At 49.3% G+C, this 57124-nt stretch carries 62 protein-coding genes (1 of these 62 cut by a window edge); 24 read left to right on the forward strand and 38 right to left on the reverse strand.

What is annotated here, in order from left to right:
• Positions 1–938 precede the first annotated feature (938 nt).
• The 3 genes from C6Y40_RS06175 to C6Y40_RS06185 all read left to right on the forward strand — a co-directional run bounded on the left by C6Y40_RS06175 (position 939) and on the right by C6Y40_RS06185 (position 2908).
• Positions 939–1358: a hypothetical protein gene (locus C6Y40_RS06175; protein ID WP_020745498.1), complete on the forward strand. Its 420-nt coding sequence runs from the start codon at positions 939–941 to the stop codon at positions 1356–1358.
• A gap of 313 nt (positions 1359–1671) precedes the next feature.
• Entirely contained in the window at positions 1672–2253 is a 582-nt protein-coding gene (locus tag C6Y40_RS06180) for a HupE/UreJ family protein (protein WP_105933846.1), read from the forward strand.
• A gap of 256 nt (positions 2254–2509) precedes the next feature.
• A complete protein-coding gene (locus tag C6Y40_RS06185) occupies positions 2510–2908 on the forward strand; it encodes a hypothetical protein (protein ID WP_146129513.1) in 399 nt (132 codons plus the stop codon).
• A gap of 18 nt (positions 2909–2926) precedes the next feature.
• On the opposite strand, the gene hypE is transcribed toward C6Y40_RS06185, so the two are convergent.
• The 24 genes from hypE to C6Y40_RS06305 all read right to left on the reverse strand — a co-directional run bounded on the left by hypE (position 2927) and on the right by C6Y40_RS06305 (position 25377).
• On the reverse strand, positions 2927–3973 hold the full coding sequence (gene hypE / locus C6Y40_RS06190; protein ID WP_020745495.1) for a hydrogenase expression/formation protein HypE: 1047 nt from the start codon (positions 3971–3973) through the stop codon (positions 2927–2929).
• 17 nt (positions 3974–3990) lie between these two features.
• On the reverse strand, positions 3991–5118 hold the full coding sequence (gene hypD / locus C6Y40_RS06195; protein WP_020745494.1) for a hydrogenase formation protein HypD: 1128 nt from the start codon (positions 5116–5118) through the stop codon (positions 3991–3993).
• Positions 5118–5822 carry a D-sedoheptulose-7-phosphate isomerase gene (locus C6Y40_RS06200; RefSeq protein WP_020745493.1) on the reverse strand — a complete coding sequence of 235 codons (705 nt, stop codon included), beginning with the start codon at positions 5820–5822 and terminating at the stop codon, positions 5118–5120. Before C6Y40_RS06200 ends, hypD begins: the two co-directional genes overlap by 1 nt.
• A gap of 5 nt (positions 5823–5827) precedes the next feature.
• Positions 5828–6109 carry a HypC/HybG/HupF family hydrogenase formation chaperone gene (locus C6Y40_RS06205; RefSeq protein ID WP_020745492.1) on the reverse strand — a complete coding sequence of 94 codons (282 nt, stop codon included), beginning with the start codon at positions 6107–6109 and terminating at the stop codon, positions 5828–5830.
• A gap of 13 nt (positions 6110–6122) precedes the next feature.
• Positions 6123–7598 (reverse strand): sigma-54-dependent transcriptional regulator, encoded by a 1476-nt coding sequence (locus C6Y40_RS06210; RefSeq protein WP_105933847.1) that lies wholly within the window; start codon positions 7596–7598, stop codon positions 6123–6125.
• Positions 7598–8620: a hydrogenase nickel incorporation protein HypB gene (hypB, locus tag C6Y40_RS06215; RefSeq protein WP_071978383.1), complete on the reverse strand. Its 1023-nt coding sequence runs from the start codon at positions 8618–8620 to the stop codon at positions 7598–7600. Before hypB ends, C6Y40_RS06210 begins: the two co-directional genes overlap by 1 nt.
• Positions 8621–8622: 2 nt before the next feature.
• Positions 8623–8964: a hydrogenase maturation nickel metallochaperone HypA gene (gene hypA / locus C6Y40_RS06220; protein WP_020745489.1), complete on the reverse strand. Its 342-nt coding sequence runs from the start codon at positions 8962–8964 to the stop codon at positions 8623–8625.
• On the reverse strand, positions 8957–10105 hold the full coding sequence (locus C6Y40_RS06225) for a nickel-dependent hydrogenase large subunit (protein WP_105933848.1): 1149 nt from the start codon (positions 10103–10105) through the stop codon (positions 8957–8959). Before C6Y40_RS06225 ends, hypA begins: the two co-directional genes overlap by 8 nt.
• Positions 10102–10674: a [NiFe]-hydrogenase assembly chaperone HybE gene (gene hybE, locus C6Y40_RS06230; protein WP_071978381.1), complete on the reverse strand. Its 573-nt coding sequence runs from the start codon at positions 10672–10674 to the stop codon at positions 10102–10104. Before hybE ends, C6Y40_RS06225 begins: the two co-directional genes overlap by 4 nt.
• A 2-nt stretch (positions 10675–10676) precedes the next feature.
• Entirely contained in the window at positions 10677–10898 is a 222-nt protein-coding gene (locus C6Y40_RS06235) for a rubredoxin (RefSeq protein WP_071978380.1), read from the reverse strand.
• A 9-nt stretch (positions 10899–10907) separates the two neighbouring features.
• Positions 10908–11771, reverse strand: a complete 864-nt coding sequence (locus tag C6Y40_RS06240) for a hydrogenase expression/formation protein (RefSeq protein WP_105933849.1) — start codon at positions 11769–11771, stop codon at positions 10908–10910.
• Between the two features lie 9 nt (positions 11772–11780).
• Positions 11781–12212, reverse strand: coding sequence for a thioredoxin domain-containing protein (locus C6Y40_RS06245; protein WP_020745484.1), 432 nt, complete (start codon positions 12210–12212; stop codon positions 11781–11783).
• Between the two features lie 19 nt (positions 12213–12231).
• Positions 12232–12540, reverse strand: coding sequence for a HypC/HybG/HupF family hydrogenase formation chaperone (locus tag C6Y40_RS06250; protein WP_020745483.1), 309 nt, complete (start codon positions 12538–12540; stop codon positions 12232–12234).
• Complete coding sequence (locus C6Y40_RS06255) at positions 12540–13166, reverse strand: HyaD/HybD family hydrogenase maturation endopeptidase (protein ID WP_071981095.1); 627 nt, start codon at positions 13164–13166, stop codon at positions 12540–12542. Before C6Y40_RS06255 ends, C6Y40_RS06250 begins: the two co-directional genes overlap by 1 nt.
• A 198-nt stretch (positions 13167–13364) precedes the next feature.
• Positions 13365–13670 (reverse strand): HigA family addiction module antitoxin, encoded by a 306-nt coding sequence (locus C6Y40_RS06260; protein WP_020745481.1) that lies wholly within the window; start codon positions 13668–13670, stop codon positions 13365–13367.
• Between the two features lie 87 nt (positions 13671–13757).
• Positions 13758–14516, reverse strand: a complete 759-nt coding sequence (gene cybH / locus C6Y40_RS06265) for a Ni/Fe-hydrogenase, b-type cytochrome subunit (protein WP_071978378.1) — start codon at positions 14514–14516, stop codon at positions 13758–13760.
• Between the two features lie 35 nt (positions 14517–14551).
• Positions 14552–16360: a nickel-dependent hydrogenase large subunit gene (locus C6Y40_RS06270; protein ID WP_020745479.1), complete on the reverse strand. Its 1809-nt coding sequence runs from the start codon at positions 16358–16360 to the stop codon at positions 14552–14554.
• Positions 16360–17436 (reverse strand): hydrogenase small subunit, encoded by a 1077-nt coding sequence (locus C6Y40_RS06275; protein WP_020745478.1) that lies wholly within the window; start codon positions 17434–17436, stop codon positions 16360–16362. The genes C6Y40_RS06270 and C6Y40_RS06275 overlap by 1 nt, the downstream gene beginning before the upstream one ends.
• A gap of 343 nt (positions 17437–17779) precedes the next feature.
• On the reverse strand, positions 17780–20083 hold the full coding sequence (gene hypF, locus C6Y40_RS06280; protein ID WP_071978377.1) for a carbamoyltransferase HypF: 2304 nt from the start codon (positions 20081–20083) through the stop codon (positions 17780–17782).
• Positions 20083–21534, reverse strand: coding sequence for a nickel-dependent hydrogenase large subunit (locus C6Y40_RS06285; protein WP_020745474.1), 1452 nt, complete (start codon positions 21532–21534; stop codon positions 20083–20085). The genes hypF and C6Y40_RS06285 overlap by 1 nt, the downstream gene beginning before the upstream one ends.
• Positions 21535–21566: 32 nt before the next feature.
• Entirely contained in the window at positions 21567–22562 is a 996-nt protein-coding gene (locus C6Y40_RS06290; protein ID WP_071978376.1) for an NADH-quinone oxidoreductase subunit B family protein, read from the reverse strand.
• Positions 22555–23883, reverse strand: coding sequence for a PAS domain-containing sensor histidine kinase (locus tag C6Y40_RS06295; RefSeq protein ID WP_071978375.1), 1329 nt, complete (start codon positions 23881–23883; stop codon positions 22555–22557). Before C6Y40_RS06295 ends, C6Y40_RS06290 begins: the two co-directional genes overlap by 8 nt.
• Before the next feature lie 127 nt (positions 23884–24010).
• Positions 24011–24649, reverse strand: coding sequence for a GNAT family N-acetyltransferase (locus C6Y40_RS06300; protein WP_020745470.1), 639 nt, complete (start codon positions 24647–24649; stop codon positions 24011–24013).
• A 365-nt stretch (positions 24650–25014) separates the two neighbouring features.
• Positions 25015–25377 carry a DUF3192 domain-containing protein gene (locus tag C6Y40_RS06305; RefSeq protein WP_020745469.1) on the reverse strand — a complete coding sequence of 121 codons (363 nt, stop codon included), beginning with the start codon at positions 25375–25377 and terminating at the stop codon, positions 25015–25017.
• Positions 25378–25592: 215 nt separating this feature from the next.
• Between C6Y40_RS06305 and C6Y40_RS06310 the strand changes: the two genes are divergently transcribed.
• Positions 25593–25877 carry a hypothetical protein gene (locus C6Y40_RS06310; RefSeq protein ID WP_071978374.1) on the forward strand — a complete coding sequence of 95 codons (285 nt, stop codon included), beginning with the start codon at positions 25593–25595 and terminating at the stop codon, positions 25875–25877.
• Here C6Y40_RS06310 and syd read toward each other — a convergent pair.
• Complete coding sequence (syd, locus tag C6Y40_RS06315) at positions 25874–26422, reverse strand: SecY-interacting protein (RefSeq protein ID WP_071978373.1); 549 nt, start codon at positions 26420–26422, stop codon at positions 25874–25876. The genes C6Y40_RS06310 and syd overlap by 4 nt on opposite strands.
• A 122-nt stretch (positions 26423–26544) precedes the next feature.
• Between syd and queF the strand changes: the two genes are divergently transcribed.
• From queF to C6Y40_RS06355, 8 genes are all read left to right on the forward strand, one after another.
• Positions 26545–27387: an NADPH-dependent 7-cyano-7-deazaguanine reductase QueF gene (queF, locus tag C6Y40_RS06320; protein WP_071978372.1), complete on the forward strand. Its 843-nt coding sequence runs from the start codon at positions 26545–26547 to the stop codon at positions 27385–27387.
• A 44-nt stretch (positions 27388–27431) separates the two neighbouring features.
• Complete coding sequence (locus tag C6Y40_RS06325) at positions 27432–28934, forward strand: sensor domain-containing diguanylate cyclase (protein WP_105933850.1); 1503 nt, start codon at positions 27432–27434, stop codon at positions 28932–28934.
• Entirely contained in the window at positions 28931–30295 is a 1365-nt protein-coding gene (gene ppnN, locus C6Y40_RS06330) for a nucleotide 5'-monophosphate nucleosidase PpnN (RefSeq protein WP_105933851.1), read from the forward strand. Before C6Y40_RS06325 ends, ppnN begins: the two co-directional genes overlap by 4 nt.
• Before the next feature lie 105 nt (positions 30296–30400).
• Positions 30401–30775, forward strand: a complete 375-nt coding sequence (locus C6Y40_RS06335) for a DUF3192 domain-containing protein (RefSeq protein WP_105933852.1) — start codon at positions 30401–30403, stop codon at positions 30773–30775.
• Positions 30776–30780: 5 nt separating this feature from the next.
• Entirely contained in the window at positions 30781–32403 is a 1623-nt protein-coding gene (locus C6Y40_RS06340; RefSeq protein ID WP_105933853.1) for a hypothetical protein, read from the forward strand.
• A gap of 217 nt (positions 32404–32620) precedes the next feature.
• Entirely contained in the window at positions 32621–33628 is a 1008-nt protein-coding gene (locus tag C6Y40_RS06345; RefSeq protein WP_105933854.1) for an isocitrate dehydrogenase, read from the forward strand.
• A gap of 383 nt (positions 33629–34011) precedes the next feature.
• Positions 34012–34224: a hypothetical protein gene (locus C6Y40_RS06350; RefSeq protein WP_105933855.1), complete on the forward strand. Its 213-nt coding sequence runs from the start codon at positions 34012–34014 to the stop codon at positions 34222–34224.
• A 62-nt stretch (positions 34225–34286) separates the two neighbouring features.
• Positions 34287–34706 carry a Dabb family protein gene (locus C6Y40_RS06355; RefSeq protein ID WP_105933920.1) on the forward strand — a complete coding sequence of 140 codons (420 nt, stop codon included), beginning with the start codon at positions 34287–34289 and terminating at the stop codon, positions 34704–34706.
• Positions 34707–34778: 72 nt separating this feature from the next.
• Here C6Y40_RS06355 and C6Y40_RS06360 read toward each other — a convergent pair whose 3' ends face one another.
• From C6Y40_RS06360 to C6Y40_RS06375, 4 genes are read right to left on the reverse strand one after another with little or no spacing between them, the layout of a single operon-like run.
• Positions 34779–35150 (reverse strand): sensor histidine kinase, encoded by a 372-nt coding sequence (locus C6Y40_RS06360; protein WP_170308421.1) that lies wholly within the window; start codon positions 35148–35150, stop codon positions 34779–34781.
• 42 nt (positions 35151–35192) lie between these two features.
• Positions 35193–36095 (reverse strand): sensor histidine kinase, encoded by a 903-nt coding sequence (locus tag C6Y40_RS06365; RefSeq protein WP_105933857.1) that lies wholly within the window; start codon positions 36093–36095, stop codon positions 35193–35195.
• 12 nt (positions 36096–36107) lie between these two features.
• The gene (locus C6Y40_RS06370; protein ID WP_105933858.1) at positions 36108–37652 is read right to left on the reverse strand and encodes a DUF3369 domain-containing protein; all 1545 of its coding nucleotides are present in this window, start codon (positions 37650–37652) and stop codon (positions 36108–36110) included.
• A 10-nt stretch (positions 37653–37662) separates the two neighbouring features.
• Positions 37663–39276 carry a sensor histidine kinase gene (locus C6Y40_RS06375; RefSeq protein WP_146129514.1) on the reverse strand — a complete coding sequence of 538 codons (1614 nt, stop codon included), beginning with the start codon at positions 39274–39276 and terminating at the stop codon, positions 37663–37665.
• A 512-nt stretch (positions 39277–39788) separates the two neighbouring features.
• On the opposite strand from C6Y40_RS06375, the gene C6Y40_RS06380 reads away from it, so the two are divergent.
• Positions 39789–40103 (forward strand): ComEA family DNA-binding protein, encoded by a 315-nt coding sequence (locus C6Y40_RS06380; protein ID WP_105933860.1) that lies wholly within the window; start codon positions 39789–39791, stop codon positions 40101–40103.
• Between the two features lie 102 nt (positions 40104–40205).
• Here the strand turns inward: C6Y40_RS06380 and secF are convergent, their stop codons facing one another.
• From secF to C6Y40_RS06410, 6 genes are all read right to left on the reverse strand, one after another.
• Entirely contained in the window at positions 40206–41147 is a 942-nt protein-coding gene (gene secF, locus C6Y40_RS06385; RefSeq protein WP_105933861.1) for a protein translocase subunit SecF, read from the reverse strand.
• Positions 41148–41158: 11 nt separating this feature from the next.
• Positions 41159–43000 (reverse strand): protein translocase subunit SecD, encoded by a 1842-nt coding sequence (gene secD / locus C6Y40_RS06390; protein ID WP_105933862.1) that lies wholly within the window; start codon positions 42998–43000, stop codon positions 41159–41161.
• 54 nt (positions 43001–43054) lie between these two features.
• The gene (gene yajC, locus C6Y40_RS06395; RefSeq protein WP_105933863.1) at positions 43055–43393 is read right to left on the reverse strand and encodes a preprotein translocase subunit YajC; all 339 of its coding nucleotides are present in this window, start codon (positions 43391–43393) and stop codon (positions 43055–43057) included.
• 21 nt (positions 43394–43414) lie between these two features.
• Positions 43415–44527 carry a tRNA guanosine(34) transglycosylase Tgt gene (gene tgt / locus C6Y40_RS06400; protein WP_105933864.1) on the reverse strand — a complete coding sequence of 371 codons (1113 nt, stop codon included), beginning with the start codon at positions 44525–44527 and terminating at the stop codon, positions 43415–43417.
• A gap of 95 nt (positions 44528–44622) precedes the next feature.
• Positions 44623–45669 carry a tRNA preQ1(34) S-adenosylmethionine ribosyltransferase-isomerase QueA gene (gene queA, locus C6Y40_RS06405; RefSeq protein WP_105933865.1) on the reverse strand — a complete coding sequence of 349 codons (1047 nt, stop codon included), beginning with the start codon at positions 45667–45669 and terminating at the stop codon, positions 44623–44625.
• A gap of 483 nt (positions 45670–46152) precedes the next feature.
• A complete protein-coding gene (locus C6Y40_RS06410; RefSeq protein WP_240621865.1) occupies positions 46153–46389 on the reverse strand; it encodes a DUF6471 domain-containing protein in 237 nt (78 codons plus the stop codon).
• A 296-nt stretch (positions 46390–46685) separates the two neighbouring features.
• Here C6Y40_RS06410 and C6Y40_RS06415 point away from each other — a divergent pair, with 296 nt between their 5' ends.
• The 9 genes from C6Y40_RS06415 (at position 46686) to C6Y40_RS06455 (ending at position 53114) form a co-directional block, all read left to right on the forward strand.
• On the forward strand, positions 46686–47075 hold the full coding sequence (locus C6Y40_RS06415) for a DUF2170 family protein (protein WP_070177030.1): 390 nt from the start codon (positions 46686–46688) through the stop codon (positions 47073–47075).
• A 15-nt stretch (positions 47076–47090) separates the two neighbouring features.
• The gene (locus C6Y40_RS06420) at positions 47091–47771 is read left to right on the forward strand and encodes a PspA/IM30 family protein (RefSeq protein WP_105933867.1); all 681 of its coding nucleotides are present in this window, start codon (positions 47091–47093) and stop codon (positions 47769–47771) included.
• 115 nt (positions 47772–47886) lie between these two features.
• The gene (locus C6Y40_RS06425; protein WP_105933868.1) at positions 47887–48939 is read left to right on the forward strand and encodes a potassium channel family protein; all 1053 of its coding nucleotides are present in this window, start codon (positions 47887–47889) and stop codon (positions 48937–48939) included.
• 1 nt (position 48940) lies between these two features.
• Entirely contained in the window at positions 48941–49585 is a 645-nt protein-coding gene (locus C6Y40_RS06430) for a YjfK family protein (RefSeq protein WP_105933869.1), read from the forward strand.
• Positions 49586–49600: 15 nt separating this feature from the next.
• Positions 49601–50017, forward strand: a complete 417-nt coding sequence (locus C6Y40_RS06435; RefSeq protein ID WP_105933870.1) for a DUF350 domain-containing protein — start codon at positions 49601–49603, stop codon at positions 50015–50017.
• A 10-nt stretch (positions 50018–50027) separates the two neighbouring features.
• Positions 50028–50648: a DUF1190 domain-containing protein gene (locus C6Y40_RS06440; protein ID WP_105933871.1), complete on the forward strand. Its 621-nt coding sequence runs from the start codon at positions 50028–50030 to the stop codon at positions 50646–50648.
• A gap of 1 nt (position 50649) precedes the next feature.
• The gene (locus tag C6Y40_RS06445) at positions 50650–51816 is read left to right on the forward strand and encodes a glutathionylspermidine synthase family protein (RefSeq protein ID WP_105933872.1); all 1167 of its coding nucleotides are present in this window, start codon (positions 50650–50652) and stop codon (positions 51814–51816) included.
• Entirely contained in the window at positions 51813–52364 is a 552-nt protein-coding gene (locus tag C6Y40_RS06450) for a rhomboid family intramembrane serine protease (protein ID WP_105933873.1), read from the forward strand. Before C6Y40_RS06445 ends, C6Y40_RS06450 begins: the two co-directional genes overlap by 4 nt.
• Before the next feature lie 42 nt (positions 52365–52406).
• Positions 52407–53114: a VC0807 family protein gene (locus C6Y40_RS06455; RefSeq protein WP_105933874.1), complete on the forward strand. Its 708-nt coding sequence runs from the start codon at positions 52407–52409 to the stop codon at positions 53112–53114.
• 97 nt (positions 53115–53211) lie between these two features.
• Here the strand turns inward: C6Y40_RS06455 and C6Y40_RS06460 are convergent, their stop codons facing one another.
• Positions 53212–53868 carry a spondin domain-containing protein gene (locus C6Y40_RS06460; RefSeq protein WP_105933875.1) on the reverse strand — a complete coding sequence of 219 codons (657 nt, stop codon included), beginning with the start codon at positions 53866–53868 and terminating at the stop codon, positions 53212–53214.
• 336 nt (positions 53869–54204) lie between these two features.
• Here C6Y40_RS06460 and C6Y40_RS06465 point away from each other — a divergent pair, with 336 nt between their 5' ends.
• The gene (locus C6Y40_RS06465) at positions 54205–54744 is read left to right on the forward strand and encodes a helix-turn-helix transcriptional regulator (RefSeq protein ID WP_105933876.1); all 540 of its coding nucleotides are present in this window, start codon (positions 54205–54207) and stop codon (positions 54742–54744) included.
• A 58-nt stretch (positions 54745–54802) separates the two neighbouring features.
• Positions 54803–55252 carry a hypothetical protein gene (locus C6Y40_RS06470; protein ID WP_105933877.1) on the forward strand — a complete coding sequence of 150 codons (450 nt, stop codon included), beginning with the start codon at positions 54803–54805 and terminating at the stop codon, positions 55250–55252.
• A gap of 73 nt (positions 55253–55325) precedes the next feature.
• On the opposite strand, the gene C6Y40_RS06475 is transcribed toward C6Y40_RS06470, so the two are convergent.
• Entirely contained in the window at positions 55326–56744 is a 1419-nt protein-coding gene (locus C6Y40_RS06475) for an alkaline phosphatase (protein WP_420836929.1), read from the reverse strand.
• A gap of 156 nt (positions 56745–56900) precedes the next feature.
• Positions 56901–57124, reverse strand: partial view of a chemotaxis protein CheV gene (locus tag C6Y40_RS06480; RefSeq protein ID WP_170308422.1) — the final stretch only. It continues 724 nt past the right edge of the window; only the last 224 of its 948 coding nucleotides appear in the window; its start codon lies off the right edge, out of view — the gene reads right to left on this strand; its stop codon occupies positions 56901–56903.

Below are 57124 nucleotides of genomic sequence, written 5' to 3' on the forward strand. Positions count from 1 at the left end.
CCTAAACCGCTTCCTGTTCGTCAGGCCAGCATTTTGCCTTCGGCTTCCTTCAGATTTCACCTCACGATGAACACCCTTGCCGTTCGGCTAGCACTTCCCCTTGCCGGGTGTGCAGAGGACTTCCACCTCCAAGTCATCAACTCACCACCACAGTGAGTCGAACAGTGCTAAAGCACTACGCGCCATGCCCGGCGCACCACCATAAAAAAACGATGACCGAAGTCATCGTTTTCTCTGAATTTTGAGTTTCCTTCTCAGCGATCCCTTGCGACTAAAATCTTCCCGATTAAAATCCGTATACGCCCCTTTCCTTCTTTTCTCACATCATCCTGCGTGAGCTGTTCTTCCTGAACAGATCCCTTTCCATTATTCCTATATAAGCTGTACATCCTGCTACAGCATTCTCCATCCCGGAGTTGTCCTTTTAGGCCTTCCCGACCGGTCCTTTATCCTTAAACAGAGTTCCTTACCCTGTCTTACTCATCCTGAGCAATCCCAAGTTCGTCCGTGTGTCTTCCTGACTCGTCGTGTTTCCTTGTGACACGTTCATAGTACGCTTATAACTAAAGAACGCTAATCCACTGTCGGATATTTTTGCGTCAACTTTGCCGGCCAAAGCTGACAAAAATAAATTTAATTCATATTTTTCATTACGTTAAAAATGAAGCGACGTTTTTAGCACAGACAAGCATCCACCATATCTCACAGCTTTGTAAGATATTTCGTACAAGAAGAAAGGGAAATCGTCTTATCCTTTTGGCTAAGTTCCAAACATCGAAAATTTGCGTACTCAAAGAAACAGTCGGGGAGCTTTATAATCTGGGATTAAAAGATTGCATAGTCTGTCTGCAATTCGGTATAAGTATAGCTAAGTGTTGCAGTAGCGCCAGAGCAGGCCACTATTAACCCGCAGCCATGTATGAAAACGGACTTTATAAATGACCTCAGCCCATCCCCTCAATAAAGCAAAATTAGTGCATGGTATCCTGGCCGCTTTAAGTGTGGGCTTAATACTCTGGGTAGTGAGACAAGAAGTCAATCTGTTGCTGATGCTTGGTGTTTTTAACCTGGTTTGGATAGTGCAGTGGTACAAAACCATGCCCGACGCCACGGTAAAGGATCCGGTAAAGTATGTAACGTTTAACAACGGTCATATTCAGTTTGGCTCAACCTCAATTACGCTCCACAAAGTGACACGGGTGGCGTTAGAAACCACAAGGGAACATTGCTATTTTTCCCTCCCCTATAATCCAACAACACCGGGAAATCCGCCGGGCTTTGTTTTTCCCGCCAGCAAAGCAGTGGAGTTTAAACGCTATCTTCAGACAGAACTTGGTGATATTCATTTTATCCATTAGTGAGCTGCACCGTTAATAGATAAGTAATAACAGTCCTTTACGCTGCGCACAGGAAGTTGCCAATTGCCTGCTAACTGGCAAGCAAGTTACCAGTCACCCTGCTTTCGCTCGTTCGACACAAAAACAACAAAACAATTTAACTTCATAGACTTACGATAGTTTAATCGGTAAATTTTAGTTTGGCACCCGTTTTGCTAAATGTTGTTAATTAAAGAAATGCTAAAGCAGTAGCCATTACAATAAAGTTGTTGTTAAACATCTATACAGGCAACAACACATTAATAACTGTTCGATTTCGCAGTAAGGTAAAAACATGACACGTACACAAAAAATATCCAGCGGCCTTCTACTCACACTTGCTACCACCGCACCGGCCTTTGCGCATACCGGTCACGAGACGGTTCAGAATGCTTTTTTGGCTGGTTTGTCGCACCCCCTGATGGGTATTGATCACCTTATTGCCATGGTAGCAATGGGCTACTGGGCGTCAGGTTTTGCAGGTAAACAATGCAAGGCCATGCTTGCCGCATTTTTTGCATTATTGATTGGTGGTTTTTCATTAGGCTTAGCAGGTTTCAGCTTTTCGTTTATGGAAACGGGCATCGTCCTGACATCTGTAATCACCGGCTTACTTATTGCCACTCGTAAGAACGTAACTCAGGGCCTGGCGGTTAGCCTGGCTGCCTGTTTTGCAATGTTTCACGGTTTTGCCCATGGTCTCGAGACCGCCGGCTCCGTCCCTTATCTGTTTGCTTCAGGTTTCCTCGTTACCAGCGCCACACTGGTAGCGGCGGGCTTTGCTGTGTCGAAACTGGTCTCGCGTAGCATCCCTTCTGCAAACAGAGTTATTGGGCTGGTAATTGCAATGATGGGAGTATCGTTGTTTTCAATTTAGGTGACCCACACCAACTATTGAATGCCATGGGCGGGAGCCGATCTTAGGGTCGGCTCCTTTTTTGCGTTATTAACACCGATGGCTTCATATAATGTTGCGCTAACACATTATAAGCCAGCACAACCTTCACTAACTCAATTGCATATTACCGGAATGTTACCGTAAGCTATTAAGATTAAATAATATGTAAGGCATTCAGGGATGAGTGAGTCAGCTTTTTACTGTAAGCCCTTTCAAACCGTCTTGCGGTGCTGATATGAAAACAGAAAAAGAAATTCTCGCTGAATTTACAGCCCTTGTTTTTGAAAAGGGACAGCCATCAGCCATGGATATTTTTACCAAACAGAATCTGTTAAAAGGATCTTTAACTTCTGTAAGGCTGGCAGCTAACGACGCATTAGAACTGTCTGCTTTAATGCGCCAGGATGAACAGAACAAGTTGAATCTTAAAATGAAGGAGAGCGGTTTACCTTCTCTCACTACGATGCATAATAAGGCATTCAGAAACTTTCTTAAGATTGCCAATCGGGGCATCATCAAAAAAGAACAAGAGTACCAGCTGGTGCGCTCTGTATCAGAAACAACTATTTTAAGTTTGGAACAACAGTCCATTGCTTATAAATTGTTGGAGAGCTACGAACAAACGCACAGCTAACAAAAAATTATGTAAGCGCTAGCAGATCCGCGGCAGTTGCTCACCCACCAGCATATCCAGAATGCGCTCTCCGCCAAAGTGAGTTTTCACCAGCACGCGGTTATAGTTCGATTCAATGACTTCACCAATAATAGCTGAATCTTTACCGGCCGGGTGATTACGCATCGCCTCAAGCACCGCCTCAGCTTTATCGGCCGGGACTGCCGCAACGAGTTTACCTTCATTAGCAAAATACAGTGCATCGAGCCCCAGGATCTCGCAGACACCGCGCACGGTATCTCTTACCGGGATATGTTCTTCCTGCAAACGAATACTGACGGCGGATGACTCAGCGAATTCACATAAAACCGTAGCCACACCGCCCCGGGAGGCATCACGAATAGCGTGCACATCCGGACACGCTTTCAACATGGTTTGGACTAACTCATTTAACGCCTGGCAGTCGGTTTCCAGCGTCACATCGAGCGCCAGATCACCGCGGGCATTAAGTATTGCCGCGCCATGATCGCCTATCAGGCCATTAACAATAATTTTGTCGCCTACCCGGCAGTTAGACGCTGAAATATCAACGCCTTCAGGGATCACCCCTATGCCACTGGTATTGATAAAAATTTTATCGCCTTTGCCTTTCGGTACCACTTTGGTGTCGCCGGTGACGATGGTCACTCCGGCCTTATCAGCGGCGGCTTTCATTGACGCAACCACACGCCGCAGGAGCTCAACATCGAGCCCTTCTTCTAAAATCATACCGCAAGACAAATACTTTGGGATCGCGCCAGACACAGCAATATCATTTACCGTCCCGTTCACCGCCAGCGAGCCAATATCGCCGCCCGGAAATTCTACAGGGTCTACCACGTAAGAATCGGTGGTAAACGCCAATTGTGCGCCACTTTGCATTAGTTCAGCCAATTCAAACCGAGCCTGATCTTCCAGTTGCTCCAGGTCGGGATTAGCGAAGGTCCCCACAAATACATCTTCAATCAGATCGCGCATGGCCTTGCCGCCTGCGCCATGAGCCATGGTGATGGTTTTGGCCCGCAGGGTCCGTTTAGGTTTATTCATACTGCTTACTCGGTTAGTTAAACGGCTTGTTTTACGTCGATTTTGCCATAGCTGTAGTAGGCGGAACAGGCGCCCTCAGTCGATACCATCAACGCGCCAATAGGTGTTTCGGGGTTGCACTGCTCGCCAAACAATTTGCACTCCCAGGGCTTGAGAACCCCCTTGAGCACTTCGCCACACTGGCAGGCTTTAGGATCGGCCACGTGGGCAGGCTCTACGGCAAATAAGCGTTCAGCATCAAATCGGGCGTATTTTTCACGAATGCGCACCCCTGAATGGTCGATTGACCCCAGGCCCCGCCACTCAAAAAATTCGCGCAGCTCGAACACTTCACCAACGGCTTTCAGGGCGTTATTGTTACCCTGCTCGGGAACAATTCGTTTGTACTGATTTTCCACCAGCGCCTTGCCATCACGGATTTGCTCTACCACCATCAGCATGGACTGCAGAATATCCAGCGGCTCAAAACCGGCAATCACCAGCGGGCGTTTATAATGACTGGCAATAAAATCATAAGGCGCTTTACCAATCACCATCGATACATGACCGGGCCCTAAAAAGCCATCGATAACCATATCTGGTGAATCCAGAATCGCCTTGATGGTAGGAATGATGGTGATGTGGTTGCAGAACAGCGAGAAGTTTGTGATGCCTTCCCTATCCGCCTGTAGTAGCGTTAATGCCGTACTCGGCATAGTGGTTTCGAAACCCAACCCAAAAAACACCACGTTTTTATGCGGATTTTTACGGGCAATATCCAGTGCATCCATGGGGGAATAAACCATACGTACATCACAGCCATCAGAATTGGCCTGTTGCAGGCTTTTTTTCGAGCCTGGCACACGCATGGCATCACCAAAAGTGGTAAATATCACATCAGGTTGTTCAGCAATGGCAACGCAGTCGTCTACTCTTCCCATCGGCAGCACACAAACCGGGCAGCCAGGCCCATGTACCATTTCAATCTTATCGGGTAACAATTCTTCCAGTCCGTAGCGAAAAATAGAGTGCGTATGGCCTCCGCATACTTCCATTATTTGTAACGGGCGTTGGGCGGTGGTGGGGATTTCCTCTACCACGGCATGGATGCGTTCAAGCACTCGCCGGGCCATTTGAGGATCGCGAAACTCATCGACAAACTTCATTATTTCTTCTCCTGAGACAACCGGTTGTCAGCCAGCAGGCTGTGCACCAGATCCCATAAAATGTGATAGCAGGCCAGGTGACATTCCTGAATGCGGTGAATACTGTCGCTGGGTACGGTAATACAATCATCGGTGAGTTGTTGTCGTTGCAGCTCTCCACCGGTTCGGCCGGTAAAGGCAATCACGCTCAGATCCATGGCCCGGGCTTTTTTGCAGGCTTCGATTAAGTTGGCTGAGTTGCCACTGGTGGAGAACACCACCAGCGTATCACCGGGGCTGGCCAGCGCGGATAACTGCCGGGTGATGACATGTTCGGTACCCACATCATTACTCACTGCCGTCATCATCGCGGTATCCTGAGATAAGTTGATAGCTGGCAGCGCTTTGCGACCGGTAGTAACCGGGTGCATAAACTCTACAGCCAGATGCGCGGCATCACAGGAAGAACCGCCATTGCCTGCGGTTAACAATTTTCCCTGTTGTGCATAACTGTCCGCAATGCGTTTTGCAGCAGCCAGCAAGGTCTTGCTGTGGCGCTCAAAAAAAGCCTGCTTCACGGCGATACTGTCACGCGCTTTAGCCTGAACAGAGGCAACCAGGGCACTATCTAACTCGTCGTTATCATTAGGGTTAACAGCCGGAGCCTGGCCGGTAAAGGGGTACAATGCCGACAGAACTGACTGGTTATCGGTAGGCTCGCTCATCACCGTTATCCCTGCGCACCCTGCTGCATGGCGTCGAGTTCTTCCTGTAACTCACCAATCTCAGCAAGAATCTCCAGCGTTCGCCGGGCTTCTTCCTCATCGATAATGCTCATGGCAAAGCCCACATGCACCAGCGCCCAGCTACCCACTAAAGTTTGCAGGTTACCATCAGCAGGCACCACACAACTTAAGTTAGCTTCGCGTTTTACACCGGAAACCTGAACAATGCCGGTTTGCATGGCCTCATCGCTGATCGCGACAATCTGGCCGGGGATCCCTAAACACATACTGATATTCCCCTTAATGCTGTTTACTGGTTTCTGAGTCGCCGGATTTCTCAAGCTCGTAGCGTTCCAGCTTGGAACGCAATCCTACCCGCGATAAACCCAGTTCCAGTGACGCGCTGCTTTTATTCCAGCGATGGCGGATCAACGTCTCGCGCAGAATGCGTTTTTCCAGCAGCTCAACCTTTTCTTTTAGCGTGCCTTCAAGGCCAGCAAACATATCAATGTCTTCATCCTCTCCGCCAGGCGCCGCTCTTAAGACCCGCGGATTGAGCAGGTCTGCAGTTAGCCATTCGCCTTCACACATTACCAGCATGCGGCGTACCTCATTTTGTAATTCACGCACGTTACCCGGCCAGCTGTACCGTTTCATACAGGCGATGGCTTCTTCACTAAAACCTTTTACCGGCTTGTCGAATTGATGCATGGCGGTTTGTAAAAAGCTGTTTGCCAGTACCGGAATATCTATCGTACGGCGAGACAATGCCGGCAGCTCCAGGGTGACTTCGGCTAAACGAAAATACAGATCCTGCCTAAACCGGCCGGCGCGCACTTCTTCTTCGAGGTCTCGGTTGGTTGAAGCCACTACCCGCACATTGACCTTGCGGCGCTGTTGCTCGCCGAGGCGGCGAATTTCACGCTCTTGCAGAACCCGCAACAATTTAACCTGAAATGCCGGGCTGATCTCACCAATCTCATCCAGAAAAATAGTGCCGCCATCAGCCTGTTCAAACAGACCCACATGGTCGGTAATCGCGCCGGTAAACGATCCTTTTTTGTGGCCAAACAATTCAGATGCCAACAGTTCATCGGGCATGGCACCGCAGTTTTCTACCACAAACGGCCGGTCTGAACGCAAGCTGTTGTAATGCAGCGCCCTGGCAAAGAGTTCCTTACCCGCACCAGATGGGCCGGTGATCAGCACCGAGACATCATAAGGCGCAATTTTGCTGACCTGGTCACAGATTTTATTCAGCGGGCTTTGCGCATGGCGTTTTATCTCTTCAAGCTGAAAGCTATTACGCAGATGGGCTTTTTTCTCACTAACCTGCTGCTCGGCCTGCTCTTCGGTAAGACGCATCTCCATATTCAGCAGTGCATTCTCACTTTGTAAGGCGCACATCCGGCACGCACTGCGGATAATCATTAGCAGACTTTCCGGGTGCCAGGGTTTGGTGATGTACTGCAAAATACCTGCTTCGTTGAGGCCTTTGATAATGTCTTCTGAGTCGGTATAGCCAGACAAAATAAGCCGGGCGACCTGAGGCCAGCGATCCCGCACTTCGGTTAGCAATTCCACACCGGTACGATCCGGCATGCGCTGATCGCACAGGATCACCTGCACGTCATGGCTTCTCAGTAATTCCAGCGCCAGGTCGGCGCTATTGGCAGTTAATACGTCAAACTCTTCATCCAGAGTTCGCTCAAGAGTTTCAAGCGAACGGACTTCATCATCAACGCATAACACAATAGGACGTTGAGATGTGGTCATTATAAGATTGCCTTAAACTGCTCTACCTGTTGTTGCAAAAGATAAATACGCGATTCAATGATGGCTGCCCGTTTGGTGTTGATCCAATCAAGCCACTCCTGCATGCCCTCGCCGCTTTTGGCTGACAGCTGAATAATACGGATTTCCGGATTGACCCGTTTGGCGTACTCAATGCATTTCTCGACATCAAAATCCAGATACGGCAGCAGGTCAGTTTTATTCAGGATCATCAATTCTGAAGCATGGAACATATCCGGATACTTCAGCGGTTTGTCTTCGCCTTCGGTGACCGAAAGAATCGACACTTTTGCCGCCTCGCCCAAATCAAACGAGGCCGGGCAAACCAGGTTACCGACATTCTCGATAAACAGCACGCCGCCGGTCATCCCGGAAAAGTTCTCCATGGCATGACCGACCATGTGCGCATCGAGGTGGCAACCTTTGCCGGTATTGATCTGAATAGCCTGAACGCCGGTTTCGCGGATGCGGTCTGCGTCATTGGCCGTTTGCTGATCGCCTTCAATTACGCCTACGGTGTAACGGTCTTTAATGCGGTTAATGGTTTCAGTCAGTAAGGTGGTTTTACCTGATCCCGGGCTGGAAACCAGATTGAGCACAAACAACGACTGTTGTTCAAAGCGTACCCGGTTTTGCGCGGCGTACTGGTTATTTTTACCCAGAATATCCTGCTCAATTTGCACCATTCGGCTTTGACTAAGGCCTGCCACATGGGCATGAGCAGGGCCTTTGCCGAAGTGAATGTTATCGCCATCACTTTCAATGCCGCTGTGGTCATGCTGGTCTTCATGACTGTGAGCGTGTGAATGGTCGTGACTATGTCCACCATGATGGTCGCCATGATGGTGATGATGATCATGGTCGTGATGATGATGCCCGTGGGCATGTGAATGATCATGACTATGCCCATGAATATGAGTGTGATCATGGCTATGCCCGTGGGCGTGTCCCTCATGCCCTTCTATTTTAACTTCACCTTCTGAACAACCGCAAACCGTACACATGTTTATGCCACCTCTAGTTCTTTTATTCTCATTTCTTCACCCTGCGTTATCTGTAAGTGATAACTGCCACAAACAGGGCAACTGTCATAGCGTTGCGTGACCGGGACGGTATCCAGACACTGCAAACAGAAGGCTTTTCCCGGCATTTTTATAATGTGCAGGCTGGCGCCTTCGGCCAGACTTCCTCTTATTACTGCATCGAAACAAAACGTTAGTGCGTCGGCTTCGATAGTGGCGAGCGGGCCAATCTCGACCCACACCGCTTTGACTTTTTCAAACGACTGGCTCACGGCCTGTTCTTCTAATACCTGCAGGATCCCTTCTGCAATAGACATCTCATGCATGGACTAACTCCAACTGCCACGACACACAAGGGTCGAGAAGTTTTATCAGGGTTTCCGCCACCGGGGTTACCTGATCCCAGGGTAAATATAGCCCTTCCAGCATGGTTTTGAGACTCCCCTGGGGATGAAAATTCCACTCAGTGGGGGCAATAATCTGGTATTTAGCTACGTGATTACGGTTATCCAGTTCAACTTTATGTAGCAGTGAACCTCTGGCCGTTTCGACTACAGAGCAGCCGCGCACGCCTGTACCCTCAGCCTGACTAAACTGATGCTGGCGGACTATTGATCTGAGCCTCATTGGCGCTGTGGTTATTTCACGGTAAAGCGAGCGCAGGCGACTTTCAATTAAAAATCCCCTGGCTTCAATATTTTGTCGAGCCCAACGGCCAGTCTCGGCCGGTGCTCCGTTAACGGTTGGCTGATGACAAAATTGTTCCGCTTCCGCAGCCTTTAACGATGTCAACACTACCGTCAGCTGTTGCGACTCAGTTAAGTTTAACGTTTTTGCGGCCAGTCCTAACGGGTATTTACCGCAGGCTTTCAACAACTGACATACCTGGGTTGATAATCCCATCGTTGCTAACGAGGATCCTGCCTGGTTGGCCGGTAATAATGGCTTAATAACCTCTTCCAGTTGCCGGGCCAATTGCTCTAGCGCCGGCTGACAACCCGCCTCACCGGATGTTGCCGAAGACAGGGTTAAACTCCAGTCAAGTTGCTTACGGCACTGATTAAACCAGTCCACCACATTACTCATTCTGGATTTATGTTGCGGCGCCCAGTTGGTCACCCAGCTAAACACTTGCTCCCGTAAAGACTCTGCAAATAATAGCGTATCCCGGGCTTGTTTGATGACTAACGTTTCGCTAATGCCAGCGGCGCTCTCTACGGCTCTGAGCGCGGCGATTAACTGCCCCATCCCGCAAATATAAAAGAGCGATGGCATCATCGCCAATACCCGATCAACCGGTTTTTCCCTGAACAGGCGGGTAACGGCAAACGGGCGGGTATTGTTTATCTCAACGGCTTTGATATGGTCACGGTTATAACAAATGGTTACTTGTATGCCGCCGGTAAGCGGATTAGTCGCTGTGTTATGCGCTTTACTTCCGGCAGCCAGTTCTGCAGCAATATTCATGGTCTGCTGTCCTCCCGCCGGGCGAAGTTGCCGGTTAAGAATGCCCGGCGACTCACCTGTGGCGTCTCATCATCGGCCACTTGCTGTGCACTCCCTGCATCACAGTCTTGTGCATCAAGCTCAGCGGCCTGGCGCATTTCGCTATGAACCGTATAGCTTTGATGTCGTTCTGAAGGCGCAACGTTTTCGGCATCAAACAACGCTGCCAACACTTCCTGCGCGGTTTCCATCGCTATGCTCTGTGATGAAAACTCAAACATCGGTGAAAACACCGAGCAGGTGGCAAAATCGCCACATTCTCCGGCATAAGCACGGATAAACTCGTATTGGCCGGAGGGCAATTTCTGACGAAATTTAGCACCAACCTGCTGAACGTTATGATGAGACGCCTCGCCCGGGAGCAACACAATATTCATACACCAGGGCGTAACGATAATGCCCAGCCAATTGTCTTCCCATGACAAAAATTCGGTCGCATCCACTGCGAGCTTATTATTGTATACCGGCAGGCCTGCCATTTTGCGGGCTACCGATTCATAGAAAGCGACAACTGCTGTACCGTTTGACACTGTTAGTCCTCTATCACCATAAACTGATCGCGGTCACCATCACATTCCGGACACCGCCAATGGTCAGGCAGGTCGACAAACGCCGTGCCTGGTGGAATTTGCCAGACCTCATCACCTTCCGCCGGGTCGTAAACATACCAGCATATCTTGCATTCCAGTCTGGCCTGCTTATCTATCCGGCTGGCGTCGCCTAAATAACTGCCTTCAAAACCCTGAAAACTCATTCTGCCTTCCTATACCAGTGCATCGCGAATTTCAGACAGACGGACCGCTGAATCGGCCAGATCCTCGGGGGCGGCGCAAGCCACTGCGGGTATTGCCACAATTTCCAGAGTGTCCAGGATTAGTTGGTCGGTACTGTTGTAATACTGCACTCGCCACAGGCCATCCACCTGAGTCGACGTGATCCGGCAGTTGCCGTATCCGCGGGACAAAATGGTGACACTGCCGGTACCGGTAGTTTCGGTCAGACTGTAGTGGTCTTCAGGCGAAAAAGGTAACAACGACAGGTTTATTACATGCGAAGCCATCCCTGGGTCGCGCTGGTAGTCAACTGAGGTATCCGCAATTTCTATCAATACTGAAGGCGCATTCAGTAGTCCTTCTGGCAGGCTGGCGATTCGGGCGGGTAAATCCACCTTAGTGGCAAATGCCTGGTCTTTCACACATTCGGGGATCTCTGCCACCTCAATAGCTTCTGCAGTCACGTTACCCTGCTCGTCAAAGGTACGTAAACGCCAGATACCGGCCATTACCGTTTCCTGAATTCTGACCGGCTTATCGCCATCGATCAGAACGCTCACCTCGCCTTCACCGAGGATTTGATTAAGCAGGTTTAAGTCTGCCTCTGGTAGCTCAGTAAGCGTCATAATGCTGCTCTGACCGTTTTCGTTGATCTGGCCAAGCATAATCTGGATATCGGCGAGGATACTCATGGCCTGAGGGCAACGTTCCAGCTCACTTTCTTCCGGAAACGATGGCATATCATAGGTGTTCATTTCCGATGGCATCTTCATGTAATCAAGCACCATGTCGCCTTCTGACTGGCTGCCCGGCCCGATTGGGACATTGACGATGTTTATACTGTTATCACGCATGTTGTTCCCCTATTGTCCGCAACTTTTACTCACCGGATTAAACACTACCGGAATACCGATACCCGGATCAGGGCGGGGCTCCAGCGTCAGAATTCGATTGATTTCGTGTACGTAGTCATCCCAGTTTTGCACTTTGGTAATGGCGTCGAGATACTGGCCATGCTTAAGAAACACCAGTGCCGGCCACGCCATAAAGTTATAACGGCCGCGACAGGCGGTTTGAATATCTTCAGATACCACCGCCGGGGTAAGCTGAGGAAACTGTTTGATCAGCTCTGGCAGGATCACAGCTACATCCAGGCTTTCCGGAAAGCGTTTAGGATCTTCGGTTAAAAACAGTACACTAATTGGTGTCTGCTCTATGAAACCTTCAAAATTATCGTCATCGAGTAAAGGGTAACCTAACTCGTCGATAAGACGATTGATCAGCGGTGAGTTCATAGTGTTCTCTTATCTTGTGTTATTTTAAAAGCGGTTTTAAATGGTCTGGTAGCTCAGGCTCGCGCTCGACCAGATCTTTAAAGCAATCGTCGAGATCAACACTTTGCCCGCACATCACCCGTTCTATAGCGCTGACGGCCTCTTCCACCTGTTGTGCCCGCGCTTCAGTGAGCACTTCCCGGGCAGCGTCTAAAAAGACTAACAACCAATCACCTGGTACTACATCGCCCACCAGCGATATATCAATCCAGCGCTGCTCTGCGCCACGCTGACAGTAAGCCTTGTGGCTGTCGGTGTGAATTACCTGAAACGGCACGCCAATACACATTACTTGGTACTTTCCCCTACAGCACTGCCTATGACACGGCTATCACCGGTACGGCAGGCTGCCTGCTCATCCGGGCGGCCCTGCTCATACTCACTCAGGTTTAACTGACCCGGCGCCAGTGCCTGCGACGTCCCCGCGCTTCGTTGCGCAGAAATACCAAACTGCGTCAGGTAGGCCAGCGCAATGTCGATAGCGGGTTGCACCTGCGCCTTTACTTCTTCGCGCAAACTGCCGCCAAAATCTTCCAGCTCAACCGGCTGACACCCCACCAGCAACAAATCTGCCGGGTAATGACCGGTAAACTCGGCCATGGCTAACACTTCCTGAAAACCGGTCTGATGCAGACTCATCTGTTTAGCGCCCATAAATTTAGGCACTTCGTCGTTATAGATGGTTTTTAAGGTGCCTGGTGCAAGGCCGTAATCAATAGCGTCGAACACCACCAGCACATCGGCTTCCTGAACATGCTGTACCAGATAAATGCCCTGGGTACCGCCATCCATGATCTTTACGTTTTCGCCAAACTCGTAATTCTGGTTGAGCGCCTCAACACAGCGAACACCAAACCCCTCATCGGCCCATAACACATTGCCAATGCCCAAAATAAGTATTTGCTTTTCATTCAATCGACTTTGCACGGTGTAAAACTCAAACTCTCTGGCGCTTGCGCTAATTACATTTTATTTACATACATCAAGTTGCATGCCAACTTAGTAAAAAATCAGGAATCACCGTATGGCGGGGTGTCACGGGGGGCGTTACAAGTAACCACAATAATATAAAGGATATAGATATAACAACACTATTCACCAATTGGAAAGTTACTAACCACCCTCTTTAACAAATCGGCGGCTGGCATCGTACAGCTCCCAAAGCTGTTGTTTTTCCAACCAAAACATCGGCGTAGTCTGAAAGTGTCGGGCCAGTCTGATAGCGGTATCGGCAGAGATCGCACGTTGGCCTTTGATAATTTCGTGTACACGTCGGCGGGATATGCCTAACAGTCGCGCCAGCTCAGACTGGCTGATATGCAGCGGTTTAAGATAACAACGCTCAAGAAATATACCGGGATGTTCAGGCTTGCGACTACTCAGGCAGTGGCTGCGAACATTGAGATTGAAGGCTGTCATCCGGTTGCTCAGAATAGTCATTAAAATGGGTTAAAGAAAAAGGGACGCAGGCGGGGTCAACAATTGCCTGCATCCCTCTGAGGAGCCTCAATCCGGCTTATCGTCCTTAAACATCCGCCAGCCGCTGATCATGGTGGAGATCAGACTTTGACGTGACATGATGTCTTCACGAATTGCCACATAGACATGGATCATAATAAAAGTGATCAGATACCACATGCCCAGGCGATGCCAGGTATGCACATCCTGACTCTGGCCAAACAGCGGGATCACCCAGCCAAACAACGTATCCTGCCAGCTTCCCTGCCCGGCACCTTCACTGTAAAGCGCAAAGCCTGTGAAGATCATAAAGATCATGCCGAGGATGAAGAAAAAGAACATGCCCAGTTGTGCCAGCGGGTTGTGACCGATGTACTTCTTGGGCGTCTTTTCCATAAACAGGTACCAGCGTACCTCGTGCCATACCTCTTTCCACCAGGCTTTCACAAAAAACTTGGGGAAGAACAGTTCACGGGAATGATGGTTCCCTACCAGTGCCCAGTACAACCGGCCGATAAAGCCCACGGTTACCACGTAAGCCGCGGCAAAGTGGGCAAAGCGAATGTAACCCATCAGGAAATTATCGCTGGCTTCCCCCGGTAAAGTGGGTAAAGGCTGACCGATAAAATACCCCGTCACGCACAGCGTGATGATGGAAAACACGGTTATCCAGTGCCATAAGCGCACTGGCGCCTCATAAACATAGACCGCGGTTTGACGGCGGGTGATAACCTTCTCATCACCACTGTGATGGTTATCCGTAAGCTGACTTCTCTCAACAGCTTTGCTTTTCACTGACGTAGACATAATTGAGTCTCCAGAGAGAGCAACAGAGTGCTCTCTTAACGAATTTTCACTTTAGTCAGTTCCTGACCGTCTTCACTCATTACGTGTGTGGAACAGGCCAGACACGGGTCAAAGCTGTGTAAAGTTCGCAGGATTTCAACCGGCTCATCAGGGCGCTCCATGGGCGTATTAAGCAATGACGCTTCAAACGCACCGATATTGCCTTCTGAATCACGTGGAGAACCATTCCAGGTAGTCGGTACCACTGCCTGATAGTTTTCAATTTTACCGTCTTTAATCTTAATCCAGTGACCCAGTGCACCGCGCGGCGCCTCGTTGGTGCCCACACCCTTGGCTTCTTTCGGCCAGGTTTTTGGATCCCATTTTTCCACATTGGCGGTAGAGGTATCACCGTTTTTAATGTTATTGACCAACTGATGCCAGTCATCCAGCATAGAGTCGACACACAGCTCAGAATCCAGTGCTCGCGCCAGGGTTCGGCCCAGCGTTGAAGGCAGGAACTGTTTTAAACCGAGGTCCATACCAGTGGCCTGGTTAAACGCCGACAGTGAGCGGTCAACTTGTTCCTGAACGTACTCTTTGCCAGAAGCATAAGCCACGATGTAGCGAGACAGCGGGCCCACTTCCATGGCATGACCTTTCCAGCGCGGTGATTTAATCCAGCTGTACTTAGCGCTTTCATCAAGCTCTTTAATATTTGTTTTGGTGCCTTTAAAGTTTGGCCCCAGTTCAAATTTCGCTTCTGTTTCACCGTCCCAGGGGTGCAGGCCTTTAGCGCCGTTAGCATACTGATACCAGCTGTGGTCCACGAACTCCTGAATTTCATCCGGATTACGCACATCCACCGGGTGTATCTCATCCCAGTTGCCATTGATAATCGCGCCAGCCGGAATGAGGTCGGTGGATTTATCGCCCGGTACCACTGTGTGCGTACCATAACTCAGCACGTTAGAAGCAGCCAGACCGCCGCCGTACAGCCAGTCTTTATAAAGCGTTGCAATAGCAATCACGTCCGGAATATAAACGTTCTTAATGAAGGCTTCGGCCTCGCGAATACGCTCCAGCACAAAGTTCAGGCTGGTCATATTGACTGGCGCGCCGGATGAGCCGGTACCGTCGAGATTAATCGCACATGGCACACCGCCAACCATAAAGTTAGGGTGTGGGTTCTTACCGCCGAAGATAGTGTGGATCTTAACGATCTCTTTTTGCATATCCAGCGCTTCAAGGTAGTGCGCCACCGCCATCAAATCCGCTTCAGGCGGCAGTTTATAAGCCGGGTTACTCCAGTAACCATTAGCAAATAACCCTAACTGGCCGCTTTCGATAAACTTCTTAATGCGGGTTTGCACGTCGCGGAAATAACCCGGACTGGACAGTGGATGTGACGACGATATTTTCTGCTGTAGGGCAGAGGTAGCTTTCGGATCGGCTTTCAGCGCATTAACCGGGTTCACCCAGTCCAGCGCATGTAGGTGATAAAAGTGCACCACATGATCGTGGATATTCAGGGTCTTATCCATCAGATGCCGAATAAGGTGCGCATTTAACGGAATATCAATGCCCAGCGCATCTTCTACCGCACGCACACTGGTGAGTGCGTGACAACCGGTACACACTCCACAAATACGTTCAACGAATGCCCAGGCATCACGCGGGTCACGGCCTTTTAAAATGACTTCCAGACCTCGCCACATGGTGCCGGTGGATACCGCATTGCGGATAATGTTGTTGTCGTCAACGTTAACCTCGCAGCGCATGTGACCTTCAATACGTGTCACCGGGTCCACCACAATACGGCGGCCAGAACTGTCGAGTAATTTAGAATTTAACGGCGTGTTCATTATTCTTGTTCTCCCTTATGCTGCGCGCGTTTCACCGCACTAACGGCAGCATGGGCAGCAATCGCTGCACCTACACCACCAGCAACGGCAGTGCCTACTTCATCAGCGTTCGATTCGATACCGAACTGGTTAATGTCAGTCAGACGGTCATAGAAGGAACCTTTGTCCCAGAAGCCATCTTCGGAACAGCCGATACAACCGTGGCCGGCCTGAATTGGGAAGGACGTGCCTTCGTTCCAGCGTACGGTTGAACAGGCGTTATAAGTTGTTGGCCCTTTACAACCCACTTTGTAAAGGCAGTAGCCTTTTCGCGCGCCCTCGTCATCCCACTGTTCAACAAACTGACCGGCGTCAAAGTGCGGCCGGCGATAACATTTGTCGTGGATACGCTGGCTGTAAAACATCTTCGGACGTCCCTGACGGTCCAGTTCCGGTACCTTGCCGAAAGTCAGCATATAGGTAATTACGCCGGTCATTACCTCTGCAATGGGCGGACAACCCGGCACTTTAATGATGGGCTTATCTTTTATCACTTTATGAATAGGCACCGCCTGAGTGGGGTTTGGACGAGCGGCCTGAACGCAGCCCCATGAGGCGCATGAACCCCAGGCAATAATGGCCGCCGCGTCTTTGGCGGCATGCTTAAGCTGGTCAAGGAATGGCTTACCACCAACGATACAGAACATGCCGTCTTCATTCAGCGGCGGATTACCTTCTACAGCCAGGATGTACTTACCCTTATACTTCTGCATGGTCTCTTCAAGAATCGCTTCGGCCTGATGGCCTGCTGACGCCATTAACGTATCGTCGTAATCCAGTGAGATCATCGACAGTACAACGTCTTTCACCAAGGGGTGTGCAGAGCGAATAAAGGATTCAGAACAACAGGTACATTCCAGTCCGTGCAGCCACAGCACGGGGGTACGCTCCTTGGTCTCCATGGCATTGGCAATACGCGGTGCAAACGCAGGGCCCAGGCCTAATGCAGCAGCAGTCAGGCTACAATACTTCAGAAAACTGCGACGGGTAATCCCCTGTCGCCGCATGACTTCGTAAAAGGTCTCTAATTGGGACATTCGGTCCTCCGGCAGTGATACCGCTGAAGTTACACTTACCTCAAATTTGCACGGCCAATCGGTCTTGGTTTTTGTTCTGATGTAAGTTGCGTTCAGCTATTATTTTTCTAATAACACAGCGTGGTGTTTTGTTAGTACGCACAAATCAGAATGCAAACAACAGACCAACCACAAAAACCATTTATTTTCATAAAGTTAGAATAAATCGAGAGAGAGTTACCTGAAGTCTACTTACCACTAGAAGAGGAAAGCGGAAAGTCTGTTTACACTGTGTTAACGGTGTTTCCAGACAGTAATTAATGAGGGGATGGCAGAGCAGAAGCTATGCCGGATAAAGCTGATTTTATTGATTTTTTGCCAGAGCAACCAGGGCCTGACCAAAGGCTATCCCGCCGTCATTCGCCGGCAATTGCTGATGCGTAAGGACTTTAAAGCCACTTGACTGCAAGGTATCCTGCAGCGCCTCACTAAGCAGCAGATTTTGCATCACACCACCGGATAACACTACGGTAGTAAAGTCGTAAGCCGCTTTTAACTTTAGCGTCATCTCACTAAGCGCAATCACCAGCCCTTTATGAAAAGCCATTGCCATTGCAGCTTTGCTCCGTCCCTGGCGTAAATCCGTTATAATCTGCTGCCACATCGCCTGAGGCACTACTTGATTATCAGTAATCCTGAGATGATAAGGTTCAACATCTTCCTGGCAGGTCTGAGCCAGCGATTCCAGCCGGATTGCAGCCTGCCCTTCGTAGGTGATTTGTGCCGGGGCGCAGCCAAGCGCCGTCGCAACGGCGTCAAACAGCCGGCCTGCAGAGCTACTCAGCGGGCAGTTTAACTGCATTGTCAGCATTTTTTCGAAGCTGTTGCACATGGGGTCTGCAAACTGTGGGCAAATATCGGTCATTTCTGCCAGTTGCCCGGCAGTGAAGCATTGTCGGAGCTGAGCATACAGCGACCGCCAGGGTGACTTGATCGCCTGAGCGCCACCAATTAAGGGGACCGGCGCTAGTGAGGCTATCCGTTTCATGGCAGCATAACCACCATATAAAAACTCGCCGCCCCACAGGGTCTCATCGGTGCCGAAACCGGTGCCATCCAGGCATATTCCGAGTACTGCATCGCCGGCCAGCGGATACTGATTGTCGCCCAGACAAGCGCCAATGTGCGCATGGTGATGCTGTACCCGGGTAAGGTGATTGCCCTGCTCTTCCAAGCTTACACCATGTTTTGTGGACAGATACTCCGGATGCATATCACAGACGTAATGTTCAGCAGCGTTTTCGTACAGCTCGCGATAAAGCTGCAAGGTGTGCAAATATTCATCGAACGTACTGGCATCGTGCAGATCGCCAAGATGTTGGCTAATCACCGCCCGGCCATCCTTAATCAGACACAGGGTATTCTTTAACTGGCCGCCCAAAGCGATAAGCGTCTGCCCGGCAGAGAAACCTGATGGTAACGGTAAGCTGGCAGGCGCATACCCGCGCGCGCGGCGCAGTATTTGTGTACCGTATTTACCCGCCACCACCACCGAATCATCCAGGCGGTTGTGGATTGGCCGATTGTGCAACAGCAACACATCGGCAATGTTATTTAACTGAGAGCGAGCCGCATCATTGGTGATCGCCTGGGGTTCCCCGGAACGATTGCCACTGGTCATTATCAGTGGAAAGTCTACCTCTGCCAGGAGCAGATGATGTACCGGCGAATAGGGTAACATCACACCGATTTTCGTATTGTCAGGGGCAACCGATGGCGCAATTTTATATTGCTCCGGGTTTTCCTGCCGGGACAACAGCACAACCGGCGCAGCAGGATGCGTTAACAGCGCCTCATCCTGCTCGTTAACTCTGGCAAACTGCCTGATTGCCTCAATATTCGAGGCCATTAATGCCAGCGCTTTATGGGGGCGCTGTTTTCGTTCACGTAATCGTTTCACTGCCTGTTCATTAGTGGCGTCACACGCTAAGTGAACCCCGCCAATCCCCTTTATCGCTACGATTTGACCATCCCGTAATGCCTCACCGAGGGCCTGAAACGGCGTCTCACTGGCGACTGGCTCACCACCGGGTGTTTCCAGCCAGCAATGAGGGCCGCAATCAGGGCAGGCATTTGGCTGGGCATGAAAGCGGCGATCGGCCGGGTTGTCATATTCCTGCTGACAAGCCGCACAAAGGGTAAATTCCACCATGGTGGTGGAGGCACGGTCGTAGGGAATTTGCCGGATAATACTCAGCCGCGGGCCGCAGTTGGTACAATTGATAAACGGATAATGATAACGGCGATCACCAGGCTGGAACAGCTCTGAAAGGCAATCCGGGCAGGTAGCGGCATCCGGTGCACAGCCGGTAGTAACGATCCCCGACTGAGATACGTCTATTGCAAAGGATGAAAATACAGGTAAATCCAACGCCTCTTGATGCATTGCATCAATCCGGGCCAGTGGCGGTAACTGCTGCAACATCAGCTCAGCAAACTCACCAGCCTGCGCCGCACTGCAATTAAGCTCAACTATAACGCCACCGGTATCGTTGAAAACCCGCCCGGTGAGCTTTAACTCTGTTGCCAGACGCCAGATAAACGGGCGAAAACCCACGCCCTGAACAATCCCGTTAACGCGTAAGCGCATTCCTTTGCTGTGTGGCATTAATGCACCGTGCAGGCCATACAGGGATCGAAAGAGCGGACAATATGTTGTACCGACACCGGTGTTTTCTCACCGTTCATTACCGGCGCGCCAACGACCGCCTGCTCCAGCGCACCGGGCTGTTCGTGTTGATCCCGGGGCGAAAAATTCCAGCTGGTCGGGGCGATGATCTGATAGTTACTGATCTTACCGTTTTTCACTTCCAGCCAGTGACCTAAGGCGCCCCGAGCTGCTTCAACCAGGCCAACGCCGGAGGTCTCGGCGGGCATTTCACCGTGATGACAAAAGGGCGCTGTAGGATCAATTTGCTTAACCCACTCTTCCATTTGCCCTACCACAATGGCCACTTCAAGCAGTCTGGCCACCACCCGGCTTAACACATTGCCACCATGGCGGCTTATCATGTCTCGCATCAGCGGGTGACCGTTAACTACCTGTCGCGCCAATGGCCCGACTTCCACCACCTCGTGACCTAAGCGGGGCGCCTTACACCAACTGTATCCCGCCTCGTTATCCAGCGTTGGCTGGGTAATTCCCTGCGCCGGCGGATGCGGATGGTCGGTGTCACTCATCCAGCTATGGGAGTGATCTTCGACTATTCGGGCGATATCCAACGGACTTGTCTGGCCATCTCTGTAGCTGCCAGCAGCCCACATCGGCTCATCAAGAGCACCATAAGCGCCGAAGCTGAGAAAATGATCCGTTGCCCTGCCAAGCTGGTGTAATTGTTGTACTTCAGCCACATGCAAAAAACGGCGGAAGTCAGAGCTGTGCCAGGGCTTTTGCTGATACCACTGCCATAATTCGGCTTCGCTTTTAAGCTGACTAATGGTGGTCAGACTATCGCCAAATAAAGTACTTTCGAGAAAACGCTTAAACCCGGCAACGATGGCCAGTAAACGCATGCGCTCTTTGGGCTCAATCGCTTTGGCTACCCCACCCGGCTGTAAACTCAGGGTGTGTGGCCACTTGCCGGCCATCAGCCCCATCAGGTGCAGAAAATCGGCCCGAGCTGGCAACATCTGCGTTGAGGCAGAGCCTGCAGTGGCTTTAAACCGCCCCTGAATATCACCAAACCAGCTAGCGCCAGCGTATGTGTCGCGGGCAAAATCGGGCATAAAAAACAGATAAAAATGCGTGATCAGATCGGTAATGTTTTCACTTGCCAGCACTAAGTTGGTACACAGCTCGCCGTTTTTCGGCATACTCAGTCCCATGGCATCAGCTAACGCCCGGGCACTGGCCACCGACTGGGTAACCGAGCAAATACCACAGATCCGCGGCGTATAAACCAGCGCATCCATGGGTTTGTGGCCCAGTAAAATTCGTTCAAACCCACGATACAGCGGCGAGTTTACTTCAGCTCGCTGCACTTTATCTTCGCCGGTTTCCAGGGTGATTTCCAGGTCCCCTTCCACGCGATTAAAGGGGCCTGCGACAATTCGGCTCATACTGCTACTCTCTGACTGCACATACTGATGGTTCAGCCTTTGCGTTTATGAATGGTGGGCGGATAAATTAGCTGCTCGGCAATGGCATTCTTTTTTAACCGTTCAGGCGTGGCCGCTTTAGACAATTGCGCCAGGGCAACAAACCATGCTTTGGGCATATCGGTTGGCAGGCCAACCGGGATCCCGGCAATTTTGGGCGTTTGGCAAAAACTGTGGCCCGGTTCTTCAAATTCGGGGGCGGTGCAATTAATACACGGGTAGCCACCGTTGGTACAGGAGCCCTGGCCATTCCAGGGCCGGCTGTTACAGTCAGCATGCGCCTGGGTGCCTTTACACCCCATATTTTCCATCATGCAACCGCGATCGCCCATATCCACCGCACTGGCTTTATATTCATAGAATTCGTTGCGGGAGCAACCATGATGCACCAGGTGATCGGCGTACATACGCGGACGACCAAACTTATCGAGTTGCTCATCATTGTGCTCACCCAGCGCTATGCTCATCAGGGTTTCGGTAACCCAGTCAGGGTGCACCGGACAACCGGCGATATTAACCACCTGATCGCCACTTTGCGACGTAAAATCCTTACCCAGCAGACCGCCCGCCATTTCGCCATCAAATTGCAGGCCCGTGGCATCAGTATCATTGGCACCAGCTGCCGTAATACCTCCGTAGGCCGCGCAGCTACCAACGGCAACAGTGTAGCGGGCAATATCCGCCAGCGCTTTTACCCACTCAATCATAGGTTTGCCGGTACCGCCCAATATGTGAAACTTACCGGTGCCCATGGGGCCGGTCATCATAGAGCCTTCGATACAAAGAATATCCAGAATAATGTCACCGGCCAGGATCCCCTCGAGCATGGCAATACACTCATCACCGGTGGCTTCGCTTAATGATGGATGCCAGAGCAGATTGATGCCCGCATTTTCAAACAGGGTCAGGACATCGGGGGATTCGGCATTGAGTAACGACATGGAACAGCCGCCGCAACCACCGGATTGCAGCCATAACAGATTAAGCATCAGCGGACTCCCGGTTAGGTAAAAACAGGCTAGCGATTGCACCGCCATCGATATGATTGTCGATGGATAATTCGCCATTATGTTGCGAAACGATACCATAACTAATTGATAAACCTAAGCCTGTTCCCATTCCAACTGGTTTGGTTGTATAAAAAGGCTCAAAAATTTGCGGCGCATCGTCGGCGCTGATCCCAGATCCGGTATCCCTTATGGTCAATAACACGCCATCATTATCTGCACTGGCATTGATGGTTAATCTGCGCGTCTCGGAAGCAGCCATGGCATCTACCGCGTTTTCGATCAGGTTGACCACGACCTGATGGATCTGCCCGGCATGGCCATAAGCTTCCAGTGGTCGGGGAATGTTGTCTACCACCTCAACCGCAAAATCACTTTCTTTCATTATCCAGTGTAAAGCGGTATGCACCGCGTGACTGAGGTCGAAAGACGCTTTCTCCGACACCTGCGCAGACGAGAACTGACGTAAATCATTGACGATTTCTTTTACTCTGTCTGCGCCTTCCATGGTGCCATCCACCAGCGAATTGAGATCTTTGATGGCCTTTTCCAGACGCATGTTTTCACGCATCTCGCGCAGCGCGTCACGGCTTTCACCGCTGGCTACCGCATCAAAGTAAGTGCTGAGTTTATCGGTGTAACGACGTAACACGTGCATGTTGCCATACACAAAGCTGATGGGATTGTTCAGCTCGTGGGCTACACCTGCCACCAGACGACCCAGAGAAGCCATTTTTTCTGACTGAATAAGTCGTTGCTGGGCGAGCTGTAATTCAGCATGGGCAATATTAAGCTCTTTATAGGCTCTTTGCAGCTCACCAAGAGGGCGTCCTACCAGCACCATGCCCACAGACTTACCGCGGTGATTTAAGCGCGCCGTACAATTTACCGATAACGGTACACTGCCCGACTTGCCCTGTAATTCCAGCTCGTAGTCGCGCACAGACTGAGCACGCAGGCGTTCGTAAAAGCCCTGTACCTTGTCGTGCAACTCCGGGGCGATAAAGGTTAAAATAGAACGACCAATCAGAGCCGATTCAGACTCCCCCACCAGCTCGGTTAATGCCCGGTTTACGCCTTCAATGATACCGTCGTTATCACACACGACGAGCACATCGTTCATAGCACTTTGAATACTGTCAGAAAAGCTTTTGGCCTCTTCCAGCTCAACGTTTTTTTCTTCGACTTCGACCTGTGACTGCACCAGATCCGCATAGGCTTCATCCATTTTCTGGATGACACTTACCCAGGCATCTTCATTCTGAATGGCTTGTACCGGATTGAAGTCTAAAGAGTCTGACATATCTGCAGCGTGTAATTATCTATACAGGCACTATACCTGACGGGATTCGGCCCGCAAGGCTGACAAGGCATTTTCTCGTTAAAAGCAGGGCGGATTGCTCGCCCTGCACGGTATTCCCGGCGAACGATTAAGGCCTTGGACGGAACATAACCTGCCCGGTTTTATTAGCAATTTCCACCTGCGCGACTTTTTGATAAAAGCCGTCAGAAAAGAACGTTTCATATTTAGGTACTGTCACAAATACGCCCACCCCTTCTGAATCACGATGCTCAAGTAAGACACTGTCGATAGCCCGCATCAGCAGATGACCAAGACCGTGTGACTGATAGTCCGGATGCACCGCAATGAACGACAGCAGATGATACTTTTCAGCTGGCATGGCAGAACGAATTTTTTCCTCTTTCTCGAGCATTTGCCGGGTGCCGTAATACCCGGTGGTCAGCAGCATTTTTAACCGCCAGTGCCAATAACGCCCAGCCCCTGCAGCATTGTCTGGCCCCGTGAGGCAGGCAACAGACAATAATCGCCCCTCATCAAACAGGCCAATAATGGGTTGCTCGGCTTCCCAGAATGCGGTGAGTTCTTCGCGAATAGCCGACCGTAACCGCGATTCGTAGCCTTCTTTTTCACTCTGGAATATTTGTAAAAAAATTGGATCGTCGTGGTAGGCGTTGTAAATGATGGATGCAGCCACTTTCAGATCTTCCGCTGATAAGTATGCTGCTCTGATTTTATCCAGGTTTTGTTGGATTTCCGCTTGTACCATAGCCTGTCTCCCGTGTTGTGGTGATGCGTAAACGCCTGTTTTGCGACCCGGGCCGCCCTCTCACTCAACCGCTCAGCGCTGCCGCTGAACAACAGCAAACTGAAAACAACAAGATTGGTCTTAAGAGATACGTAATAGACGCACAAAAAGTGCATCAGTTCCCCACTCTAGCCGAAAAAATAACACCATGTAAATATACCGTTAACAATATTTATACATTTGAATAAGTTTAGCGATGATAATTGAGTACAGTGATCGGGCAGGTAGTGCAACGAGCCATCATTAATGATGGCCGGCCAGACAGCAACAAGCCCGATAAACGGGATGTTTATCGGGCTTGTCAGTAAGTGTAAACGGTGGGCGGATTAGATTTTACGGACCGCTTCTTCACCCCAACCAATTAAGCGATTATCTTTGAAGACCAGGGGAGTACACTCGTCCTTGGTGGTGATACCGTCGTCCTCGGTACGCTGCGTGCGATAGTAAAGAATCCGGTAAACGTGATCGCCCTCGCCTACCATTTCGTTGAAGTCGGCTACACCCATCTTACGGGTAACGTCTTCAAAGTGCGCATTCACTTCCAGATTGCTGATATGTTTACGATTATTATACTCACGCTGCTCCCAGCTGGCCTGGTAATGTTCTTTGTCATCACCTCCTACGGAAATGACACAACCAGACAGTAACATGGGTGCTACCAGAGCAGTACAAAGCATTAATTTTTTCATAGTGGTTCCCTGTTGAAAAATAATAAGTCACTAATGAACTTCAGGTAATCAAGAATGAGGCCAACTATAACTTATTGAATTTTAAAGAAATTAAAAAATAACCACTTGGCGGCGGTGCTAACTATCGGTATGATTAGCGAAATTTTCGTTGTTTTGACTAACTGACTAAAGGCCAAGCCCGCCTGGTGTGTTGGTCACCAGTAAAGAGTAAATGCATGTCCTCTAAAGAAAACCATAAAACCCTGGTCGAAATCTGCCATTTATTGGCGGCCGAGGGCTTAACGCCGGGTGTAGGCTTATTGCGTGGTAAAGCGCCTTTCAAGGTAAGCGTGCTGGACGCCATTGAGGCGATAAAGGTCTTTAATCAGCAGAATGTGCAGGTCAAAGCCCAACCCAAAACACCGGGCGACAAAGAGCGCATCGCTGAGCTGGAAAAACGGGTGGAACAGTTAGAGCAGGCCCTCGCGGTGATGGAGAGCCGGCTGGCAAAGCTCAGTTAAACGGCTGGCGTCAGGCCATCAATAAAGGTCGCCAGATCAGGTGCCAGACAACGAGTGGGCAATTTCCCCACCTGTTCCAGTACTACCTCACCTGAGGCATTATCTACAGACAAAATAAAGTCGTCTTCATCGGTTAAGCCAAAAAATAACGTGGGCGGCTGTTTTAGTCGCTGCTTCATTAACAAATGGCCAATCAGGTTTTGTTGTAGTCGCTCGAAGTCCTCTTCACTGCAAACCTGCAATAATTCACAGTTGCCTTGTTCAGCCTTAACCGGCAGATTAAAACTCCAGTAAGTGGTAAAGAATTTGCAAAATTGCTCGTTCAGCGTGATGTGCAAGGCGTTTTCGATATTGGCAAAGGTATATTCACCTTCCATCGGCACGGGCTGCCAGGTGCAGGGCTCTCCCTGGCTGGCGTTCCCCACATAACAGGGGGATGCTAATTCCGCTTCAAACTCAGTGGTCATCAGCGCGGGATGAGACGCTGCCGCTTGTTGTAAATCGCGCATTAACTTATGCAATGATTGTTGAACTATATTCTCCATTGCGATTCCATATCAGGTATACTAAACCTCTATAGTAAAGAATTTATGGCACTTTAAACACCAGCTTGGCATATTGAATGCGCGTGCCATGATTAATCAGTGGTAAAAAGTTACAGGACAGCATGACAGTAAAGCACTCTTCGTCACCGTCTCTTCCCGCCAACCTGACACTGGGTCAAAAGGTTGACTACATTGAACAGTACACGCCTGAGCTGTTGCAAGGTGTGCCGCGCTCGCTAAGCCGTGAACAAATTGGCGTTTCACAGCCCCTGCCTTTTGGCGGTGTGGATATCTGGAACGGTTATGAGCTTTCGTGGCTTAATCCGAAAGGCAAACCGCAGGTCGCCATTTTGCAATGCCAGGTGCCAATTGATTCGCAAAACCTTATCGAGTCTAAGTCTTTCAAGCTTTATCTGAACAGCTTCAATCAGTCGGTATTTGGCAGTGCAGATGAAGTGGCCCGACACTTAAGCAAGGATTTATCGGCCTGTGCCCAGGCACCGGTTAAGGTGCAATTATTCAGCGCCGGTCAGTTTGGCGCCCTTCACCTTGGTGAACTCGACGGCACCGTGATTGACGATCTGGACATTGAAATCAATGCCTATGAGCCGAGCCCGGAGCTGCTCACAACCGGCGACCAGCAGGTTTCTGAAACCCTGGTGAGTCATTTATTAAAGTCTAATTGCCTGATCACCAGTCAGCCTGACTGGGCCAGTGTGCAAATTCATTACGAAGGCGCGGCTATAGACCACGCCGGACTGCTGGCTTATCTCATCTCGTTTCGCCGGCATAATGAATTTCACGAGCAGTGTATCGAGCGAATTTTTTGTGATTTAATGAATCGATGCAAGCCGCACAAGCTAGCAGTCTATGCGCGCTACACCCGCAGAGGCGGATTGGATATCAACCCGCTACGGGCGAATTTTGATTTCAATGTATCGAACAATCGGTTAGCCCGGCAGTAGCATGCCGGCGGTTATTTTTGGTTAATAAGGAGCTTGCATAACACATGGAAGCGAAACAACTCCAATCGCTGCGTGCTCACAGCGAGCAACTCGCAGGATTTATAGTCCGGCTCACCAGTTACTATGAGGGGCTATCTGCAGAGATTGATAAAGAGTTACAGTCCCTGCGCGGTCATTTAAGTGGCAAGATTGATTTCACTCTGGCCACCTTATCTATGAATAAAGTCAGCCAGCTAATTATGCTGGAGCCCTACTCAGTAAAAACCCTGACCCAGGCCTGGATACGCCAGCTGGAAGAAGATATCCAGGCATTTCAGCGTCTGGTGACTGAGCCAGCGGCCCGTAGCCAGGCAGCCAAAGCCAGTAGCGCTTTGAAAAAGCCCATTAACGGCATCAGTGCCGTGCTACCGCTCTATCAAAAGGTATTAAAATGCTATCAATCCGGCATGGGCAATGCTGAAGAGTCGGCGCCTGACAACCAACCCAATAATCGAACGGTACAACTTAAACAAAACCTCATCGATGAACTCGGTCAGCTGGTACAAACCTATATCCGGGTCAACCCGGAGGATGACTACCTCGCTTCCCTGCAGGAAAGGCTTGGCCAGGGGCTTACCGAAGAAGAGTTACTCAATAGCTGCCTGATCCTGATCCGGGTAATGGTTCAGGAAACCCTCACCGAGGCCAATACGGCCGGTAAAATTATTCAGCGACTGAATAATGCCCTGGGTAATATTAACGGTGATGTGCAGTCCAGTATCTCAAAAAGTGCCGAGAGCTTTGAGGCGCGCCAGTCGCGCAATCAGGAATTGCGAAATGTGCTGGAAGACATGGAAGACGCACTGGAAGGCGAAAACAATATCGACGACTTAAAGCAGCAGGCGCAACACTATCTGGGTCAGATGGCTAACTCACTTAGTGCTGGTGAAGAAGCCGAGCGCCAGGAGCAGGAAGGTCTGATGTCACTACTGGTTTCAATGCAACAACAGCTTTCGTCGCTGCAAAAACAAACCAACTCATACCGTAAAAAGCTGGTTGAGCAACGTATAAACATGTACACCGACCCGCTCACCCGGGTGCCTAACCGCATGGCTTACAATGAACGGGCTTCAAAGGAGTGGGATCGCTGCCAGGCGCAGAACAGGCCACTGAGTATTGCGGTGGTCGACGTGGATCACTTTAAACGGATCAATGATAAGTACGGCCACGCCGCCGGTGATAAAACACTCCAGGCCATAGCCCGCCACCTTAAAACCAACCTGACCAGCAGCGAGTTTATGGCACGTTGGGGCGGTGAAGAATTTATAATACTGTTGCCCGATCATGCCAGTGACAAACTGTTAAATCGCCTGAATGAGTTGCGCGAGGGGCTGGCTAAGCTACCCTTTAAATTTAAACAAGAGCGCCTGACAGTCACAGCCTCCATCGGCGGTACCCAGTGCCGTACCGGTGAAAAGCTCGACGCCGCCTTCGAGCGGGCCGATAAAGGGCTATATAAAGCAAAATCCGATGGTCGGAATCAGGTGGTCATTCAGGATAACGAATGAAAAAAATTCAGCTAAACCCTGTAGGTTGGATGAGCCAACTCTCCCAACTTGAAGTCAGCAAGCTTGAAGACACCACAAACAGTAATCTGTATCAGCTCTTTCGTAACTGCTGCCTGGCAGTACTTAACAGCGGTGTGGATGAAGACAACTACGAAATGTTATTTGCTCCGTACGAATCATTCGACATTCGGCTGATTAAACGGGAACGGGGCGTCAAACTCGAACTGATAAACCCGCCGGAAGTTGGCTTTGTCGACGAGCGATTAGTAAAAGGTGTTCACGAGCATCTGTTCTCAGTGTTACGCGACATGCTTTACATGGGCAACAAATACGCCTTTGTACACGAGAACGCTCCTCAGGACAGTGGCAGCATTACCGATATGGTGTTCGATATGCTGCGTCATGCCAAAGTCATCGAACGCAACAACGAACTCAACACAATAGTATGCTGGGGTGGCCATTCCATTGGTCTTAAGGAATATAAATACACCAAGGAAGTAGGCTATCAGTTGGGTCTGCGCGAAATGAATATCTGCACCGGCTGTGGACCAGGGGCCATGAAAGGCCCCATGAAAGGCGCCGCCATTGGCCACGCTAAACAGCGCTATCGTGACGGCCGTTATATTGGCATCTCCGAGCCCAGTATTATTGCCGCCGAGCCACCCAACGCCATTGTTAACGAGCTGGTGATCATGCCTGACATTGAAAAACGTCTGGAAGCCTTCGTTCGCATAGCCCACGGCATTATTATCTTCCCTGGCGGCGTAGGCACCGCTGAGGAACTATTGTATTTACTTGGTATTCTTATCCATGAGCGAAATGCCCAGCAGCCTTTCCCGGTAATATTAACCGGCCCGGCTGGCAGCGAGTCTTATTTTGAGGCTATCCACGAGTTCGTGGGCGCTACCCTGGGGCCCAAAGCACAAAATCGCTATCAGATTGTTGTGGACGATCCGGTGGAAGTTGCCCGGGTACTTGGCCAGGGCGTTAAAAAGGTTGAGCAGTTCAGACTGGCCATGGGTGATGCGTTCAGTTTTAACTGGTCACTCAAAATCGAAGATGACTTCCAGCAACCTTTTAATCCCACCCATAAATCCATGGCGGCGCTAAATCTGCATCGGGATCAACCGTTGTCTGATTTGGCGAATAACTTACGCAAAGCATTTTCGGGGATTGTGGCAGGTAACGTGAAAGCCGAAGGCATTCGCCAAATCCGCGATTTTGGCCCGTTTAATCTGTCTGGTGAAGCTGATTTAATGGCTCGCATCGACGCCTTGCTGAAATCCTTTGTGGCCCAGCAACGCATGAAATTACCTGGCACGGAATACCGGCCCTGTTATAGCATTAACCGTGATTCATAATCAGTAACATTGTTAAGGCTGACAGTGTCGCTTTTATTGGATAGACTACTATTGCTGAGGTCCGGCAGGGCCAGAATGAATTAACCAGTAAAACGACAAAGATAAATGAACAGTAAAGCAATCCGACTTATATTGATCGGCGTAGCCTCTTACGCGGTCCTTGCTTTTTTACTCATCGCCTTTTATCCGGACAAACCGGAGAATATGGACTGGCAGGACCGGGAAGAGTATAACAAAGTGCAGATTTCCAAACTGGAACTGGGGATTACCCGTGCCGAGGTAATGGCTTTACTGGGCACGCCGGATATTACCGAAGCCAAAATGCAGGATAGCCGTGAAATCCAGGTCATGTTTTACCGTACCCAGCATGTTCGTGCCGACGGTATGACAACACAGGATGAATGCACGCCGCTTTTATTCGAAAACGAAGCCCTGATTGCCTGGGGTGACGGGGCTTATCAAACCTATCTGAGTAGTTAGTTAATTTGACGGCCATGCTGGCAGCCTTGCAAGAACTGGTGCGAGACAGCGAGGCGCTGCCGCCTCTGCCAGCCCGGGAAGCCGCTCACCTTTCCCGCTATCTTGATGTTAGCGCCCGCTGGCTCGATTTTGCTCAAGCTCATCTTCCACTGCTAACGGTAATTGGCAGCCGCCCTTTCAGCTCAACTGAGCCGACGAAGCATTTATGGCTGCGCCATACCTCATTGTATTTACTGCTCTGTTTACGCAATCGGGTGAATCATCACACCCAGCAGCAAGGCGTTTCGGCGCTGTTGTCTTATTATCAGTTAAAACAACAGTCATTACTCAATAAACAGCGTCTGAGCAGTGCAATTAAACAACTTAGCCGTTGCGGCCAGCAATACTGGGCTGCGCATATTCTGCCCGCTCGCAATCGCCCGCCCCTCTACAACGATTGTTTTGATATTGCCTGGTTATGGCAACGCTACCTGTTGCGGGCTCCGGGCAGCGACTTTAACGATATTCTGGTCAAGCTGGCGATGACACTTCCGGTCACCGGACAACAACTCTTGCATGCCCTTACAGACTATCCCGGACTCCTTCACGAAGGCTTAATAACAGCCTCCGGACAGCATATCGGGCCGGTGATGAGTCAACTAACAGATCAGGTGCTCATTTACTCAAACACTGAGGAGCGTTTTTGCTGGCTGGCCAAAAAGCAGGTTCGCCTGATGCGCAAACAATCCCTTAGTGTTGAACACTGGGCCAGCCTGTACAGCAAACTGGACGAACAACCGGAAGAAGGTGAAGTGATACGTCCTGGCGATCATGGCTGGGCACTACCTGTTAGTTACCCGACATCACGCCCGCCGCTTAGCCTGCAAACACTGTTAAAAGCACTTAATGATCCGGACATCGCGGTCGACAAAATAGTCGCGATGGTGGAGGTTGAGCCGGCTTTCAGTCATTTTCTGACCGATGCTGCATCAAAGGACAACCGCATGCAGTTACCGGTGCAGAATGTAAAGCAAAGTATTCTCACCTATGGCCTCGAAAGAGTCGGTCATATGCTTGTGCAGTACGCCCTTTTTCAGCGTTTAACCCAGCACTGGTTTCCGTTACTCGACTGGTATTCACGATTGGCTCAGACAGCCATTTTGCTTAGCAGCGAACTGGCTAATGAGAGTGGCCGGATAACCCCACAATATGCCAGCCTGGTGACCACCGTCGCCCTGTCGCCATTGTTTACGTCGGCGCAGGAAAAAGGCAAAACAGCGGTAAAACACAACGATCAACGGCTGTTTGATGTCACAACACTGCTGCAAAATAATACCGGGCAAGGTAACAGCGCCACCCGACAGCGCCTGATTTCACTCGCCAGCGCCTGGGAGCAGGACAAAGGTCAGTCACGATTGATAGCCTGCTGTGGCCGGCTGCCTCAGGAAGTTCCCGGATTATTGCGCCTGCCCCATTGTATAAGCGGATTGAGCCTTATCTGGGCCCGACAATGGCTGCTCGGACACAAGCCCTGCGCACAGACGACCGAGTTTATCCAACAAACCCAACAGGCATTCCCTCAACTGATTGCATTGCAATCGCAACTGCAGCCCAAGGTCAGTCATCTGCTCAATTGCCCGTTAACATAGCCAGCAATCAGAGGGCCTTAATAAACGCTGTTTATAAGCACTATGGCCTATTTAACTACTCATTTAGTCTTGCATCATATACACTTATGCCTGTGTAAAGACACCCTACAATTGATTACAAAAACGCCAGAGAAAAACCCTCTTGCGCAAAAATTACGCTACACTTATCAAAAAGCAAACGACCTAACGAATCAGTAAAAGTTATTAAGGATCTCTGATGACTCAACAACGCATTACTGTCATCCGCGGAGATGGTATCGGCCCGGATATTATTGATGCAGCAACGCAAATTTTAGATAAAGTAGGCTGTGACTTTGCCTATGATTACGCTGATGCCGGCCTGATGGCGCTGGAAAATCATGGCGAGCTATTACCTCAGGAAACGCTCGATCTGATCGCCAAAAACAAGGTGACCCTGAAGGGCCCACTGACCACCCCGGTTGGCGAAGGGTTTACTTCAATCAATGTAAGCCTGCGTAAGCAGTTTCAGCTCTATGCAAACGTGCGTCCGGTATTGTCTTTTAAAGGGACTAAGGCGCGTTACGAAGATATCGATATTATTACCGTGCGCGAAAATACTCAGGGCATGTACTCTGGTCTGGGGCAGGTAGTGTCTGAAGACGGAACCGAAGCTGAAGCGCGCAGTAAAATTACCCGTGAGGGTGCGGAAAAAATTGTGACTTTCGCCTACGAATTAGCCCGTCGCGAAGGCCGCAAGAAAGTGACCGCTGTACATAAAGCGAATATCCTTAAATCGACTTCAGGCTTGTTCCTGAAAGTCGCTCGCGAAATTGGTGAGAAATACCCGGATATCGAGTCTACTGAGATGATCGTAGACAACGCCTGTATGCAGCTGGTAATGAATCCTCACCAGTTCGACGTCATTGTTACCACTAACCTGTTTGGTGACATCCTGTCAGACCTGTGTGCCGGTCTGGTTGGCGGCCTGGGTATGGCACCTGGCGCCAACATCGGTGGTGAATGTGCTATTTTTGAAGCGGTACATGGCTCAGCACCAGACATCGCCGGCAAAAACCTGGCTAACCCTACCAGCGTGATCCTGGCTTCTGTACAGATGCTTGAATACCTGGGCATGGCCGACAAAGCTGAGGCCATCCGTTCAGCCCTGAAAGATGTGATTGAAAGTGGCGATCGCACTACCCGCGATCTGGGTGGCCAGCACGGCACTACCGAATTCACTCAGGCAATGCTGGAACGTTTGTAACCTGCATCTCGATTTCACTTAATGATAAGCAAGTCTTCGGACTTGCTTTTTTTTGTCTGGATAATACCAATCGGCATAGAGGTTTACCCTCTCAGAGTGAGTCAAAACGACTTAGATCACGACGCGTTCTCTGCGGCATAGTCATTCTATGCCCAGAGGGCGCAACACAGATGTAAGTCGTTTTGGCCACTCCCATCGGGCAAGGCTGGCAGGCTTTCTGGCGTTGTTACGCTTGCTTGATTTGGAACCACCAAACCTGTGCAACCAAGCCTAGCCACAAAACCTGCCAGTCTTGCTGAGAGGGTAAACCTCTATGCGGATTGGTATAAAGTGAACTATTTTTGTTGTTGTCTCGAATTAATGAGAGCAATAAGGAGAAAGTCATGTCTCAAACCACGCAAGACAATAGCATAGCCAATATGGCAGCGGTGCAAACCGCCATCGCTAATCAGGACAGTGCTGAGCTTAAACAATTGCTTGGCGGGCAAACACTCGACCCATTACAAAAAGCTTATCTTAAGGAGCTGGCGGAAATAGGCAGCGACAACCAAATCCGGCAAATTATCGACAATACGCCTCAAAAAGGTGATACCTAAACGTAGCTAAATGCCGGCAGAGTGTGCAATGATGAGAGCCTGGTCATTATATGAGTGAAGTTATGTCAGACTCCCAATCACAACGTCGTCGTTTTTTGTTAACAGCGGGCGCTGCCGCCGGTGCCGCAGCGCTGGCACCGGCATCAGCCGTTTCGGCCGGCGAAGTAACTCTGCCGACGATTCGCCACAGCGTATTTTTCTGGTTAAAGAATCCGGGTGATCAGGCCGATCGGGATGCCCTTATCGCGGGCCTGAAGACACTGGCTGGCATAGAAACGGTGAAAGGCATACAGATAGGCGTACCGGCATCCACCGAGAAACGCGACGTGGTCGACAACAGCTTTGACGTATCCGAGATGTTGTTATTTGATAATGTGGAAGGGCAAAACAGCTACCAGACCCACCCCATTCACCTGAAGTTTGTGGAAGACTGCGAACACCTCTGGCGAAAGGTGGTCGTTTACGACTCCATTGCTGTATAAGTAAGCTGTTCGGGCTACGCTTAATGCCAATTCAATCAGGTAGTCAGGCTCAGCCTCATCATTAACAGCCGGTTACGGGCTTTTTGGGCTGATATCCAGAGGCAGGGTAAAGGCAAATTCCACTCCCTTCTGTGGCGCCGACTTAAATGTTAAGTCGCCCTTAAGCTTATTGGTTGCCAGCGCTTTAACTATGGACAACCCCAAACCACTGCCGCCCGCTTCTCTGCGAGTGGTAAAGTAGCGTTCAAAGACAGCTTGCTGATCTGTTTTGGGTATACCGATCCCATTGTCACGATAGATTAATTTCAATGCCCCGCTATGAGAGTCTATTTCGCTGTATAAGGTGATTTGCTTCTTATCGATGCCGGTAAAAGCATGGTTAATCGAATTAAACACCAGGTTGGTGATAATTTGCGACAATGCACCAGGGAACGACCACAGCACACAATGGGGTATTTTTCCGACTTTCAGTTCGATGCCATAACGTCAGAGTTCCGGCATAAGACTGTTTGTCGTACTGTTAAGGACCGACTCCAATTCAAACCGAACAGCCTGGTCGGCGCCCTGATTTACGGCATTGGCTTTAAAATCCCCAATCAGCTTCACCGCTCTTTGCAGATTAAAAGCCAGCAAGTCCGCCACATCTTGCGACTCCTCCACAAAATGACGAAAAAATGATTCGGTAAGCTTGCCTGAAGAAAAATGCTTGTTGAGCTCGTTGAGTGACTCATTTAAATGAGACACCCCGGTAATAGCCACCCCAAGCGGGCTGTTGATTTCATGGGTAACACTGGCCACCAGCCTGCCCAGGCTCATCAAGCGTTCCTCTTCGGCAAGGGCTTCATAGGTTTTAGTTTGCGGTAGCGGCGCTGTTGAAAAGGTTTCCACTGAAAATAATGGCGACTCGCTAATGCGGCAAATGGTGGGTAGCAAGCTTTCTACCATATGGCATATCGCCTTCAGTTCATTGCCTTCGGGCTCCTCACCGCCTAACTCAAACACGCCCATATAATCTTCGCCACAGCCACACAACCAATGGTGTATCCAGGGCACGGATAAGGTTTCTCTGTCGGCTAAAAGAGCATGACTATAGTTGGTAGCGCTACTGCATACCCGTAGGTGCTGAGCGGTGGTTAGCTGCTCAATATACTGTTTGGTTGCTGCCGTTGGCGACCGCCATGGGTATTCCCGCGAAGGGTTATTCCGCCCTGGCACGATGGGCATCCAATCGGCACTGTTAGTGGATAGCACCCATAAGGTACAGATAAACTCTTCCGGCAGTCGCTGTTGCAGGCCATCAACAGCATATTGCAACAGCGTAGTACTTTCGGTGTGACTACGGATGAGCCCAGCCCATTCATACGTCCAGTCTAAGCGTTCTGTACTCATTGAAGCCCTTCCCTAGTCCGGATAGCGATTACGGATTTCCCAGAAGTCCTCGAAGTTATCGAGCAGTAAATCAACCAGTCTTGGGTCAAAATGCTCGCCCTTTTCCTTAAGTAGCTCTTCACGAATGGTTTCTTTGGCCCATGGTTCCTTATAACAACGTTTGGAACCAAGTGCGTCAAACACATCCGCCAATGCAGCAACCCGCCCGGCAATCGGAATATCCGAGCCTTTTAAACCCAGCGGATAGCCCTTGCCATTCCAGCGCTCATGATGGGTCATACAAATCATGGCCGCGACTTTGAGAATGGGCTTGGTCGATTTTCTGAGGATATCGTGACCCACTGCAGCATGGGTTTTCATGGTTTCCCATTCTTCTAAATCCAGCTTGCCGGGTTTGTGCAGAATGCGATCTGGAATGGCCACTTTACCAAAATCATGTAACGGTGCAGCCCGCTTGATAACCAGACATTCCTCTTCTGGTAAACCATATAACTGGGCCAGGCGATAACTCACCAGCGATACCCGTTTTACGTGGGCCCCGGTTTCCTTACTGCGCATCTCAACCGCATCTCCGAGCAGATAGACCAGCTCGCGCTGGGTATCCAGAATTTCTTCGCCCTTGAGTAAACTTGCGTAGGTCAACGCAACATTAAAGCAATAGATATCGAGTAATTCCTGCTGCGCATCGGTTAGCTTACCGTTGGTGTCAACATACAGCAGTGACTGGTAACCACTTTCGGTTTCGGTATAAAACACATAGCCTTCCTCGCTATACAGCGACCGGCCTTCTTGCAGGGCTTTGTCGAATAAGCGCTGCACCGACTCAGGTAACCCTTCAGAGTCATCCCTGGCAATTACGTCGGCCATTGAGCCGGTGGCCGCCAGGATCCGTCGCTGACCATCAAAACCTCGCTCAGAAAAAGTTGTGCAATACACAGCGCTGGAGTCGAGCTGTAACAGGTTCATGATCTCTTTTAAAACCGCCGTCGCAAACTCGCTCATGGAACTCGGTTTGAGCATTTTACTGGTACTTTCAATTACCTGGCGTAGTCCTTTACGGTGGCTATCAATAGTCTGAATATCCCGGAAAGAGCGCAAGCCGCTATACATCAGGGTTTTAAGTTTCTGACTGGTTAATTCGGTTTTTTCTTTATAGTCGTTAATGTCATAACGTTCGATCACTTCATGTTCCGGGGCCTGCCCGGGCTGCCCGGTTCGCAGCACCAAGCGAACCAGGTGGTTACCCAGCTCATTCCGAACCTTATGTACCAAATCCAGCCCGGCATGATCGGTTTCCATCACTACATCAACCAATGCCAGTGCGATATCTTCATTGTCGGCAAAAATTTGCAGGGCTTCCCGGGCTGAGTAGGCATGTAAAAAACGGATCCGCTTGCCATCAAAACGAAACCGTTTAAGGGTTAAATCGGTAACCTTATGCACTTCGACTTCATCGTCAATGATCAACACGGTATAACCGTACTCCGCATCCGCCTGATCAGTTGGTACTTGTTCGGCCGATGATGTTTGCAATGCAAAAAGTGGGTTGGATATCACTGTTGACCTCTCACTTATTCAAGTCATGTAATTCAAAGGTCAACGCCAGACCTTCATCAACAAATATATTTAAGTCGCTGTTCAATTTACCTTTAACCAGATTGTAAACCACGCTCAACCCCAGGCCGGCGTTGCCGGCCCCACGGCAGGTGGTAAAAAACGGATCAACAATGCGTTCCAGTAAGGCTTTTTCTACGCCGGTGCCATTGTCTTTAAACAGCAGTAAATGGGTATTAGTATTTCCCTGAGTGTAGGGAAAGGTAATGCTTATCTCACAGTGCTTTTGTTCGGGCTTAAAAGCATGGCTTACCGCATTGCTGGCGAGATAATTGAGAATGTCCAAAATGACATCCGGATAAGTGTAAACCATCGCACTCTTATCAATATTAGCGTTTATCGTTACCAGAGAGCCCGGGTATTCATTATAAAAACGAACAATAAACGAATCGACCAGATCGGCCACAACCACGGGTTCAGGAGTCAGGTTGGCATCGGAGCTGATTACATCGACTTTTTTAAACCGCGCGACCAGTGCCGATGCTTTATGCATATTGTTCAGTGACAAGCTGACCATTTCATCCCCGGTCTCCATAAACTCTTTAAAACGCTCAGCATCAAGACAGCCATTATCGTAATCCTTGCGCAAGTCTCCCATCATCTCCTGTAAGTGGGACATGCTGGTGATACCTATACCCAAAGGCGTATTCACTTCGTGAGCAACACCGGCAACAATACCGCCCATTGCCGATAGCTTTTCATTTTCCACCAGCCGCTGCTGGGCAAACTGAAGATCTTCGAATGCCGTTTGCTTTTCGCGATTGGCCAACCTTAATCGCTGTGCCTGTACCACCAGGTAGACAACCAGCAAACTTAAAGTAAATGCCGCAATCGGGATAATCGAATAGGCGGCTTTGTGATGGAACAGGTTGTTCTGATAAGTCGACACCAACCACTGCCGATTAAAAAAATTCAGGGTAGCGACAAAGTCACCACTGGTGACATCCTCGGCACCATTTATCATCTGATTGTGCTTGCTGAAAACCAGGATGGGTAAACCTGATTCACGCTCAAACAAGGAGTAACCATTGTTTATCTGGTTATTCAGCGTTTGTTCAAGAGTGAAGCCAGCATCTATCAATATGCCCACAAAGCCCTGTTGCTCGGCTACCCGCTGTATAACAAATGTGTAATAGTGATCATTGCTTTTCAGTTTAAATATTGGTGAGGCAACAGCCCTGCGAGTATCCGAAAGACGCTTATAAAGTTTATTAATGTCGGCTTTTTCGAGCAGATCATAAGAGCTCAGCCCGGCCACAGAACTTGCTCCCTGCCAATAGGTTTGCAATAACGACTGCTCTGTTTGATTATCAGGTTCCGCCAGGTAGGCCATGGCAACAATATTACCAAACTGACTCATCACCAGGTTGGTGTAACTGGCAAATTCATGGGCTTCTACCGACTCAGACGAGCGAAAAAGTTGTGCCAGCGAGCGCAGCGCATAAGCGTTGTAATCAAGCTCCCTGCTTAATGTATCGATAAATTCCTGCATTGGGGCCTCGAAGCTGACTACCTGATCCTGTTTCAATAACGTTTGGCTAACCAAGGTACCTATTATGGTAATCACTACTACGAAAATTCCCCCAGCAAAAACGTGGTGAGCTGACTGGGCATTGATGATTTCCTGGATTTTTAATAACTATAGTTTAGGAATGTAAAGAGAGGTAATTTGAGCGGGTGAAGAAAGCTCCCGGACAGGGCCATGCGGAACTGTTTCGGCCTGCAATCAGAAGTCCTCGGGCTATGGGCTGGTTCATTTAAAGCTAGCTAACTTCCGGAGAAAACAACTACAGCATTGATTTTTATACACTTTAAATGAATGAAATGAACGTTTAAGGGCCCAGTATCAATATTAAGTTTGATAATAATAAATTTAATATAACCGCAGGGAGGTAAAGATACACCTTTAGTATAATTTTTTAATTTGCTCTTATCTGCACAACATTCTTACCCGCTGACCTTCGAAAAACTCGCCTTAGACGACCTAAAACTGGCCATTTTCTGTACTGCCGCTCTTCAAGAGAGATAAGTAAAGTAAAGGGGATGATTATCATCATTCACAACCTTTAGGAGCTACACATGAAATTATCTACTGTTCGAATCTGTATGATCGTGCTGGCGTTGTTCGCTGGCTTTAATAGTGCCACTGCTGAATCATTAAAAATGACTGACGAAGTCAGCCAGGTGGCAACCACTCAAACTTTGCTAAACCTGAATACCGCCTCACTGGAGCAACTGATGACGTTACCGGGAATTGGCAAAAGCAAAGCGGCTGCCATTATTAGTTACCGGGAATCCCAGGGCCCATTCAGCTCGGTGGATGAGCTGACCCGGGTAAAAGGTATCGGAGTTAAGATGCTGGCAAAACTTACCGGCAGTATTGAAGTTCGCTAACGTTAAAAAGAACTAGCTGTATCAGGAATGGCAGACTGGCAACAAAAAAGCCGCGGTTATTCTCCGCGGCTTTCACTTGAGCATAAATTGACTGTATGCAACCTATGGCATCGCGTCCAAATCTTCGCCTTCTTTTTCAACCTGTGGCGGCATAAGATCTTCTTTACTGATCCCCAACGCCAATGCCACAGAACTGGCAATATAGATAGAGGAATAGGTACCTACTACCACACCAAATAACAACGCTGTAGCAAAACCATGGATAAGCGCACCGCCTTTAAAGAACAGCGCCAGCAATACCAACACGGTAGTTAATGAGGTAATGATGGTTCGGTTAAGCGTTTGGGTCAGTGAAATATTGATAATTTCCACTGGCTCCCCCTTGCGGATCTTGCGAAAGTTTTCACGGATCCGGTCTGATACCACGATGGTATCGTTAAGCGAGTAACCAATAACTGCCAGAACCGCAGCCAGTACCGTCAGGTCGAATTCCAGTTGCAAAAACGAGAACAGACCGAGAGTCAGCAGCACATCGTGTATCAGTGCCGATACTGAGCCCAGCGCAAAACGCCATTCAAATCGTGCAGCTACGTAAATCAGGATACAGATAAGCGCTACCAGCATCGCCAGACCGCCCTGCTCTGTAAGCTCCTCACCCACGTTTGGCCCAACAAACTCGATACGGCGTTTTTCCACACTGCTATCAGCCTGTTGCAGGATATCAATCACCTGGTCACCAATGGTAACGGCTTTTACACCTTCACGCGGCGCAATTCGGATAAGCACATCAGTACTACTTCCAAAATTCTGCACTACGGCATCGGGGAAGTCGTTAGCCGCCAGAGACGAACGAATCTCGCCCAGATCTGCGGCTTGCTCATAACCGACTTCAATCAGGGTACCGCCGGTAAAATCCAGCCCCCAGTTCAGGCTGTTAGTTGCCAGCGAGAATATCGAAGCGAGGATTAGCACCGTTGACAATATCATTGCGGGTACCCGCAATTTCATAAAGTTAACGGTTTCGGATAATTTTAATAATTGCATGTCAGACGCTCCTATATCGCCAGTTTGCTAACACGGCGACCACCCCAAATGGCATTTACAATCACCCGGGTAACCAGAATCGCGGTAAACATAGAAGTGGCGATACCAATCATCAGCGTGATCGAGAAGCCTTTTATCGGTCCGGTACCAACGGCAAAAAGAATCAAACCAGCGATAAAGGTAGTAATATTAGCATCAAGAATGGTAGAGAAAGCACTGTCATAGCCCTGATGAATTGCCTGTTGCGGACTACGCCCGTCACGAATCTCTTCGCGAATACGCTCAAAGATCAGCACGTTGGCATCAACCGCCATACCCACTGTAAGAACAATACCCGCCATACCTGGCAGAGTCAGCGTTGCTCCCGGGATCATCGACATAATGCCCACAATCATAACCAGGTTCAGGCCCAGCGCGATGTCGGCCACAATACCAAAGGCTTTGTAGTACACCAGCATAAACACCATTACCAGCGCCAGACCCCAGATAATCGCCTGCATCCCTAAATCGATATTTTCCTGACCCAGGCTTGGGCCTACAGTACGCTCTTCAACAATCTGAATGGGCGCAATCAAGGCACCAGCTCGAAGTAAGAGGCTTAAATCGCGGGCTTCTTTGGGTGAATCAAGACCGGTGATCTGAAAATTACTGGCAAACTGACCACGGATGGTCGCGACGTTGATAACTTCTTCGTGACGTTCAAAAATCAGCTTATCGTTGGCGTCACGTTCGCCGGTAGCCTTGTATTCAATAAATACGGTGGCCATCGGTTTTCCGACATTTTCACGGGTATTGCGCGACATTTTATTACCGCCTTCACTATCCAGCGATATACTAACCTGCGGTAAACCGTATTCATCAACGCCACTGTTGGCGTCAATGATGTGGTTACCGGTAACCACAACACGTTTATCGAGCAGTACTGGACGTTCACCTTCATATAGCAGTTGTGAACCAGGGGGGACACGCCCGGCTACGGCGTCGCGGACGTCGTTGTCCTGATCGACCATTCTGAATTCCAGCGTTGCAGTGGCATTAAGAATTTCTTTCGCCTGAGCGGTATCCTGAATACCTGGCAATTGCACCACAATGCGCTCTGCGCCTTGCTTTTGCACTACAGGTTCGGCAACACCCAGTTGATTTACCCGGTTACGGATAATGGTGATATTCTGCTTAACCGCGTAGTCTCGGATCTCGGCAAGCTTCTGCTCAGAGAAACGGGCCCGCAGTACCAGATCATCCATTTCCTGATAAGTCAGGTCACGATTACGGTTTTCGAGGAAAAACTCCGCTTTATCAAGCGTTTCTTCATCGCGGAACTGAATATCAATAAAGCCATCGCGCACATTCACCGAGCGATAACGCAGTTTTTCTTCACGTAATGCGGTACGAAAATCGCTTTCAGCATCCTCCAGTGATTTACCAATGGCTTCGTTCATGTCGACTTCCATCAGGAAGTGCACACCACCCCGTAAATCCAGCCCCAGTTTCATCGGCATGCCACCAAGGCCTTCCAGCCACTCGGGTGTATCAGGCGCAAGGTTCATGGCCACTACATAATCAGTGCCGAGTTCACGATCGAGAAAATCACGCGCTTTTAACTGGCTGTCTGAATCCGGCAGACGGATCAGCAACTGCTCGTTTTCAAACTCTACCGATTTAATCGGTATGTTTTGTTCAGCAAGCGCGGAGGTGATTCGAGATTCGAGTGCTGCGGTGACAGTGGCGTTGCGCGAACCGGAAATTTGCACGGCATTATCTTCACCGTACAAATTTGGCAACGCATACAGGCCGCACATCAGTACCATAAACAGTACGACCAGCACCTTAAAAAATGAGTTTTGGTTTAACACAAAAATTCCCTACGACGGGCTGCAGTGATCACCGAGCCCGTTTTAGCTGGTTACTTAGATAGACTTCATTGTGCCTTTTGGCAGCACGGCACTTACGGCAGATTTTTGCACCACGATGTTGGTTTGGTCATTCAGCGCTACTTCAATAAAATCCTTTTCGTCAGACACTTTGGTTACTTTACCGACCATGCCGCCCTGGGTCAGAATCTCATCACCTTTGGCCAGTGATGATACCAGTGCTTTATGCTCTTTAACGCGTTTTGCCTGCGGACGATACAGCAGGAAATAGAAAATCAGGCCAAACACGCCCAGCATGATCAGCATTTCTAAACCGCCGCCCTGGCCACCGCCACCAGCTGTTTGTGCGTGTGCTTCGGAAATAAATAAACTCATAATGTTCCCCGTTATAAATTGTTATAAAGCCGGTACCGGCATGTTTTTCTGTGCGTAAAATTCGCTGACAAATTGGTCGAGAGTATTACTCGCAATCGCGTCCCGCAATCCCTGCATAACCCGTTGATAATAACGCAGGTTATGGATGGTGTTGAGTCTAGCGCCAAGTATCTCATTGCACTTGTCGAGATGATGTAAATATGACCGAGAATAGTTTTTGCAAGTGTAACAATCACAATTTTCGTCGAGCGGACCCGTGTCATGCTTATGTTTGGCGTTGCGGATTTTTATCACACCTTCGGTGACAAACAAATGACCGTTACGAGCATTTCGGGTTGGCATCACACAATCAAACATGTCGATGCCGCGGCGAACTGCCTCTACGATATCTTCCGGTTTCCCTACGCCCATCAGGTAGCGGGGCTTATGTTCAGGAATTTTCGGCGCCGTGTGTTCGATAATGCGGATCATGTCTTCTTTGGGCTCGCCCACCGACAATCCGCCAATGGCGTAACCATCAAAGCCAATATCCTCAAGACCAGCCAGAGAAATATCGCGCAGATCTTCGTACATGCCGCCCTGAATAATACCGAACAGGGCTGATGGATTATCACCATGGGCATCTTTACTGCGCCGCGCCCAGCGCAGCGACAGTTCCATAGAAATACGGGCCTCCTGCTGCGAAGCCGGGTACGGCGTACACTCATCGAAAATCATCACGATATCCGAGCCCAAATCACGCTGCACTTCCATGGATTTTTCCGGCGTCAGCAAAATCTTTTCGCCATTGATTGGCGAGCGGAAGGTCACCCCTTCCTCGGTGATTTTGCGTAAATCACCCAGGCTAAATACCTGAAAGCCACCGGAATCAGTGAGAATTGGCTTTTGCCAGTGCATGAAATCGTGCAGATCACCGTGTTCTTTTATGATCCCGGTACCCGGGCGCAACATCAGGTGGAAGGTGTTTCCCAGACAAATATGGGCACCACTGTCGGCCAGTTCTTCGGGGGTCATTCCTTTTACGGTACCGTAAGTACCTACCGGCATAAACGCCGGCGTTTCCACTTCGCCACGTTCAAACACCAGCTTTCCTCGTCTGGCGCGTCCGTCGGTATGGAGCAGTTCAAATTGCATGAGAAATTATATCCTGTCTGATCAAGAGGGCTATTTACGCACCCCCTTCGTCGATACTCAATTGAGGGCGGATTATACCAGCAATACAACAGAGATCATGTGTTAATGCTTTTTTCAATAAACATGCTGTCGCCGTAGCTATAAAAGCGGTATTCCTGTTCAATGGCTTCGGCGTAAGCCTTAAGCACATTGTCGCGCCCGGCAAAAGCACTGATCAGCATAATCAGCGTGGATTCAGGCAGGTGAAAGTTGGTGAACATGGCGTCCACTACCTTAAATTCGAAACCGGGATAAATAAAGATATCCGTGTCGGCCTGGAACGGCTCAATCACTTCGGCTTTATCGGCATGCAGCGCTGCAGACTCCAGTGAACGCACTGAAGTGGTTCCTACCGCAATCACACGCTTGCCAGCGGTTTTGGTGGCTCGTACTGCATCCACCACAGTTTGCGGCACAATGGCATATTCGCTGTGCATCTTGTGTTCAAGCACATTGTCGACTCGCACTGGCTGAAAAGTACCAGCACCTACGTGTAAAGTAACGTAAGCCAGATTAACCTGCTTTTCTGCCAGCGCGGCTAAAATGGTCTCGTCAAAATGCAATCCTGCCGTAGGTGCTGCTACGGCGCCGGGGGCCTGATTATAAACCGTTTGATAACGTTCTTTGTCGCTGTCTTCATCGGCTCTGTCTATATACGGTGGTAATGGCATATGGCCGTGGGCGTCGAGCTGCTCAAGCACCGTACTCTCGCCGTCAAAAGACAGCTCAAACAACGCGTCCTGCCTGCCTGTTACGGTCACTTCAACCGCCCCTTCCAGCAGTAATTTAGTGCCGGGCTTCGGTGCTTTGCTGGCGCGCACATGGGCCAGCGCTTTATGCTCGTCCACAATGCGCTCAACCAGCACTTCCACTTTACCGCCAGAGGCCTTCTGCCCCAGCAGTCGAGCAGGTATGACCCGGGTATTATTAAATACCAGCAGATCCCCCGGCTCTACCAAATCAAGCATATCGCGGAACTGTTTATGCTCGACCGTGCCCGTTTTACCATCAAGATGTAACAAACGGCTGGCAGTGCGTTCGGCGGTAGGATGTTTAGCAATCAGGTGCTCGGGCAGTGTAAAACTAAAATCTGATAATTTCATGCAGCTCAAATGTCGTATCAAATTGCTTTTAAGTCGCGGAGAATAACCGCCCTAACGGGCTTTCCTTCGAGTCAAAAGGGTTTCTGTCAAAAATTGGCGGGAGTTTAACACATTTCGTCGAAAAAAGGCCGTGTCATCGGCACAATTTCACGCTTTACAGCGGTATTTAAAAGCTCATTTAGCGGGTGGCAGTTTCAGGCCTGGCGACATTCTATTGAGCAACTGTAAAGCCTCAGTTCTCTTGCAATTCATTTACTTACAATTCCCCTGAATTTACCCTGCAAGTATCACACCAACTTTAGGTATTTATATCCATACCAATGAATGCCGTATGATACACAGTTTTTCTTTTATTATTTTGGAATAAGACTATTATTTAACCAAAGCGATGATGTTCTCCCATCTTCCTTATTCGACCCAGTCATTTTGGCTGGGTTTTGTTTATGTGCCGCACAAACCACGTATCTTCTGCCTTGTAGCAATTTAATCGCTGTCTCCGGCAGCCATTACCTCGGCCATCATCTCTGCCGATAACGGCCGTGATTTGAGGACAAAAAGAATCTGTAACAGCAAATCGGCACCTAAAATGCCTTTATTCACTTTATTGCGCAAATTATCGGCAGTTTGCGAGACCCCTATTTCTGCCAGTTTGTCACTCAATCCCTGATATTTCACACCGCGCAGCGACATTTCCGAACGAATAATCCGCTGTACCACCATCCGCCATTGATTCTGACCTTTCAAAACAACCCCTTTTGTGAATTATAATTTACATTGACACACTTTTTTACACATATAGACATAATTATTATTGACTATTGCTACCTTAATTGTCTACACTTTTCCTCGTTCCGGCAGATATGCTCAAAAAAATCAGTCGGAACGGGCAATGAGAACAACACAGACTATCGGTTTAGTCACACTTTGTTGCACTAATTAACGTAAAGTCGTTGCAACAGTGTAGTAAATCTGACTAGAGTTAACGGCATTTAGCTGATTCGGTAAGGAGATATAGTATGGAATGGGATCTTGAACAACTTGAGGCCCTGTTTAAAGACATGGATGACCTGGTCGTCACCCGCGAGAAAGAATGTTTACTGATTGCAAATCAGGACGGGCTGGATGCCTGGCTGGCAATCAGCGGTGAGCAAATCATAGTTGAGAGTTTACTGTTTAACGCTTCGCAGGTTGCCGATAAAGCCGCTCTGGACCACGATATTCTGTCAACTCACATGCTTTTCCCACTCACAACGGTGGCCATATCCAACGTTAATGGAGAGGAATACTACACGGCATTCGGTGCGCTGAGCGCGCAGTCAAAAGCAGAGAGTATTCAAATTGAAGTGACTACGTTATTCCAGAACGTGGCAGCTTTCCTTGACGCTTATGAGTCACATTTGAAGTAATTTAAGGAGAAATTTATGTCTGTTTGGAAAAAACTGATCACAGCAGTGAAAGGTGGAGCCAACGAAGCGGCCCAGTCAGTGGTAGATAGTCAGGCAATCAGAATTCTTGAACAGGAAATTCGGGAAGCAAAAGAAGAGTTGCGCAAATCTGATCATGCCCGCACCCAGATTCTGGCTAAGTGCAAATTGTCACAGCAAAAAGTTGATGGATTTAACCAGTCGATTGCGGAGTATGAAGCCCATGCCCGTAAAGCTATCGACACCGACCGTGAACTGGCGCTTGATTGCGCACAAAAAGTTAGCGAACTGAAAGCTGAACGCGACCAGGAACAGCAATACCTCGACCAATTCAATGCGTCAGAGAAGCAGCTGGCTAAAAATATTCAGCAGGCAAAAGCCAACCTGCGTCGCCTGGAACAACAGGTTGATATGGTAAAAGCAACTGAAAGCGTGCAGAAGGCTCAGGTTGCAGTATCTTCCCGTCATATGGGCGCAAACAGCAAAATGAAGACGGCGACTGAGTCACTGTCGCGGATTCAGGAAAAGCAGAAAATGCGCACTGCGGAACTGGAAGCCGCGGAAGAACTGGCTTCTTCTGAGTCGTCTGACGATTTAGAGAAGCGCCTGGCAGCGGCAGGCATCAAAGGCGGCCAGAGTTCGGCCGACGATGAGCTGGCACGCATTTTAGGCAAATAAATAAAATCAAGCGGTTAAGTCTCGGACTTGCTCTCTGGCAGGTACTTGGACTAACCGCTATTTTTTTGCGAAGATGGCAGGTAACTCAACAACAGGGATCGTCAGTGGCGCTAATATGTGGATAAAAATCCGACGTGTAATGCTTAACTACTTTGCCGAATCACGATGGTATACCATCGTTCTGGCGACGTTGTTTTATGCATTGTCGTCCTGGTTGTTACTTTATGCATTCGACGAACAGGCACTGACCGAAAGTGTTGATTTCATCTACTGGCTGGCAGTGACCGGCTCAACAGTTGGCTACGGTGATTTGTCGCCGCAAACCCCGGCTGGCAAGCTTATTGTGGCCTTGTATGTCATTCCGCTTGGGTTAAGTATCTTTGCGATGATTGTGGGTCGGGTTGCCGCATTTGTGGGAAATCAATGGAGAAAAGGTATTATGGGGTTATCCAGTCTCGATGTAAGCAATCATATTCTGGTCATTGGCTGGAATGAGCAACGCACGTTATTACTGCTCAAACTACTCCTGCAGGAACGTCAGTCCCTGGCCGAAAAGCCCGATATCGTACTTTGTGTCAGAGCCGACATTACCAATCCCATGCCCGATAAAATAGAATTCGTTCGGGTTGAATCGTTTAATAAAGATGAAGACATGGACAAAGCCTGTATCAGCGCGGCCTCCACCATTCTTATTGATAATCCCGAAGACGATTTAACCATGACCACCGCGCTCTATTGTTCTCAAAAGAATCCGTCCGCTCATCAGGTTGCTTATTTTAATGATGAAAGCCTGGTCCGGCTGCTGCAGATGCACTGCCCACAGGTAGAATGTACGCCCAGCGTTGCGGTTGAAATGCTCGCCAAGGCCGCTTTCGACCCCGGTTCCAGTACGCTGCATCACGATTTGTTGAGCGTGGATGATGATGGTCAGGCGCAATTTTCTCTGACTATTCCCCACTCGGTTGAGCCGGTGAGCTACCAAACCTTATTTATGGCGTTTAAACGTCAATATGATGCTACCTTAATAGGTTGTGCCGGCGCTGAGCGCGGCCAATCCATTACGCTCAACCCCGCACTAAATACGGTTATATCACCGCAGGATAAACTTTATTATATCGCCAAAGCCCGCATTACCGATATTAACTGGAATGCGCTCACGGAGCAGTGATATGTTTAAAAAATGGTTTAAATCAGATGCCCCCCAAAAGCCTGCCGCACCGGAGGTGATGGGTCTGTATTTAGGCGGCTCCTTTGAACTGGATGCGCTTAAACTCAAATTACTCACGCCACAATTGTGTATTGAAGGCGCCGCCAACAAACATCTTATTCAGGCCGTAGGCCAGGCAGAGCTGGACAGCGGCGGCACCCTGTTACGCTTTTATACCGACGACGATGCCTTCCTGCAGGTAGTGCTTGACGGTGGTATGAGCGAAAACCACATTACCGATGTCAAGCTCTGGTACTTCTACTCTACCACCACTGTCGGCAACCAGTCGCAATGGCAACAATGTCTGAACAACGAAATTTCCCGCCCTACCTATGAACTTGAAGGCCATAGTTTTTCTCGCGTTTGGGATGCAGTGGGTGAAGAATCACCACCGGTTGCCGTTACCGAAAAAACCTGGGAAGAAGACGGCGATGTGAGTGAAACCGACCAGTTTATGATGCTTTACGAGCGCGAAATTGATAACGACCGCACGGAGTCTCTGCTGGTTGCCGGCGAAGAGAAAATCGTCGGTGCCAATGCCGATCGCTGCCTCGTAATCAGTACCGGTTTTGACATACAACCCTCAGATATTCGCATTAACGGCTAACAATAAGGAAAACGCATGGAAATTATCACTCAGTCGATGGCCGGACTTTTAAACTTCGCCCTGTATTTTGCGATCTCTATTATTTATCTGTTCATTTTTAAGGTGGTGTACGCCATGGTTACGCCGCACGATGAATGGAAACTGGTAAAACAGGAAAAGAACGTGGCCGCAGCCATTGGCTTTGGTGGCGCCATGGTTGGTTTCAGTCTTGCCCTGGCAAGCGCCGCGTCTAACTCTCTGGGGTTGATTGATTTTACCCTGTGGGGCATTGTTGCCGTGATTGCGCAGAGCCTGGCTTTTGCCCTGTTGCGGTTTAGCTTTATGCCGAAAATTGCCGAGCGCATTAATAACAATGAAGTTTCTGCCGGTGTTATGCTTGCTGCCATGTCGATTGCCGTGGGTATTCTGAATGCCGCTTGCATGACTTATTAGGAGTTTTGCGATGAGCCATTCACAAAAACGTTCTAAAAGTATTCATCTGCATCAGTTACGCAAAGCTTTTGCATTAAAACCGCTGGCCGTGGGTGTAGCCGGGATCATGCTCACCGCCTGTGGTGGCAGCCGCGAACAGTCAAACATTTATGTATCGCCGGAAGATTGCCAGCAGGATAATCCGGAAGCAACCGGCCAGTGCCTGGCGGCCTACGAGTCGGCGCTTGAGGAGCATAACCGCACTGCGCCCAAGTTCAATACGCAAAATGATTGTGAATACGAATTTGGTAATGACCGCTGTCAGTATGTACAAACGTCTTCAGGCAGCTTTTTTATGCCCTTTATGGCCGGTTATATGGTAAGTCAGCTGCTGCAACCGCGGCCTTACTATTCGCAACCCTTGTATACTTCGTTCTCGTCTTACTCGCCGTTCCGTTCCCGCTGGGTTACTTCAAACGGTTATGTGTTTGACGGTGATATCAGAAGACGCTCTTATAATGCTCCGTCTTCGGTATTTGAGAAAAAACCAACCGTAAACCGCACCATTAAACGCGGTGGGTTTGGTAGCAGCGTGCGGGCGAAATCGAGCTGGGGCAGCTCAGGTAGTAAGTCCAAGGGCTGGGGCGGCTAGCATGTTCAGAATGGCCAGTCAGCCGCGCCACAACTGGCAACAGTTAGCGGCTGAATATGGTTTTCATTTTCATACCATGTACGGCGAACCCTACTGGGATGAAAGTGCTTACTATCAGTTTACCCTGCATCAAATTGAGCAGGACATAGAAGATCCCAGTGCCGAATTACACCAGATGTGTTTGCACGTGGTAGACAAGGTGGTTAACTCTGAGGCATTGCTCACCCAGTGCCAGATACCACAAGCACACTGGGATTTTATCGCCTCAAGCTGGCGTGAAAAACAACCTTCTCTGTATTCACGGCTGGATCTGGTTTACGACGGTCAATCTCCCGCCAAGCTGTTAGAAAACAATGCAGATACCCCCACTTCCCTGTATGAAACCGGCTTCTGGCAATGGCTATGGCTGGAGAACCTGGTGGATGCCGGTCAGATTGCGCGCCACGCCGATCAGTTTAACTCCTTGCAGGAGAAGCTCGTTTACCGGTTTGAGCAATTAAGACAGCAATATAATTATCAGCGTATTCACTTTAGTTGTTGTGAAGATTCGGTAGAGGATCGCGGCACCGTGCAATACCTGCAGGATTGTGCCAGTGCAGCGGGCATAGACGCACCGTTTTTGTTTATTGAAGACATAGGCCTGAGCGACACAGGCTACTTTACCGATTTAGACGACAACGCCATTACCCGATGTTTCAAACTGTACCCGTGGGAATTTATGCTTCGGGAGGAATTTGGTGATGCGCTGGAAGCCGCTGATGTAGGCTGGCTTGAGCCACCATGGAAATCAGTGTTATCCAATAAGGCGCTGCTGCCGCTGTTGTGGCAGGAATTTCCCAATCATCCCAATCTGTTACCGGCATTTTTTGAACAGGATAAGCATCGGACCACCGCCGGTAAGTGGATTAAAAAGCCGTTATTTTCCCGTGAAGGGGCCAATATCTCGCTGCTTAACGATAATGATTCACCAACCACCCTATCAGAAGGACCCTACGGTGAAGAAGGGTTTATCCTGCAACAGTACCAGCCACTGCCCCGCTACGGCGACCAATATGTATTGATTGGCAGTTGGCTGGTAGACGATTTACCGGCTGGCATTTCCATTCGGGAAGACCGTTCACTGATTACTCAGGACTTATCGCGCTATTTGCCGCACATTATTTTATGAAACAGTTTACCTTATCCCAGCAACTCAGAATTTTAGGCATATTGGCGCTCGGCCTGCTCGGCACCGAGTTTATTAATTTATTGCTGTCTAACTGGTTAAATCAATTCGGCATCCGTCCGCGCGATCCGGGCAACCTGCCGGGAATTTTTCTTGCCCCCTGGCTACACGCTAACCTCACCCATTTTGCCAGTAACTTTTTGCCATTATTACTGTTTATGTGGCTGAGTATGCAATGGGGCAAACTGACTTTTCTGAAGTCTACGCTGCTGATTTGGCTGGGCGCCGGCTTGCTGGTGTGGTTATTTGGTCGTAATGCTATGCACATTGGCGCCAGCGGCATTGTTTATGGTTACCTTGGCTTTCTCATCCTCGGCGGCTTTTATAGCAAAAAGTTACATTTATTGATTATTTCAGTAGTGATAGCCGTGCTATATGGCGGTATGATATTCGGTGTACTGCCCTTACAGCGATTTGTTTCCTTTGAATACCACCTGTTTGGTTTCATCATGGGCTTACTAAGTGCCCATCTGTGGGCGAAATCCTCATAAGCCGGGCTTGAAGCCTGCCATTGTAAGTAAAGAAGTTACCTTATGTCAGACCGCACACCGTCAACCGCTAAACCTCAGAATCAGGGGTTTCTGCCTAATCTGGCATTTAATATTGTCATCCCGGTGGTACTAATGAGCTATGCCAGCTCCGAAGAGTACTTAGGCCCGGCCTGGAGTATTGTGGCCGCACTGAGCTTTCCGCTGGGCTATGGTCTATGGGACTTAAAACAAAGCGGCAAGATTAACGGCTTTTCTGTACTCGGGATTGTCAGTGTGTTACTGACCGGAGGGATCAGTTTATTAAAGTTACCGGCAGAATATATTGCCATTAAAGAAGCCGCTATTCCGGCCCTGATAGGCATAGCTGTGCTGGTTACCCAGGCAACAGAAAAACCGCTGGTAAAGATGCTTATTCTTAACGATCAGATTATTAACTGGCCCAAATTGAATGAAGTGCTCGATCAGCAGAATAAGCAACCGCTGTTTAAGGAAAAAATCAGGCACTGCTCTTACATTGTTGCCGGTTCGTTTTTCTTATCCTCTACGCTTAACTATATCCTTGCCAAGGTCATTCTGGTGAGCGAACCGGGTACTACTGCCTATACTGAAGAGTTAGGGCGGATGACGGCATTGAGCTACCCGGTCATTGTTATCCCCTCCATGGTGTTACTGATTGCTGCACTGTGGTATCTGTTTAGCCAGATTGGCAAAATTACCGGTGAGGATATCGAGAGCTTTATTAATCAGTAATAAAACGGTTAGGGTGCAACTAATTACCTGATAAGGGCAGTCTGTCACACCTTCATCGCGCAATGAATTACTGCTCGATACCTTGCCTCAGCATCGGTTAATACACCCGCTTTATTTTCACTATGGCTACTGGTCCCTGCCAGTCATACATCGCCTGACTCAAATCGGCCTCACCATGGATCCCGGCAGACGGGAAAATATAGCCCTCGCCTAAATCCGTATCGGAAAAGGCTTCACCGCCACAGGTCGGCCCTGGAATAAAGGCACATTCTTCTGAGTTAGTTTCGGTGCCGGCGTCATACGCCATGGCCAGATAGGTTGTTTGAGCCCGCATACCAGAAGGGAGGTCAATAGCCTGAGCAGCAACAATATTATCGTTGGTGGGTAATAACATAGACACCAGACTTAGTTTATTTTTGCCACCTCGGGCGTCTATAGAGAGTGTCACCGACTCACCAGGGCCTAACAAACCATCTGAGCTAACCGTTTGATAAACCCCATTCGATGCATCGAGCTCAGCCTGAAGCCCGGCAGTATCTCCACCTTCAGCCACCCGCCCAAGTGCCTCAGAAGCTGGCGCTCCCAGCTCAAATAAGCTCACCCGTTTGTTATGCGTGGCCAACAGGAATGGCGTAAAACTAATTCCAGAAGTGACATTCTGAATAGTCACCTCATAGGATTTTGCCGCGGCCATAGCCGGTGCGGTAAAGGCCAGTACTGCAGGTACTACTAATGAAAACACTATTTTTTTCATTTTCTTTTTCTCCGTAAAAGTCAGTAAATAGGGGGGTAGCCTGAAACCGCATTGACTCCTCCCCCCGCCAAGGAAAAGACTAGAAGCTTTGTTTCACACCAAAATCACGGAATTATCACGAAATGATCACGGCTCAATAGTCGTCAACTGAGGTCTTGATAGAACTGTAAGATGTTTTCCCTGACATTTTCAGAATGGACACAAAAACCGAAAAAACTAACAAAAATAGTAACTTGACACCTGGTGTCGTATTGGTAACGTAAGCGTTACGGGTGAATAACGTCAGGAAAACGGGCAACTCCTGTTAGCTTTAAATCGAGCCAACGGAGACCCTTAATGCAATTGAAAATTAACGCAAATAAACTTAAACAGCTCAGAGAAAGCCGCTGCTGGTCTCAGCAACAGCTTGCTGATATGTCGGGGTTAAGTTTAAGAACAGTTCAGAGAATTGAAGCAAAATCAGTGGCGTCACAGGAAAGCGTAAAATGCCTAGGCGCCGTGTTTGATATTGGCATTACTGACCTGTTTGCTGACGATGCGTTTACTGACAATCCTGCACCAGACTCTCCGCAACCCGATAAGGAAGCGCTCTCTGCTCCCTCGTCGATTGAAAATGACCAGAATGAATCACCGCGAACTGAACAAGGCAAGCTGGAAATCAGGAAGTTACATATCGCATTTTGGATTGTACTCGCCAGTCACCTGTTCGGTTTTTACGGTATTTTTAGCGCCTTTGGCGAACAACGCATTGATGAATCCACATTTCAGCTGTTAAAAAATACGGTTTCCATTGCGCTGGTCATTTCCGCTATCGTTTATTTCTTTAAGCATAATCGCCTGAAGAAAAAATACGGGCTTGGCTCATCTTTACTTTAAACCACCATTAACAGGCAGATTGCGTATTGCTGCGCGCTTTGCCGTAGAAGGAAGAAAGATGAACACTCAACCACTCAGCGTAAAATCGTTAGTTATCGCATTTTTGATATATGTTGTTACCACTGTCATTCTGGCAGTGGTGCTGTCGGTATTCTGGCAATCCGGTATTGATACCACCGCCTACTCGCAGCAACAATTAATCGACATGGCTGCGCAGTCAAACCTGTTGACGATTGGCTCAATGATTATTGGCAGTTTGATGGCAGTAATTTGTGCTTATTTTATTACCCGGCGCACCGGTAGCGACGGCTATAAGCATGCTATGTATTTTGCCGGACTGCTAATCCTGTATGGCATCTTAGGCGTTTTCCTGCATCCCGAACACCACGTTATTCAACAGGCTGCCAAATTACTTGCACCTGCACCACTGTGTTTACTGGGTGCCAGGTTTGCATTAGCAAATATGAATAAAAAACACGATAAAATGTCGCACGGAGCGTGCGAATAAAGATAAATGACGAACAGGGGCCTGTTCGTCATCTTTTAACGGCTCAAAGATTCGCCTCTGAAATAACTATTGATTACTCACAGCGCCAGTCGGTTTCAAAATCGCACTGGCTTTTTTCTTCTTTGGGAGCTGGTGTGGTTTCTGTTTTCACCACTGGAGCGCGCTTAGGTAATAAACCAAACAGCTTTTTGGCGATATCGGTATTGTCGTACTGCCCGTAAAACTGACTGCTACCGGCCCCGAATGCAAATACTTCTACATCTACCCCGGTATGACCGGTGGTGGTCCAGCCTGTATTTGACCGGATATCGAGCAAAGCCTTAATACCAGCAAAGCGCGCTTTAAGGTCGCCCTGTTTTGCCAGTTCTACTACTTGCTGTTTTTCTTTGTCGTTTAGCTCAAAGCCCAGTGCATCGCTAACATACGCTACTGGCGAGTCCATCTCGACGATATTCTGAGCGATGGTCTCCGGCGATTGTTTTAGGTTTTGCAGCCATTCAGGTGCCCAGCGATATTCGCCGCGCGCACCAATAGTCAATCCGCCTGTACTGTGATCGGCAGTGAGGACCACCAGCGTATCCGGATGTTCTTCTACATAGCTGACCAGATACTCCAGAGCAAGGTTCAGATCATGCATTTCAGCCATTGCTGCGGCAATATCATTAGAGTGACCAGCCCAGTCTACCTGACTGGCTTCCACCAGCAGAAAGAAGCCCTTATCGTTCTCTAAGTGCTTGATCGCATGCTCAGTGAGATAAGCCAGACGATTTTTACGCAGGTCATCGAGTGCCCAGGGCAGGCCTACTTCGGCAAAGAGTCCCAGCACATTTTCGCCGGCAGGTAGCGTGGCAAGTTTGTTGTAAGTATCTACATAGGCATAGCCAGCGTCGATAAATTCGCCGGTAACATTACGGTCTTGGCGCTCAAAGTATTTTGTACCGCCGCCAAGCATCACATCGGCTACAAACTCACCATTGATGCGATCGTCAAAAAAACTGTCGGCCAGTTCATTATAGTTCTGGCGGCTTTCATTGTGCGCAACATATGACGCTGGCGTGGCGTGAACAATTTGTGATGTTACGGCAACACCGGTGCGCATCCCCAGCTGTTTAGCCCGTTGCAGAATAGACGTCACCGGCTTTTTATTTTTATCAACGCCGATGGCACCGTTATAACTTTTCACACCAGAAGCCAGCGCTGTTGCTGAGGCGGCCGAATCGGTGACAAAACCAGAAACCTGATCAGGATACGTACTGGCATTACCCACAAAAATATCGTCCAGCACAACACCTTCCACCTCTGGCGTGTCGGGGTTGTCACGGAAATTACGATAAGCCGTGGTATAGGCTGGCCCCATGCCGTCTGAAACGATCATAATAATATTTTTAGGCGTTGAAGGGAGTTGTTTCTGGGTATTAGCGGTATCGGTAGTATTCACACAAGCCGACAACGCAAACGTTGCGGCCACTGCCACAAGCAATTTCTGTCGCACGATAGGTTCCTTTTTGTAATCTTAATATATCGCAGTGTATCGCTGCTATCTTACATCCGCATGAAAAACAGATAAGATGTTAAAACAACAGGTTAATTTTATCTAATCCAGAGTATACCGATATCCGTACCGGATGCCCAAGCACCGGCTAAGCGTTTACAGCAACTCCCGCATGCGTTGCTGAACCACGTCAACCAGCATGTCTGGCTGAAATTTAGAGATAAAACGGTTACAACCTACTTTTTCAACCATGGCCTGATTAAAGCTACCGCTGAGCGAAGTATTCAGTGCAATAAATAAGTCTGCCATGCGCGGATCGGCTCGGACTTCCGCAGTTAACCGATAGCCGTCCATTTCGGGCATCTCGGCATCGGTAAACA

Origin of the sequence: Marisediminitalea alba (assembly GCF_002993365.1) — a bacterium.
Lineage (GTDB): Bacteria > Pseudomonadota > Gammaproteobacteria > Enterobacterales > Alteromonadaceae > Alteromonas > Alteromonas alba.

Bases quoted from the DNA above. Each gene is read 5' to 3' on its own strand.
- C6Y40_RS06175 (WP_020745498.1), top strand. From the start codon at position 939: ATGACCTCAGCCCATCCCCTCAATAAAGCAAAATTAGTGCATGGTATC.
- C6Y40_RS06180 (WP_105933846.1), top strand. From the start codon at position 1,672: ATGACACGTACACAAAAAATATCCAGCGGCCTTCTACTCACACTTGCT.
- C6Y40_RS06185 (WP_146129513.1), top strand. From the start codon at position 2,510: ATGAAAACAGAAAAAGAAATTCTCGCTGAATTTACAGCCCTTGTTTTT.
- hypE (WP_020745495.1), bottom strand. From the start codon at position 3,973: ATGAATAAACCTAAACGGACCCTGCGGGCCAAAACCATCACCATGGCT.
- hypD (WP_020745494.1), bottom strand. From the start codon at position 5,118: ATGAAGTTTGTCGATGAGTTTCGCGATCCTCAAATGGCCCGGCGAGTG.
- C6Y40_RS06200 (WP_020745493.1), bottom strand. From the start codon at position 5,822: ATGAGCGAGCCTACCGATAACCAGTCAGTTCTGTCGGCATTGTACCCC.
- C6Y40_RS06205 (WP_020745492.1), bottom strand. From the start codon at position 6,109: ATGTGTTTAGGGATCCCCGGCCAGATTGTCGCGATCAGCGATGAGGCC.
- C6Y40_RS06210 (WP_105933847.1), bottom strand. From the start codon at position 7,598: ATGACCACATCTCAACGTCCTATTGTGTTATGCGTTGATGATGAAGTC.
- hypB (WP_071978383.1), bottom strand. From the start codon at position 8,620: ATGTGTACGGTTTGCGGTTGTTCAGAAGGTGAAGTTAAAATAGAAGGG.
- hypA (WP_020745489.1), bottom strand. From the start codon at position 8,964: ATGCATGAGATGTCTATTGCAGAAGGGATCCTGCAGGTATTAGAAGAA.
- C6Y40_RS06225 (WP_105933848.1), bottom strand. From the start codon at position 10,105: ATGAATATTGCTGCAGAACTGGCTGCCGGAAGTAAAGCGCATAACACA.
- C6Y40_RS06235 (WP_071978380.1), bottom strand. From the start codon at position 10,898: ATGAGTTTTCAGGGTTTTGAAGGCAGTTATTTAGGCGACGCCAGCCGG.
- C6Y40_RS06240 (WP_105933849.1), bottom strand. From the start codon at position 11,771: ATGCGTGATAACAGTATAAACATCGTCAATGTCCCAATCGGGCCGGGC.
- C6Y40_RS06245 (WP_020745484.1), bottom strand. From the start codon at position 12,212: ATGAACTCACCGCTGATCAATCGTCTTATCGACGAGTTAGGTTACCCT.
- C6Y40_RS06250 (WP_020745483.1), bottom strand. From the start codon at position 12,540: ATGTGTATTGGCGTGCCGTTTCAGGTAATTCACACCGACAGCCACAAG.
- C6Y40_RS06260 (WP_020745481.1), bottom strand. From the start codon at position 13,670: ATGACAGCCTTCAATCTCAATGTTCGCAGCCACTGCCTGAGTAGTCGC.
- cybH (WP_071978378.1), bottom strand. From the start codon at position 14,516: ATGTCTACGTCAGTGAAAAGCAAAGCTGTTGAGAGAAGTCAGCTTACG.
- C6Y40_RS06270 (WP_020745479.1), bottom strand. From the start codon at position 16,360: ATGAACACGCCGTTAAATTCTAAATTACTCGACAGTTCTGGCCGCCGT.
- C6Y40_RS06275 (WP_020745478.1), bottom strand. From the start codon at position 17,436: ATGTCCCAATTAGAGACCTTTTACGAAGTCATGCGGCGACAGGGGATT.
- hypF (WP_071978377.1), bottom strand. From the start codon at position 20,083: ATGCCACACAGCAAAGGAATGCGCTTACGCGTTAACGGGATTGTTCAG.
- C6Y40_RS06285 (WP_020745474.1), bottom strand. From the start codon at position 21,534: ATGAGCCGAATTGTCGCAGGCCCCTTTAATCGCGTGGAAGGGGACCTG.
- C6Y40_RS06290 (WP_071978376.1), bottom strand. From the start codon at position 22,562: ATGCTTAATCTGTTATGGCTGCAATCCGGTGGTTGCGGCGGCTGTTCC.
- C6Y40_RS06295 (WP_071978375.1), bottom strand. From the start codon at position 23,883: ATGTCAGACTCTTTAGACTTCAATCCGGTACAAGCCATTCAGAATGAA.
- C6Y40_RS06300 (WP_020745470.1), bottom strand. From the start codon at position 24,649: ATGGTACAAGCGGAAATCCAACAAAACCTGGATAAAATCAGAGCAGCA.
- C6Y40_RS06305 (WP_020745469.1), bottom strand. From the start codon at position 25,377: ATGAAAAAATTAATGCTTTGTACTGCTCTGGTAGCACCCATGTTACTG.
- C6Y40_RS06310 (WP_071978374.1), top strand. From the start codon at position 25,593: ATGTCCTCTAAAGAAAACCATAAAACCCTGGTCGAAATCTGCCATTTA.
- syd (WP_071978373.1), bottom strand. From the start codon at position 26,422: ATGGAGAATATAGTTCAACAATCATTGCATAAGTTAATGCGCGATTTA.
- queF (WP_071978372.1), top strand. From the start codon at position 26,545: ATGACAGTAAAGCACTCTTCGTCACCGTCTCTTCCCGCCAACCTGACA.
- C6Y40_RS06325 (WP_105933850.1), top strand. From the start codon at position 27,432: ATGGAAGCGAAACAACTCCAATCGCTGCGTGCTCACAGCGAGCAACTC.
- ppnN (WP_105933851.1), top strand. From the start codon at position 28,931: ATGAAAAAAATTCAGCTAAACCCTGTAGGTTGGATGAGCCAACTCTCC.
- C6Y40_RS06335 (WP_105933852.1), top strand. From the start codon at position 30,401: ATGAACAGTAAAGCAATCCGACTTATATTGATCGGCGTAGCCTCTTAC.
- C6Y40_RS06345 (WP_105933854.1), top strand. From the start codon at position 32,621: ATGACTCAACAACGCATTACTGTCATCCGCGGAGATGGTATCGGCCCG.
- C6Y40_RS06350 (WP_105933855.1), top strand. From the start codon at position 34,012: ATGTCTCAAACCACGCAAGACAATAGCATAGCCAATATGGCAGCGGTG.
- C6Y40_RS06355 (WP_105933920.1), top strand. From the start codon at position 34,287: ATGTCAGACTCCCAATCACAACGTCGTCGTTTTTTGTTAACAGCGGGC.
- C6Y40_RS06365 (WP_105933857.1), bottom strand. From the start codon at position 36,095: ATGAGTACAGAACGCTTAGACTGGACGTATGAATGGGCTGGGCTCATC.
- C6Y40_RS06380 (WP_105933860.1), top strand. From the start codon at position 39,789: ATGAAATTATCTACTGTTCGAATCTGTATGATCGTGCTGGCGTTGTTC.
- secF (WP_105933861.1), bottom strand. From the start codon at position 41,147: ATGCAATTATTAAAATTATCCGAAACCGTTAACTTTATGAAATTGCGG.
- yajC (WP_105933863.1), bottom strand. From the start codon at position 43,393: ATGAGTTTATTTATTTCCGAAGCACACGCACAAACAGCTGGTGGCGGT.
- tgt (WP_105933864.1), bottom strand. From the start codon at position 44,527: ATGCAATTTGAACTGCTCCATACCGACGGACGCGCCAGACGAGGAAAG.
- queA (WP_105933865.1), bottom strand. From the start codon at position 45,669: ATGAAATTATCAGATTTTAGTTTTACACTGCCCGAGCACCTGATTGCT.
- C6Y40_RS06410 (WP_240621865.1), bottom strand. From the start codon at position 46,389: ATGGTGGTACAGCGGATTATTCGTTCGGAAATGTCGCTGCGCGGTGTG.
- C6Y40_RS06415 (WP_070177030.1), top strand. From the start codon at position 46,686: ATGGAATGGGATCTTGAACAACTTGAGGCCCTGTTTAAAGACATGGAT.
- C6Y40_RS06420 (WP_105933867.1), top strand. From the start codon at position 47,091: ATGTCTGTTTGGAAAAAACTGATCACAGCAGTGAAAGGTGGAGCCAAC.
- C6Y40_RS06425 (WP_105933868.1), top strand. From the start codon at position 47,887: ATGTGGATAAAAATCCGACGTGTAATGCTTAACTACTTTGCCGAATCA.
- C6Y40_RS06430 (WP_105933869.1), top strand. From the start codon at position 48,941: ATGTTTAAAAAATGGTTTAAATCAGATGCCCCCCAAAAGCCTGCCGCA.
- C6Y40_RS06435 (WP_105933870.1), top strand. From the start codon at position 49,601: ATGGAAATTATCACTCAGTCGATGGCCGGACTTTTAAACTTCGCCCTG.
- C6Y40_RS06440 (WP_105933871.1), top strand. From the start codon at position 50,028: ATGAGCCATTCACAAAAACGTTCTAAAAGTATTCATCTGCATCAGTTA.
- C6Y40_RS06445 (WP_105933872.1), top strand. From the start codon at position 50,650: ATGTTCAGAATGGCCAGTCAGCCGCGCCACAACTGGCAACAGTTAGCG.
- C6Y40_RS06450 (WP_105933873.1), top strand. From the start codon at position 51,813: ATGAAACAGTTTACCTTATCCCAGCAACTCAGAATTTTAGGCATATTG.
- C6Y40_RS06455 (WP_105933874.1), top strand. From the start codon at position 52,407: ATGTCAGACCGCACACCGTCAACCGCTAAACCTCAGAATCAGGGGTTT.
- C6Y40_RS06460 (WP_105933875.1), bottom strand. From the start codon at position 53,868: ATGAAAAAAATAGTGTTTTCATTAGTAGTACCTGCAGTACTGGCCTTT.
- C6Y40_RS06465 (WP_105933876.1), top strand. From the start codon at position 54,205: ATGCAATTGAAAATTAACGCAAATAAACTTAAACAGCTCAGAGAAAGC.
- C6Y40_RS06470 (WP_105933877.1), top strand. From the start codon at position 54,803: ATGAACACTCAACCACTCAGCGTAAAATCGTTAGTTATCGCATTTTTG.